Here is a 57489-nt window from a genome sequence, read left to right on the forward strand (position 1 = left end):
CATTTTGTAGAGACAGATTCTTAGAATCTGTCTCTTTTATTATTTTTACGAAAAATACACATGCTAAAAACAAGGAGGGAAAGACCATGACTAAACGTAAACACTCTTGGGATGCAACGAAGAAAAATAACTCAACACCAACTGAAAGCATGACGAATGTAGAGTTTTCTGATGAAAAATTCAGTGATGAACTTCCAAAAAGAGATACACAAAGCCCAAGATCAAAAGGAAAGTAAAAGAAGCTGACTCCAATGAAAATCGGAGTCAGCTTTTTTTAGAAGATTATTCGAAGAAAGTAAGTTCCGGAACCCATTGCTTCATATGTGTTTTTATTTCTTCATAAGGCTTTTTCATGGCAGGTAAGTCTTTCATAGGATGGATCACAAATGGTTGATCTACATAAGTTGGAAGAAATTTCGGTTCGGATAATTCGATGGTTTTTTCCGTTCCTTTTTGTCGTTTGGTTACCTTCAGTTGAACGATTCCACCGATGTCTTTATATTCACGTCTTTGACCGGATAAGAAATTCCCGAGAGAATAAGCGACGAACGTTTTTGAACCGTCACTTGCGGTTTCCCATTTAACAGGTTGCAGTACATGTGGATGGTGACCGATAATGATGTCTCCACCGGCTTCGGTTACTACTTTCACGATGTTCTTTTGAAACTCATTTGGCATCCGTTCATATTCATTACCGAAATGAAGAGATACCACATTTACATCTGATAAAGTTCTCGCTTCTTTAATGTCCCGCTTGATTCGTTCTACTTCGATCAGATTGACAAGATGATTCTTTCCTGTTGGAACTGGAATTCCGTTCGTTCCATATGTATAGCTCAAAAAGGATACTGTAATGTCGTTCCTTCTGATCAGCCTGATATTTTGTCGATCTTTATCTGTTAGATAGGCACCCGTATACATCACATCAATTTGATTCCAATAATTTAAAGCACTGATGATCGCCTTTTCTCCCCGGTCAAGTGTATGGTTATTAGCTAACGTTACTAAATCTACGCCGGTTGCTTTTAACGCATCTCCAACTTCATGTGGAGAATTGAACGAGGGATAGGATGAGAGACCAAGCTGAGTACCACCAATCATTGTTTCTTGGTTTGCCATCGTAATATCAGGCTCAGATAAATATGATTTTACTAGAGAGAAGTTACGATTAAAGTCATAGCCATTTGCAGTTTTTGCTTTATTATAGACCGTATCATGGATCAAGATGTCACCGATCGCAGCAAGTTTAAGATCTGTTGTTTTTCCTTCAGGTTGAGGAGTGATCGGTTCTGTTTTTATTTCTTGTGGTTCAGCTCTATTTTCCTGTTTCGGTATCTTTTTTTCTTCTACCGTTTGTAAATCTGCGTTATTATACATATATATAAATGCGATTGTCGAAAAGAATACGACTACAATTCCTGTGAACCACCAAAGACGTTTCAGTGGTAACACCCCCTTTGTGTCTATCATAATGGAAGATGTGGGGATATGTATATGTCAAATTAATCGGTATTGAAAACGGTTCCAATTCTTGCATTCGGGAGGAAAGTACAAAATGAGACAAATCACAGCGCAAATCGTAGAACAAATGGACCAAAATGATGAACTTGCTTCTTTTAAAAAAGAGTTCTATACAAGGGATGAATCGATCTATCTCGATGGAAACTCTCTAGGACTTCTATCTAAACGTGCAGAACAGTCTTTGTTTGATGTATTAAATGACTGGAAAGAACATGGGATAGACGGATGGATGGGTGGTAAATACCCGTGGTTTACTCTGAGTGAAAAACTAGCAGAAAAGCTATCTTTACTCGTTGGAGCAGAAGATAAAGAAGTCATTGTTACAGGTTCAACTACTGTAAATCTTCATCAATTGGTGGCTACGTTTTTTGAACCGAAGAACGGAAGAACGAAGATTTTAGCAGATGAGCTCACTTTCCCTTCTGATATTTATGGCTTACAAAGTCAGTTAAAATTAAAGGGATTAAATCCTGATACCGATCTGATCCAAGTAGGAAGCAAGAATGGTTTAACTCTGGATGAACAAGATATCATTGATAAGATGACAGAGGATGTAGCTCTTATCTTACTTCCATCTGTTCTCTACAGAAGCGGGCAATTGTTAGATATAGAACGTTTAACGCGTGAAGCTCACAAAAGGAATATACCGATCGGATTTGATCTTTGTCACTCGATTGGAGCTCTTCCTCATGAATTAAGCAAATGGGGAGTTGATTTTGCTTTTTGGTGCAATTACAAGTATGTAAATGCTGGACCGGGTGGAGTCGGGGGATTGTACGTTAATAAAAACCATTTTACGAAAACACCAGGGCTTTCTGGATGGTTTGGCAGCAAAAAAGAAACGCAGTTTGATATGGACCACCATTTTGATGCGGAGAATTCTGCGGGTGGTTTCCAAATTGGAACACCACATATGCTGAGTACTGCACCTTTGATCGGATCGTTAACTATTTTTGAAGAAGCCAAGATCGATCGGATTCGAACAAAATCTTTAAAATTAACGACTCTGCTCATGGATTTGTTGAATCAAGAGATCGAAAATGAGTTTACGATCGTAAATCCACTAGATGATAAAAGAAGAGGCGGTCATGTGGCTCTTATGCACAATGACGCTGCACGAATTTGCAAAGCTCTAAAAGAAAACGGCATCGTTCCAGATTTTAGAGCACCAAACATTATTCGTTTAGCTCCAGTTGCATTGTATAATTCTTATAGCGATGTATACGAGGCAGTCCAGATTTTAAGTAAGATCATGAACAATCGTGAATATGAGAAATATGAAAATAAAAGAGAAGTCATCGCATAGGGAGTGGTGGACTTGAAATTATATGATATATCGATGCCGCTATATAATGGTGTACCGGGTTGGCCAGGAGATACGCCATATCACTTCGATCTTGCTTGGACGAAAGACGACTCTGGATCTGTGAACGTTGGAAAAGTGGAGATGAGTACACATATTGGTACTCATATTGATGCACCTTACCATTTTTTAGATAGCGGCGAAAGAGTTGGAGGTTTGGACCTCGCATTATATATTGGCCGAGCAATGGTTATTGATGTGACGATTATGAAAGAGATAACAGCAGAGATCGTAAAAGATAAACTGCAAGCTGGTACGAAACGAGTTCTGTTTAAGACAAGATGCTGGGAAGACCGGTCCGTGTTTCCGGATGAAATCGTACCTCTAAAACCAGAAGCTGTTCAAGTTCTTTACGAGTTTGGAGTCTGCTTGATCGGTGTGGATATGCCCTCGGTTGATCCCCTAGATAGCAAAGAGCTTGATGCACATCATGCTCTTTATGAACACAACATTCATATTTTAGAAGGTCTTGTATTGGATGAAGTTCCTGAAGGAGAATATGAACTTGTTGCTCTGCCACTTTTTCTTAAAGAGGCAGATGGGAGTCCAGTAAGAGCCATACTTAGAGAACTAACTAAATAACTAGTATAAAAAGCAAACACGAGATGCTGTGTTTGTTTTTCTTTTATGCGACGATCTCCAATTAAACCTGCATGTTTTGAGATTTTATCTATTGTTCCTTATAATAGACAAGAGATATTTACTTGGAGGACAGCTATGTACAAATATGGATTTACCCATTATTTTGAAGGAAGCTTACATTTTATAGGACACGATGTTGTTCAGGTTGGACCTTGGACAAATGTATATCTTTCTTTTGAGATAGAAAATGTTGAGGTACTGCCCGAAGGACTTCATGAGCCGAGTGCTTTAGCTGTCTATGATGGAAATGGCGAGCTACAAGAAATTATTGCTCACGATGAGGGTGTCGATTGTGAATATAAGTTTACAGATAAAGAAAAAGATCAGATCAACAACTATCTGCTGCAAATAGATTTTAAACATGAAAAGGAGTGAGTGAAAAATGAAAATTACAGGAATTGAACCAACTCCAAGCCCAAATTCAATGAAGATCAATCTGTCTGAAACACTGCCGGGCACTGAGCGTTATAACTATACAAAAGAAGAGGCAGAGCATGCACCTGCATTTATTCAGGAGATCCTTAAAGTGGATGGAGTTAAAAGCATTTATCATGTTGCTGATTTTATAGCACTGGAACGAAATTCGCGTGCGAAATGGGAAGATGTTTTGTCAGGTGTTAGATCTGTTTTTGGCCAAGAAGAAGAATTGGATGATCCTTCTGGTCAACAAACTCAACAAGAAGATGAAATAAAAGAGATTACAGTTCTTATTCAAATGTTTAGAGGTCTTCCTATGCAGATCAAACTTAAAACCGAGCAAGAAGAGAGACGAGTGGGTCTTGCAGAACGATTCGCAAAAGCAGCATTAGAGGCTCAAGATTCTTCCGATAACCTTGTAATGGAAAGGCAATGGGAAGAGCAAGGTGTTCGGTATGGAACGTTTGAACAAGTAGGCAGTGAAGTGGCTGAAGAACTGTCAGCCGTCTATCCGCAAGAACGTTTAGATCAATTAGTAAAACAAGCATATAGCTCAAACACCGAACAAGATGCAGGAGTCGAAAGTCTTTCCACTTCTGAATTAGAGAAACAACTCCGTGACGCTGATTGGCAGACACGTTATGCGGCATTAGAGCGAATAAACCCATCGATCGATGATGTTATGGTATTAAAACAAGCTTTAAAAGATGAAAAGCCTTCTATAAGACGTTTGGCTGTCGTTTACTTAGGGATGATTGAGGATGAAGCTGTGCTACCCCTTCTCTATCTAGCTCTGCAGGATAAGAATGTATCGGTAAGACGTACAGCTGGTGATGCTCTATCTGATCTAGGGAATGCAAAAGCGATACCCGTCATGTGTGATGCATTGTCTGATAAGAACAAACTTGTTCGATGGAGAGCAGCTCGCTTTTTATTTGAAGTAGGAGATGAGACAGCACTTCCTGCATTAAAAGCTGCTCAGGATGATCCAGAGTTTGAAGTATCTCTTCAAGTGAAAATTGCGATCGAACGTATCCAAAGCGGAGAAGAAGCCGCGGGTACAGTGTGGCAACAGATGACAAAGAGTCGTGAACAGTAATAAAGAGGCAAAGCCTATAGACACATAGGCTTTAGCCTCTTTTTCTTATAAATAACATCAAAAATGATGAAGATTAAGATGTCTCTTGTTGAAAGGCAGAACCTTGGTTGATGCCTAATTCAATAAAACGGTGAATCTCATTACATATTTCTTGAGGTTTTTCTTCCATCAGCAGATGGCCGCATTTTTCATATACGATAAGTTCAGCACTTGGAAGATCATGTTTTAAACGATACCCTGTTTTAACTGGCATAACTTTGTCCTCTTTCCCCCATAGCATTAAAACGGGTTGCTTAATCTGATTTAAATCTTGAGAGCACATATCACCCTCACGTTGGCGTAACAACCTAATCAAAGAATGGGTAAATGCTACTTCGCTAATAGGTTTTTTATAACTCTCAATCATTTCTTCCGTAACCAGCTTTGAATCATGCAACACAGAGAGTAGGTTTTCTTTTACATCTTTTCTTTGAATCCAATTGCGCATTCCCCAAGTGAACAATGGAAGGTAAGAGCAAGCGATTAAAGAGCGACTCGCTCTTTTTACGTATGAACAACAGCCAAGAAGAATTAATTTCTCGATTCTTTTCGGAGATTTCTTCGCAGCATGCATAGAGATCTGGCCACCCATAGAATGGCCGACCAATATCGCGTTTTGAATGTTTAATTTATCTATAAAATCGATTATCAGTTGACCATAATTAGATAATTTGTAGATGAAACTCGTTGATTTTTCACTCTGCCCAAAACCTGGGAGATCAAGTGATACAACTTTATATGTTTTCGTTAAGTATGGAAGTAACTTTCTAAAGCTGACTGTAGAAGATAAAAATCCATGCACGAGAACAACTACTTTTGCATCAGGATCTTCATGATCGAAGTATTCATAATAAATTTGAACACCATTAACACTTATTCGATATCCTGGAGAAAAAATATGGTTTTCATTAACAGCCATGAATGTCTTACCTCCGTCCGCAGAATTCTATGAGTAGTTTCACCAAACAACCCTTAAGATACAAGGAGAAATTATTTCCTCTTTTTTGTAGATTCTTTTCAAAAAGATTTACAAAAAGATTTAATGACCCAAAGCGGCAGTCTGAAAAGTGGAAGTGACTCGTTTAGCTCCGACAAGAAAAAGTAAATGGGCTGGGAAGGTGCACTTTGCTCATCACAGACATTTTTTAACTTTTGACCATGAGGGGCTAGTCACTGCAACTATAAAGGAGGCTCACCGTTCGCCCCATGGAAAGCGAGTAACCTGGAGCGGAAATCAACTACTTTCTGGGCGCAACAATACATACAATAATGCCTTTTAAAACTTATAAAAGTAATGGAAATGCAAAATTTGTGCGTTTGCCTCTATTCCTCTTTACCCACTTCGTACATATTTTAATAAGGAGTAAGAACGCATAAAGAAATAAGAGGAGGTAGCAGGATGGCATTTCCATATTATCCTTACTATTACCCGTATGCTTACGGAGCTTACGGTTATGGCGGCTATGGCTACGGTTGGGTCTGGGCTGTAGTAATTATAGTGTTTATTCTCATCTTGATATTTGGTGGCTGGTGGTGGTGGAACACTAGAGATTAACAGATTAAGGCTTGGAGGTAGGGTCTTCAGGCCTTTTTTTGCTTAAGTATGGATGAACGGTTATGCGGGGATAATGAAAGAAAAAATGGAGAGATGTTATGCATAGTCGACAAACAGTGCGCTATATTTGCGAAGAATACGTGAGCGGCAACTGTTATTATTACAAGAGTGAAATCATTACACATGATAACTGGAAAAATCTTGACTCCCTTTCCTGGTCAAGGCCCCGTCCAATATCTGAAAAGACCTTTCTCAAACAGAAGAAAGCAGGGTATCAAACTGAGCATAAATTTATTAAAAAAGAGCCTGCTGTGGTCGTTTCACTGCACAAAGCAAAAACCGTCTAAATTGGCGGTTTTTTTGTTTTTATAAATAAAATCATAAAGGCGAGCGATTATTGGAAAAGGGTTACATCTTTTTTAAGAAGGGGATACAAGAAATAAGGATATTAAAGGAGGTAAAAACTTTGGATAACTTTCGGATTGCCAAAGATACATTAGGTGAAGTAAAGGTTCCAAAAGAGGCTTATTACGGAGCTCAAACTCAACGTGCGGTTGAAAATTTTCCGATCAGCGGTATTCGGTTACCGTTCTCTTTTATTAAAGCACAAGCCATTATTAAAAGTAGTGCAGCACACGCGAATAAAGAATGTAAGGCATTAAGTGATGAAAAAGCGAACGCCATTATCTCAGCAGCTGATGAAGTAATAAAAGGAGAGTGGAGAGATCAATTTGTTGTAGATGCTTATCAAGCAGGAGCTGGAACTTCTCAGAATATGAACATGAATGAAGTGCTTGCCTCACGCGCCTCTGAATTAATAGGCGGAGAAAAAGGAGATTATTCACTTATTCATCCAAACGACGATGTAAATATGTCACAATCCACTAATGATACGATTCCTACAGCTATACAAATATCTGTAGCATCTGAACTTCATGAAACGCTTTACCCTGCTTTAAGTCGTTTGATTCAAATGTTAAGAGAAAAAGAGACTGAGTTTCATGAGATTATTAAAGCGGGCAGAACACATTTGCAGGATGCTGTTCCTATTCGACTAGGAAGTGAATTCAAAGGTTACAGAGGAACTTTAGAATCGGTTCAACATGCATTGAAACACTCAGAAACTTTTTTATATGAACTAGGTTTGGGTGGAAATGCAGTAGGAACAGGAATAAATGCTCATCCTGATTATGCGGAACTCGCGATAAGACAGATCGCTCAGAAAACTAATTTGCCGTTTACAAAAAGTGATAATACATATGCTTTTATGCAAAACACGAATGCAGCGATTCGAGTAAGCAGCCATCTAAAAGAATTAGCTGTCCATCTTATCAAAATATCGAGTGACCTTAGATTGTTAAGCAGCGGCCCTCGGACAGGTTTTGCTGAAATCATGCTGCCCGCTGTTCAGCCAGGATCATCGATCATGCCAGGGAAGATCAACCCGGTCATTTTAGAGAATATGTATATGATCTGTTCACAAGTAATAGGCAATGATGTATGTGTTTCTACAGCAGCGATCGGAAGTCAGCTAGAAATCAATGCAATGATGCCTGTCATCGGCTTTAATGTACTTCAATCCATAAAGATCTTAAGCAATGGAATGATGATATTTACTGAAAAATGTTTAAAGGATATCAAAGCAAATGAAGAAAATATTCAAAATTGGCTGGAGAAGAGTCTCTCACTTGTAACAGCTCTAAACCCTCACATAGGATACGAAAGGGCAGCAGCAGTAGCCAAGGAAAGTTTTGAGACAGGCAAAACATTAAAAGAAGTGCTAGTGTCAAAAAAGATATTATCTATAGAAGATGCAGACCGAATCTTAGACCCAAATTCAATGATTTGAAAATAGTCTTGTAACTTTTAAATCGCTTTTCTCGACAGATATAGTACAGATTCCTTGTTTTTCATATTATTAACAAATAATTAGTGAAGATTGGAATTTACAGAGTTATAATAGAGAAGTTCATTCACATATAAAGGGAAATAAATAATATTCTGGAAAACCAATTAGTTAACTTGGTTTAATAAATGGAAAGTGGACATTTGAACTGTTTTTGGGGAGGAACTTGAAAATGTGCGGTTTTATTGGATATATGTTAAATACGCCTGAGACGGTAGAACAAAACGAAACGGAACAATTAATTAATATGACAAATATCATTACTCACCGAGGTCCAGATGATAGTGGTCATTTTGTAGATCAATATGTTCGTTTCGGGTTTCGCCGTCTGAGCATCATTGATATTGAAAGTGGTAAACAACCCCTTTCGTACGAAGATGACCGTTATTGGATTATCTTTAATGGTGAAATTTATAATTATGTTGAAATAAGAAAAGAGTTAGAAGATAAAGGGTTTCGCTTTAAAACTCACTCTGATACTGAGGTTATTCTTGCCTTATTCAGTGAAAGAAGAGAAAAAGCATTTACAGAACTTCGTGGAATGTTCGGGTTTTTAATCTGGGATAAAGAAAAGAAAGAACTTTATGGAGCACGAGACCGTTTTGGGATCAAACCTTTTTTCTATCTTGAGGATGAGGAAGGTCTTTACTGTGCTTCCGAAAAGAAAAGTATAACCGTTGTTAAGGAGAAACAAGAAGTAGATGCTGAAGCACTACATCATTATTTAACGTATCAATTCGTGCCTGAACCTATGACCTTAACAAAAGGAATTAAAAAGCTTGAACCAGGGCATTATTTTGTAAAAAAAGCAGGCAGACCTATTTCTATTCATTCGTATTGGAAGCCTAGTTTTAAACCAAGTAACTTGACGCTTGAAGAAGCAAAGGAAGAAATTCGTTCTGTAATGCGCGATTCTGTAAAAGTTCATATGCGTTCTGACGTTCCTGTAGGAGCATTCTTGTCAGGGGGAATTGATTCAAGTGCAATTGTCGCTTTGGCAAGTGAACTGCATCCTTCGTTAAAAACATTTACGGTTGGATTTGAAAGAGAAGGATTTAGTGAGATTGATGTAGCTGTTCAAACAGCGGCTGCACTAAACGTTGAAAACATTCACTATCTCGTAAAGCCTGAAGAATTTATCAAAGAACTTCCTAAGATCATTTGGCATATGGATGATCCAGTTGCTGATCCAGCAGCTGTTCCTCTGTATTTTGTTGCGCGTGAAGCAGCTAAACATGTGACCGTTGTTCTTTCAGGAGAAGGTGCAGATGAGTTGTTTGGAGGCTACAACATCTATCACGAGCCTCACTCGTTAAGACATCTTTCTTCATTGCCAAAAGGTCTTGCAAAAGGATTAGCTGCTATTGCAAGTGTTTTACCTGAAGGTGTTAAAGGAAAGAGTTTCATGGAACGGGGAAGTATGACCATCGAAGAAAGATATATTGGTAATGCGAAAATGTTCTCAGAGAATGAAAAAAGCAAGCTACTAAAAGAATATCGTCCTGCTTATAACTATAAAAATGTAACAAAGCCATTGTATGATCAAGCAAGAGCTTTTCACGATGTTCATAAAATGCAATATATTGATCTGCATACTTGGATGAGAGGCGACATTCTCGTTAAAGCTGATAAGATGACGATGGCTCATTCGCTTGAACTGAGGGTACCTTTCCTTGATAAAGAAGTATTTGATGTAGCTTCAAGGTTGCACCCTAGTCTCACAGTAACGAACGGAACAACAAAATACGCATTAAGAGAAGCGATGAATGGAATTGTTCCAGATTCTGTCTTGCACCGCCGTAAGTTAGGATTCCCTGTTCCAATTCGACACTGGTTAAAAAATGAGATGTACGATTGGGCTAAACAACTGATCCATTCAAGCCATACAGAACATTATTTAAATAAAGATGTGGTATTGGATCTGCTAGAAGGGCACCGAAATGGCAGAGGCGATTATAGTAGAAAAATATGGACAGTGCTCATGTTTATGTTATGGCATCAAATAAATGTTGAGAAAATATATCAATTTGGTAAAGACCATACACCGAAGCATGAACAAATTCTTGAAATGACGGTCTCAAGTCAATAAAACACTCTCTTTATTAGTTTTGCTTGTACGATTTAGTTATGTTATACTTAACAGGTTAAAAAATAGTTAGGAGTGTTTTCATGAATTTTGAAGTAGGTAGCATTGTTGAAGGTAAAGTTACAGGCATTAAGCCTTTTGGTGCGTTCGTTGCATTAAATGATAATGTACAAGGTCTTGTACACATCTCTGAAGTTTCACATGGTTTCGTTAAAGATATTAACGATGCATTGAGTGTTGGTGACGTTGTGTCAGTAAAGGTTCTTTCTGTTGACGAAGACAGCAAGAAGATTTCACTGTCCATCCGACAAACACAGGAAGCTCCAGCTCCTGCACCTAAAAAAGAACGCCGTCCTGGTGGATTCAACAACAATAACAAAAAGAGCAACACAAACAACCAAGACGCTAACAAAGGTTTCAACACTCTTGAAGCAAAACTTAAAGATTGGTTGAAAGAGTCTACAGATCGTCAGGCTCAACTTAACAAGCGCCTTAAAAAGTAATTAAAAAACCTCTCGATTGAGAGGTTTTTTTATATCCTTTTATACGCGGTTATGTTCAGTGCGGCCTTCTGGGCTAAGTTCTTCAGAAGGTTTAAACAATAATGTTAAACAGTATAGACCTGAAAGACCAACTAAGCCATAAACGATTCGGGCTAGAGCAGCGTCTTGACCTCCAAAAATAGCGGCTACTAGATCGAATTGGAAGAAACCAATCAGACCCCAATTGATAGCTCCAATAATAACTAAAGCAAGTGCGAAGCGCTGTAATCCACTCATGTCATTCCCTCCTCTTTATATAAATAGAAAAAGCCTCTTTAGGGTGTCAATTATTGCCTATATTTATTCATTCCCTAATTCTGTAGCATGAAACAAAGGATAAAAACACATGCTAGTATTCGGTAAGCTAATTACTTTACATTACATTTCATGTCCCACATAATACGGATTAACCATGTAAGAAGGAGAGATATCGATGAACGAATATATATATTACAATCCGACTCGATTAGTATTTGGTAAAAATCAAATTCAAACTTTAAAGGACGAACTAGGGAAATTCGGAAAGAAAGTCCTCGTTGTATATGGTGGAGGAAGTATTAAACGAAACGGTTTGTTTGATGAAGTCATGAATGAACTAAATAAGATGGATGCAGAGGTTAGTGAGCTTTCAGGTGTGGAACCAAACCCGAGAGTTTCTACTGTTCGTAAAGGCGTAGAAATTTGTAAAGAAAAAAACATTGATGTTTTATTAGCCGTGGGTGGCGGAAGTGTTATTGACTGTACAAAGGCTATTGCAGCTGGGGCAAAGTATGATGGAGATGTATGGGACATTATTACTTTAAAAGCTCAAGTAGAAGATGCACTTCCTTTTGGAACGGTACTTACACTTGCAGCAACAGGATCTGAAATGAACTCAGGTTCTGTTATCACGAACTGGGAAACGCAAGAGAAATATGGTTGGGGAAGTCCGCTTGTATTCCCTAAATTTTCAATCTTAGATCCGACTTATACCTTCTCTGTTCCAAAAGATCAAACGATTTATGGAATAGTAGATATGATGTCGCACGTGTTTGAACAATATTTCCATAACGCTACAAACACACCTCTACAAGATCGCTTTGCTGAATCTATCCTACTAACGGTAATGGAAACGGCACCTAAGCTTTTAGATGATCTTGAGAACTATGAGTTGCGTGAAACAATCCTTTATAATGGAACGATGGCACTTAACGGTACACTTCAAATGGGTGTTCGAGGTGACTGGGGAAGTCATAACATTGAACATGCTGTTTCAGCAGTCTATGATATTCCACATGCTGGCGGCTTAGCTATCCTTTTCCCTAACTGGATGAGACATAACGTGGATACGAATGTGGCTCGCTTTAAGCAGCTTGCCGTTCGCGTGTTTAATGTTGAAACAGAAGGAAAGTCAGATAAAGAAGTAGCTCTTGAAGGTATTGATCGTCTGTCTGCTTTCTGGACGTCACTTGGGGCTCCAAATGCATTAAAAGACTATGACATTGATGATTCAAAACTAGACCTCATTGCAGATAAAGCAATGGCAAGAGGTGAGTTTGGGAACTTCAAGAAACAAAATAAAGAAGATGTACTCAACATTTTGAGAATGTCTTTGTAAATCATCTGTAAAGCAAGCCATATAAAAAGAGGGGAGTGACCTTTCTTTTTATATGGCTGCTTTTTGAATATTTCGTCTTTTGTAAAGAAAACGATTACATTTGTCTGGTTTCTTGATTTGGTCCTTGTACTTGTATAAAGTGAAAGAATAATGATGTTCTAGGAGGCTTACATATGACAAAAAAGCTTAGTTTTGATTATAGCAAGGCCCTTTCTTTTATTGGTCAGCATGAAGTAGATTATCTGACAGGTGCGGTGAAAACAGCTCATGAAGCGATTCATGAAAAAACTGGCGCGGGGAATGACTTTCTCGGCTGGGTTGATCTTCCAGAAAACTATGACCGTGAAGAGTTTAGCCGAATCGTAAAAAGTGCGGAAAAAATTAAAAGTGATTCTGATGTATTGATTGTTGTGGGAATTGGTGGTTCTTATTTAGGAGCACGTGCAGCGATTGAAATGTTAAATCATTCATTCTATAACCTTTTAGCAAAAGAAGACCGCAAGACTCCTCAAGTATTCTTTGCTGGACAGAACATTTCTTCAACATATGTTAAAGAACTTTTCGATGTATTAAAAGATAAAGATGTATCTGTAAATGTGATTTCTAAATCTGGTACTACTACTGAGCCTGCGATCGCGTTCCGTATCTTTAGAAAGTTCTTAGAAGAAAAGTACGGAAAAGATGAAGCTCGTAAACGTATTTATGCAACGACTGACAAAGCTCAAGGTGCATTGAAAACACTAGCGAACGAAGAAGGTTACGAATCCTTTATCATTCCTGATGACGTTGGTGGGCGTTATTCTGTGCTAACTGCTGTAGGTCTGTTGCCGATCGCAGTAAGTGGAGTAAATATCGAAGAGATGATGAATGGTGCAAAAGAAGCAGCAGCTGATTTTAACAATCCAAACCTTGCAGAGAACCAAGCGTACCAATATGCTGCAGTTCGTAATGCACTTTATAATAAAGGCAAAACTATCGAACTGATGGTTAACTACGAGCCAGGTCTTCACTATGTATCTGAATGGTGGAAACAGCTTTACGGTGAAAGTGAAGGAAAAGACTACAAAGGAATCTATCCTGCATCCGTCGACTTCACTACAGATCTTCACTCAATGGGGCAATACGTTCAAGAAGGACGTCGTGATCTATTTGAAACCGTGTTATACGTGGACCAAGCACGAGAAGAAATTAAGATCGAAGAAGATGATCAGAATTTGGATAAACTTAATTTCTTAGCAGGTCAGACAATGGACTTTGTTAACAAAAAAGCTTTCCAAGGAACAATGCTTGCTCATACAGATGGTGGGGTTCCTAACCTTGTCGTAAGTATTCCTGAAATGACACCATATCATTTTGGTTATCTCGTGTATTTCTTTGAAAAAGCATGTGCGGTGAGTGGATACTTGTTAGGTGTAAATCCATTCGATCAACCGGGAGTAGAAGCATACAAGAAAAACATGTTTGCTTTACTTGGTAAACCAGGATTTGAAAAAGAAAAAGAAGAATTAGAAAAACGTCTATAATCAATTTTTCTAGCCTGACTCAGAGCATTTCATGAGTCAGGCTTTTTTATATTTTTCTAAAATATAGCTCAAATAATCTTCTCTTTCTTTGGAAACGCTAAGAAATAGATTATGAAAGGGTGACGATGATGAAACCGATAAAAAGCAGTCTTGAAAATGAGTGTTGTGCACTGAACGAAGCTGAAGATGTATTGAAAGGAATGGGCTTCTCTTATGGAGGAAACTGGGATTATGATCACGGATATTTTGATTATAAGCTGGATGATGAAGTCGGGTACACGTTTTTAAGAATTCCTTTTCAAGCCATTGATGGCCAGTTAGATAAAAAGGATACGACGATTCAATTTGGAGAACCCTTTCTATTGGCCCACAAATATCAAGTAGGGCTTGATGATAATGCTGAAACAGGTAACATCTCTGGAAGTTTTAATCAGTTTTCAGAACCACAAGATCCTGATGCAACGGTTGATCAAAAGTGGATTGGCATAGCCAAAGAATTAGTAAAGAAGGTAGAAACAGCCGTTTTAAATTAAAAAACAGATAGACGTGACTGCTATCTGTTTTTCTTATCATATCTCTTTTGCAAGGCTAGAGACCATTGCATGTGAAGCCAAGTTCGATGTGTGTATAATATGATTTGCACCCGCCCGTTTTGCGTTTGTCGTTTGATCTGTTGTTAACACTTCTGCATGAATGGATACTGTAGGATTTAAGCCTCTAGCTGTTAGAATAGATAGAATCGTGTTCGTATCGGCTTCATATTCCTTTAAGTTTGCATCTGCTGTGATCAGGATGGTATGTGCCTGCTGAATATGTGCCATCAGCCACGTATGATCTTCACTAGGTTTAGCATGAATAAAATGAATACCTTCAACATATAATGGATTTTCTTTTAAAGATTCATCGATTAGAACGATATGGTTCGATTTAAGTTTTTCTTTAAGAGCTTGAATCGTATGTCTAGCTCGTTCGTTCCAGCCAACTATAATAAAGTGATCTTTGTTCTTATACATACTTTTCCCCTCGAAAAAACGATTTTCTCTTTTCACAACAGAACTTGCTAGATGAACAGTTAAAAAAGCAAAAAAGGATGCGCCAATGAAAACAAGGAAGATAGCTAGTAACCTTACTTGCGTTGTTTCTGGAGTGAAGTCTCCGTATCCAACCGTTCCTGCCGTAATAACTGCCCAATAGAATCCTTCAAATAACGTCGGAAATGTTTTCTTTTCTAAGAGGTGAGCTAAACTAGCGCTTAAGAATAGAATGCTAAAAAGAATGATGGCAAGTCGAATCAGCATCGGCATTCTTAAATAAGCATAGTAAATTGATCGCATACAAACACTCTCCTCCTATTCTCACTATTGCCATAAAAGTTAGGTGTCTATACGGTATGCAAAACAAAAACCCCAAGACTAATCCAAGTCTTGGGGTTTTTCCATTATGAAGCTTCTTCTAAAAGAGGTTCTTCAATGGGAGAATCTGAGGCTTCTTCGTTCTCCACAGTTTGTTGTGGTGCTTTAGAAGCTTCAGCTTGTTCAACTTCTTGTGTGAACGCAGAAGTTGGTGTAGGGCATGAGTGTTCTTTTGAAACATTCTGATGATAAGTGGCTAATGCTTTTTGTTTTAACTCAGCATCAGTAACATTCGATGTTACTTTGATGCGTACTTCTATTACGATACCATCAATAATAATTTCAATGTAAATCCAATGTTCTTTAGGAGTCTCCTCTTTAGGAGTCTCCTCTTTAGGTGTTTCTTCTTTAGGAGTTTCTTCTTTAGGAGTTTCTTCTTTAGGTGTTTCTTCTTTAGGAGTTTCTTCTTTAGGTGTTTCTTCTTTAGGTGTTTCTTCTTTAGGTGTTTCTTCTTTAGGAGTCTCCTCTTTAGGGGTCTCCTCTTTAGGCGTTTCCTCTTTAGGAGTCTCTACTTTAGGTGTCTCCTCTTTAGGTGTTTCTACCTTTGGCTTATCTTCCTTAGGTGCTTCTTTAGGTATATTTTCTTTCGGTACTTCTGGTTTAGGTTTTTCCTCTTTAGGTAATTCCTGTTTCGGTTTATCTTCTACAGGTTTATCCTGCTTAGGTCTCTCCTCCTTTGGTGCTGTTACTACAGGTACACTCTTTGTAGGAGTTTTGTGTGTATTCTTGTCTTGTTCTCCTGCAGAAGGAGCAGGGGTATTTACATGTTTTTCAGGCTCGATTTTTACTGGTTTCTCAGCAGGCTTTTCTTCCTTTTTTGGAGAAGAAGGAATTTCAGCATGACTGACAGGTAATTCGAACGTTTTCTTTTGCTGAGGTTCTTGTACTTTTTCTTGAACCGGTAGTATTTCCTTCTCGAACTTTACTTCATTGCTTGAATCTTTTATATCTAAGATAGGAAGAGGTGGTTCGTATACAAGATCCACTTTTTTGCGATCAGAGGCTTCTACTGTTTCAATCTCTTCTTTTAAAAGCTCTTTGATCGGTCCTACCTTTTCAGATATTTCTTCGATAGTAAGACTGGAGATTTCGTTCTTTGTGATATTCTTACCTGACTTCTTAGCTGCCTTATAAATCGCATAGTGCCCAGGTGACATTTTCATCTTTTTAGATTGTTCACGTTCTTTAGAACTCATCACGATGGTGGTCATCTCTATTGAGTTCTTTTTAGCTTTCTCCGTCATGACTTTATTCACTTGTTGTTTGATTTCTTTTTCCTTATCAGCTGGTATTTCCTCAGATAAAGTTGTAGTGATCAATACTTCTTCCTTTGACTTCAGATAGCCAAGGTCTTCACATGTTTCAAAAATAAGGTCAGTTACATGTTCGATTTTTTCATTTTCCCAATCGTTCAACCGATCAAGAACCATATGTCCTTGCTGATTATAAGCAAAGATATCAAGAACTTTCATATCTTCATCGATCTTTAACTCGAGACTAGGATCCATGTTTATACCGACATATGCATATGCTCCAGGTCCAGATATCGGTGCAAGGACTTGAAAGAACAAGAGGAAGATCGCTAAAGCTACAGCAGTTCCGGTTTTCCAGTTAAAGATAGAAAAAGCAGTTTTTTTGTTCTCTTGTTTTACTGGAAGACGGATTTCTTGACCGACCATATAGGCAGCGTTGGTATTCTTAATCTTTTTAAATTCTCCGCCCTCAGCAAGAACGATGACATGGCGTTTGTTAACTTCTACAATAATCGCTTTGTTCATTAGTGTTTTCCTCCCGTGCCAGGAACATATTGCAGCAACACTTGATAATTTTCTATAAAAATAAGGGTAAGAGCGGTTATGTATTCTCGCTGTTTTTTCATGGTGTGCTTCTGACGCTGTGTACTTTCATTATGAAGAAGGGGCAACCGTTTCCACGTTAAAAAGTAATTCCGCATCTCAGGATCTTTCGAGATCTCTTCAGCAACTTTTATAGCTTGTTGTCTGTTTTCAACATCCTTAGGAGTGCTGGAGACTAAGTGACTAAACTCTATTCCATATTCTTTTAGACGCATTTTAAAATGCGATATTTCTTTTGCAGGATCTGGTTCATCCGTTGCATTCGTGCATAGACTCAACGATGAATGTGAAGACGGTGTTTCAAATGCAGGCTGAAATGATTTATTTTTTTTCGAAAACCAACGGCGGATCAATTGTTCCCCCTCCTTCCAACGAATATGTAAAATAATATATTTCAAGATAATAATAACCAAATTATTATAGTATACTTTCCTATTAAAAAATAGGGAAGAAAGTCACAAGAGTAGATGTTTATGAAGTTTGATAGCGCTCATAGATGGAAAAACTGAGAGTGGGTGATGAAGTTGAAATATAATAAGGAAGATCGAGAGAAATATAGTGAAGCGATAGATCGCATGCAAGAGGGTTTAGACAGCATGATCGATTTGTACAACGAAGCTGAAGATGATGAAGAGCTGATTCAATATGATGAAGAGGTCATAGCGGCAATCAGGCAAGCCAAAGAAAGCTTTGGAGAGGATTTTATCAACCAAAAGATAAACACGATCGTTAAAGAAGTGCTCTCACTCATGCAAGGGGGTCAGACCCCCAACAAAGACAAATAGTGCTTCTTTGTACATCTCACTAGGACAGTCGTAACCTTCAAAACTAAACACCCGCCTTCAGTTATTTAAGAAGGCGGGTGTTTGGTTTTCTTATAGAATGCATATCATAGAACATACATAAAGATCGGAAACATGTTCCAGCATAACCATAGTGTAAAGATAAATAGAATAGAGATTGGAATAGACACTGTGTACTGAATCCATCTTGTTGTTCCTGAACTGAGCTGCCACACTTTACGAACGACAAGGATGAACAAAGGTATGGTCAATAGAAGAAAGAATAATCTTACCCAATATACATAAGTCACAGTATCAGGTGTTAATGAGAATAAAGAGATGAAGCACACGATGCCTATTATTCCATATAACGGCCAGATGACTTGTTTCATCTTCTTAGAATCATGTATTGTTAGAAGAGAGAATGCAATTAAGCAGATAATGGTGTATACAATCATTATAGACCTCCTAACTTGTTATCTTTTACTCTATTCTCTGTTTTTAATTTTTATGAGATTACTATAAAATCAAAAGTAATTCTAGTAAAAACAAGATATGTAACAGAAAGGTGATAAGAATGAAAATCGCAGTAATCAACGGAAGCTCAAGAGAAAACGGAAATACGGATGCTCTGACTCAAAAGGCATTAGACGGGATTCCGTATACTTCTTTTTACCTCAAAAACCACAAGATAAATCCTATAGATGATCTACGCCACGATGAAGGAGGATTTGTTAAGGTAGACGACGATTATGAAGAGTTAATCAACCAGATTCTACAGCATGACGTACTTATTTTTGCTACTCCTGTTTACTGGTATGGAATGAGTGGGGTTATGAAAAACTTTGTAGATCGTTTCTCACAGAGCTTAAGAGATGAAACATTAAACTTTAAGAAAAGCATGAGCGAAAAAAAAGCTTATGTAATTATAGTTGGCGGAGACTATCCTCGAATAAAGGGACTACCATTAATTCAGCAATTTCAATATATATTTGACTTTTTAGGTACTGAATTTGTTGGCTATTTAATAGGTGAAGCAAATGCACCTCATGAGATTTTATCCGACTCTAAAAGTATAGGAGATGCTCTATCGTTTAATAAAGCTTTATTGAAGCACACTGATAAATAGTCAGTGTGTTTTTCTATATTACTAACTGAAAGTAAAAATTTTTGCAATGTTCTAATAGAGTTGTTTTTCATTTGAAGTATCAACCTGGACAATTCCATCCGAGTGTTTAAGGATAAACATTAATGCGAATCCAAAAAGAGGAAAATAACTCTTGTGTTTTTTTGTATTTAATAGAAAAATAGAGAAAAGGCATTTCTTGTAAATACTTTAAAAATAATTCAACAAGGATGTAGAACATGCGAGAGACTTCGTTTGAATTACAAAATAAAAAACAATTGATGCACACGTTCTATGAAGCGGTTAATAGCGGGATTATCGTGTTAGAAACATGTGGCACGATTCTTTATGCGAATACAAAAGCGTGTGGCATGTTAAGATTGACTGATTCTGAAGTTGAAGGCGCATTTCTATATGAGCTTCCGTTCTTTATTACAGATTCAAACAGTGAGAAATGGTCACTTAAAGAAGCTTACCTTCAACATGTAAAAAACAAAACACAAGAATATCAGGTCGAAATAGATTTAATCTGTAACAACACAGGCTTTTCGTCTTCGTTGTCTGTTTCAATCGTTCCTCTTAAGAATAATTTGAGCGATCTATCCGTTATTACTTTAACGGATAATCAGCAGTTAAAACGTACAGAAAAAATGTTGAATCGCAGTCAGCAGCGGTTTTACTCGCTCGTAAATTCAATGGAAGACACCGTCTTTACGTTAGACACTAATTTTGTACATACAGGCATCTATGGACGATGGATGGAGAAACATGGTGTGAAGCCATCCTACTTTTTAGGGAAGACCGTTCGCGAAGTTTTTGGCGCTGAGATTGCTGAAGGGCAAGAAAAAGCATGTCGTCTTGTTTTGCAGGGTAAATCTCAGTTTTATGAATGGAGTAATGTGCGTGGTGGTGAACGTCTCTATTACCAAGCTATCTTGTCTCCTATAAAAAATGATCAAGGTCAAGTAGAAGGAATAGTCGGCGTTTCAAGAGATATCACTCAAAGCAAGAGAATGGAACTAGGACTTCGAGAGAGTGAGGAAAGGTTCCGTCAATTTGCTGAGAATGCAAAAGACATCTTTTGGATGCAAGATTACAAAACGCATCAGCTTCTTTACATATCAAAAGCTTTTAAGCAAATATGGGATACTGAAGAGAGTGATCTCATTGAATCTGTTTTTACAGACGTTCACTCGGAAGATCAAGAAGCAGTCTCAGCGTTCATTAAATTAATCGCAAAAGGTGAATCACAGATTGAATATCGGATACATGGGAAAAATAACAGAGTCCGCTGGATCCGAACAAGAGCATTTCCAATCACCAATGACGAGGAAGAGATCTATCGAATCGCAGGAATCTCTGAAGATATTACAGATTTAAAAGAAAAAGAAGAGCTGCTTAGAAAATCTGATAAGCTTACCGTCGTGGGTGAGCTAGCTGCAGGTATCGCTCATGAGATCCGTAATCCGCTCACTAGTATCAAGGGGTTCGTCCAACTCATGAAAGCAGATATGGAAGATCTTCATAGCGAGATCATCTTATCAGAGATGGATCGGATCGAATCGATCATTACTGAATTTTTAGTATTAGCTAAACCACATCAAGAAACGTTTTTTCAACATAGAAACGTGAATGATTTTATTAAACAGACCATCACTTTGTTAGATTCAGAAGCAAACCTTAATAACGTTCAATTTGAGACGCATTTAATGAACGTGCCTCAGATTCTTTGTGAAGGAAATCAAATTAAACAAGTCATCATCAATGTTATCAAGAATGCTATAGAATCCATGGATAGCGGAGGCACCATTTTTGTAGAAACAGGAGCACATGATGAAGGCTATGTTTTTATTAAGGTTACTGATCAAGGAGTAGGGATAAGCGAAGAACGTCTTGCGAGACTTGGGGAACCCTTTTATTCCAATAAAGAAAAAGGAATTGGACTAGGCCTCATGGTATCATTGAAGATCATTGAAAATCATCATGGAAACATTACCTTTGAAAGTATGTTAGATATTGGGACAACGGTCACGATATTGCTGCCGACAAAGCTATTACCATAAGATTTGATAAAACACATTTCGGCTTCCTGAAATGTGTTTTATTTTTGCTTGCTAAATAAGTGTTTACGGTTTTTTTGTATAGGGTAACCATATACAAGATGCATGAAAAATCTGATCTTTTTGATAGGTGAGAATTAACGTAAAATTGTGAACATTTCTAATTCATGCTACCCTTGTCTAGTAGGGGGATGTACAAAAAGGGATATTCAAGGAGGATAAGAATGAAGGATTTTAAAAAGAAGATTGGTATTTTAGCTGTCGTTTTTTCAATGTTTGTTCTAGCTGCATGTGGCAGCAGTGAGTCAAGTGACGGAGGTCCAGAATTAAAAAACGAAGGTGAATTTAATTTCATCGTATCAGGAGAGTTTCCACCATTCAGCTCAGTTGATAAAGGCGGAGAACTAACAGGATTTGATGTTGCAGTTGGTAAGGCGATTGCCAAAGAACTTGGTCTAAAGCCTGTCCCAGAAAAGTTTAAATTCCACGGCGCTGTATCCGCTATTAAGGCAGATCGTTTTGACGCAGCAGTGGCAAGCCATACAATCACTGAAGACCGAAAGAAAGCAGTGAATTTCAGCGAGCCCTATTATTACTCAGGTCCGGTAATCTTTACAAGACCAGACAGTGATATTAAAACAAAAGAAGATTTAAAAGGAAAAGAAGTTGCTGTTTCAAAAGGTTCTACCTATGAAAAATCTGCACAAGATTTCACAGATCAGATTAAAAACTATGATAGTGATGCGACAGCATTGCGTGCGTTGAGTGAAGGGAAACACGATGCGGTAATCACTGACGCAATCACTGGTAAACAAGCGATTGAAAAAGGATTTAAGATCGTTGAACAAGAGCAGCTTGGTACGAGTGAACAAGCAATCGCTATTAAAAAAGAAGATAAAGAATTGCTGAAAGCGGTAAATAAGGCATTAAAGAAAATGAAGGATAACGGTGAGCTTGCGAAGCTTAGTGAAGAATACGTCGGTGCTGATATCACGAAGAAGCCTGAATAATGGTGGAGCCGCCCTCATGAGGTTACGTGTAGGGTGGCTTTCTTTTATACAAACAGTTCAACACACCACAACACCATTTAAAAAGAGAATGAAAAGGGGAGGACAATGGCATGTTTGATCTCGCACACATTTTAGACGTATTAGTAGAAAGTTATCCACTCTTCATGAAGGGACTATGGGTCACACTTCAGCTTACCTTTGTATCGGTTTTGATCGGTACGGTAATCGGACTCATTTTTGCGTTATTTAAAATCTCAGGAATTAAAGTTTTGAATTGGATAGCGAACATTTATATTGCACTTATTCGCGGTACCCCGTTGATCGTACAGATTTTTATTTTTTACTTTGGTCTAGCGGAATTAGGTATTTCTGCCTTCTGGTCGGCGGCATTTGGACTTGCTATGCATAATGGTGCTTATATTGCGGAGATCTTCAGGGGTTCTATTCAGTCTGTAGATAAAGGGCAGATGGAGGCAGGACGTTCATTAGGTATGACATATGGTTTGGCGATGAGAAGAATCATCCTGCCGCAAGCCTTTAAACGAGCGTTACCTCCTTTAGGTAACCAATTTATTATTGGTCTGAAGGATTCATCTCTTGCATCATTTATTGCCCTTAACGAGTTGTTCAGTATTGCAACGACACAAGGATCTAGAACATTTGATGAGATGACATACCTGATTATCGTAGGTCTATACTATCTAATACTCGTTCTTCTTTTCACATTACTGGTTAACCTATTAGAGAAGAAACTATCAGCTGGGGAATAGGAGGTGTCTGAGTTGAAAAAAGAAATGATACGCATTGAAAACTTGAAAAAGAGTTTTGGAGATCTAGAAGTATTAAAAGAAGTGAATCTAAACGTACAAGAGAGCGAAGTTGTAGTATTAATTGGTGCCAGTGGTTCTGGAAAAAGTACTCTTCTCAGATGCATCAATTTCCTTGAGATTAAAAACGGTGGAAGAATTGTCATTGAAGGAGAAGAATTTGATCCGAAAACTCATAACTTAAATGAAGTACGCCAAAGAGTAGGGATGGTTTTTCAGCACTTTAACTTGTTTCCTCACAAAACGGTATTGGAGAATGTGATGGAAGCTCCTCTTAAAGTAAAAAACCAAAATAAATCAGAAGCAGAACAGGAAGCAAAAGCTTTACTTGGTAAGGTGGGTCTTTCTGATAAAGCAGATGTTTATCCAGCGAAATTATCCGGTGGACAAAAGCAGCGTGTTGCTATCGCAAGAGCGCTTGCGATGAAACCAGATATCATGCTTTTTGATGAACCAACATCAGCACTCGATCCAGAACTTGTAGGAGAAGTGCTCGCCACAATGAAAGAGCTAGCGCAAGAAGGGATGACCATGGTCGTTGTGACGCATGAGATGGGCTTTGCGAAAGAGGTAGCAGATGAGGTCGTTTACATGCACGATGGACAGATCTGGGAAAGAGGAAAGCCAGAAGAGCTTTTTGATGCTCCGAAAGAAGAGCGCACGAAAGATTTCTTAAGTTCTATCCTATAAAGTAAAGAAGGTGCAGCGATGAGCTGCACCTTTTCTATTGGCTATTTTTGAGCGGCAGAAGATTGAACGGACTTTCCCGTTCGTTCTTGGATCATAAGAACGGCACCTAATACAAATAGAATACCAATACCTTGAACAGTGGAGATGGATTCTTTGTACAGCATCATACCCATCAAAGTTGCTACTACAGGTTCGATAGTAGACACGATGGATGCTTTACTCGCATCTATTTGTTGTAAGCCTTGGGTATAGAACCAGTAAGCAAATACGGTTGGAAAAAGACCAAGACCGAGCACGTTCATTAAAACAGCAGGGCTAAAGACTTGGAGATCAACAGAGGATATACCACTGATAGGAAATAGAGCAAGCATAGCAAAGAAAAAAGTATAGATACTGATGGTTAACGTTTCATATTTTCGGCTAGCTAACTTACCAAAAATGCTGTAAAGTGAATAGCCAAAACCAGCCCCTAAACCTATCAAAAGACTCAACATTGAGAGTTCTAATTGAGCAGAGAACAGACCTGAGACAAGTGTACAGCCAAAGAAGGTAGCAGCGAGTGCAAAGAGTTTCTGCCGGGTCAACTGCTCTTTAAAAATAATAGCTGATATGACAAGCACAAATGCTGGGGCTGTATACAAAAGAATAGCAGCAATAGCTAGTGAGGATGTTTGTATCGTCGTAAAATAACACCAATTGAAAAAGGATACACTCAAAATACCTGTACCTAAGAAATACCAAATATCCTTTACATCGATCTTTAGCAAGCTAGATTTTTGTACAATAATCCATGCCAGAAATAATAGAAATGCGCTGGCAGCTCTTAAAAAAACAATCTGCAAGGATGTAAATCCCGCCTGTGAGAGCTCTTTAACGAAAAAACCGATGATTCCCCAAAGAGACGCACCGATTGCTACATATAAAAAAGCAAGTTTCGTTTGATAAGGCAAATTGGTTCATCCCCTATATAAAAATAATCAACATTCTACTGAAACTCTAACAAAAAACACCCTTACTGTATATCACAATAAAGGTGTTTTACAATTATTCCATCTTATGTTTTATCTTTTCTACTTCCTCTTCTTCCTCTTTCACGATATCATCATCAATGTCTTCTTTAAAAGCGAAGGAAAGTAACAATGATACTAATATCCCTCCACCGATCAAGTTACCTATCGTAGCAGGAATTAAATTAAGAAGAATAAATTCATACCAACTGTATTCAAATCCTTCTAACACGGTAATGCTAAAATACCCCATGTTCGCCACGGCGTGTTGGAAATTTCCTGCTTCAAATATGATAACAGGTAAAAGAATTCCAAAAATTTTACCCATTACATCTCTTGCTGCCGTAGCAAGAACGGCTGCAATTCCAATAAGCCAGTTTGCAAGAATACCAGAGAATAATACTTGAAACCAACCCCATGTGCCTCGTTCAGTAAACTCCATCTTTTTTTCCATGAACTTTAAAAGTATCTCGTAAAATTCTTTGTCTAATGAACCTGACATATTAAGTAGAAACCCAACAAACAATGCTCCTAAAAAGTTACCGATATAACAGATTCCCCAAAACCTCAGTACCTTTTTACTGATCCAGTACTTAGATTGTAAAATATAGCTGGGCAGTAAGACATTGATCTCTGTAAATAGGATCGATCCTGATAGAAAGATCATCGTATATCCGATAGCAAATCCAACCCCTGATAAAAGGTTAAAGGGACCAGACGTTTCGACCCCCATGGATAATAAAACGGAACCTAATGCGCCAAATGCGATAAAAGCACCTGCCATAAAAGATAAAATGAATTGTGCTAAGTTTGAAACTTGTAGAGATGCCTTTCCTTCTTCAATAAAATATTCGATAATTTGAACTGGAAAAAAGTATTGCCGATCTGGAACAGCTGCTTTTTTGCTATTGGTATTGTCTTGATTCTCTTTCATGTTCTGCATTCCCTCTTATTATGTCATCCTCGTTCTACTACTCTTCCCATAATTTGAAGGATGCAAAACCAAATATGAATAATTTTATACAATAAAAACTCTTATTTACTTTTATATACCAAATTTATGTGAGGTATGACTTAATTCCAGTAATCAAATTGAAACATTAAAGGCGACTATCCTCATGCGAAGCGATACATTTCCTTATCTATACTATTAATATACTCAAATAATAATAGTTTCCGTTGGAAGGAGAGAAGACTTTGAAAAAAGGTTTAGTGTTGTTTATGGGGATATTGCTTGGGAGCTTATCATTTTGGAGTTACAAGGGAGAAGCAGCAAGCTATGTAAATCCAAATCAAACGTATACATATGAAACGATGACGAGTAACATTAAAACACTCGCTCAAAAATATCCTGGATTAGTCCAATATCGTTCACTTGGGAAAACACCTTATGGCAGAGATATATGGGCAGTAAAGCTGGGTAGAGGTGATGCGACGGTACTCTACAATGCATCTCATCATGCCAGAGAATGGATGACGACAAATATCGTGATGGAGATGATCGATCAGTATAGCGAACGCTATGTAGCCAACAGTACGATGGACGGTTACAATGTTGCAAACGTATTGAATAACACGTCGATCTGGTTTGTACCAATGACTAACCCAGATGGTGTCACACTTCAGCAAAAAGGCTTATCTGCTTTTCCTGCAGCAGCTCATGCTAACCTCATCAAGATGAATGGTGGAAGCAAGGATTTTAAAAGATGGAAGTCGAACGCACAAGGAGTTGATCTGAACAGACAATATCCTGCCCGTTGGGAACAGATTTCAAATAATGCGAAAGCGCCTTCTTATAAAGACTACAAGGGTAGTGCTCCACTTGTGACGAAAGAAGCAAAAGCTATGACTGCACTCACTTATCTCGTAGATCCTGAGATTACAAATTCTTATCACACAGCTGGAAGAATACTATACTACCATTTTAATTATGGAACAAATACCTTTGAGGGAGACAAAACGCTTGGTACAACCCTGGCTAACATGACCGGCTATAGACTCATTCCTCCTGATACTGAGCTATCAAGTGGTGGTGGATATAAAGACTGGTTCATCCAAACCTTCAAACGCCCTGGTTTTACGTTTGAACTTGCTCCATATGCAGGCGAGACGAACCCGCCGATCACGATTATTAACGAAGAATGGACAAGGAATAAAAAAGCAGGACTTTATATGGCAGTAGAAGGGGACAAGCGTTGGGAGAAGCGCATAACACCAATAACAAAAACCATTACGCTTACTCAAAAAGTTCCTTTACATGATCGTCCTCATGTAAATCATAAAATGGCTGCAGCAAGTCTATATCCAGGGACGTATAAAGCAAATGCAGCGTATGGAAACTTTTATCGTATCCAAACCATTCTTGGACCAAAGTGGATTGTAAAATAAAGCACAAAAAAACTGCTCTCTGAATCCTAGAGAGCAGTTTTTTTCTATGCACTAATCGTATGAGACGAATCCACTTTCGGTTCTGGAACAAACATAAGAATCGTAATACCAATGATGAACAGAACGACAAGGCTGAACACAGCACTTGCAGAGTTTCCAGTCACTTGCGCGGTTACAGCAATTAACAACGGACCCATAATGGAAGCGAACTTGCCGAAAATATTATAAAAGCCAAAGAATTCATTCGAGTTTTCTTTCGGAACCAGTTTAGCAAAATAGGCACGGCTTAACGCTTGAATTCCACCTTGAGACGTAGCAACAAGCATCGCTAAAATCCAAAAATCCATCGTTGTTTTTAAGAAATATGCGTAAATACAAACGATAATATAAACACATATACCAACGTAAAGCATCTTCTTACCAGTAAATCTCTCTGCTAACCTTCCATATAGAATGGCAAAAGGAGCAGCGACCACTTGTGTGACAAAAAGGATGATTAAAAGATTAGTAGAACTGATTCCAAGATCTGAACCGTAAGCAGTGGACATCGTTATGATGGTTCCAACGCCATCGATATAGAAGAAATAGGCAAGCAGGAATAAAAACAAAGCACGATATTTTCGTATTTCTTTCATTGTTTTACCTAAACGTTTAAAGCTGTTGATCAGAGGTTTCGGCTCTCGTTCGATGCCGTACTTCTGGTAAACGTTCTTTAGCATAGGAATCGTAAAAATGCCCCACCAAATGGCAGTGATTAAAAACGCAATCTTGCTAGCTAAAGTAGTTGAAATAGGCAAAACTTCATTTTGTGCCAACACGATAATCGCGATACTGGTCAAAAATGGAATCGTACTCCCGATATATCCTAATCCGAATCCTCTAGATGACACTCTGTTCATTCTTTCTTCCGTTGTTACATCGGTTATAAAAGCATCATAAAAGACATTAGATCCACTAGAGCCTATTGCAGTTAATGTATAAAAAATTAATAATAATAGCCATTGATCACTTGGAATAAAAGCTAATGATGCGGTAGAAATAAGACCAAGTGCAAAAAAGAATGTGAAGAATCGCTTCTTTAATCCTTTGTAATCAGCAATTGTACCTAAAACGGGGCTAAGCATCGCTAAAATAAATGTGGCAATCGCGATTGTATACCCCAAATAAGCCGTTGAATCTGATGAACTGACTCCTGCGTTTGTCGCGGCTGCTTTAAAGAACAAAGGAAATACAGCTGTTGAGATAATGATAGAATACGCTGAGTTTGCCCAATCATAATACATCCAGCTATTCTCTTCTTTCGTAAACCGTTTCATAGGTTTTGTCCTCTCTCTACTAGAATTTAAAATCTAGCTGGTTAAAAAATCTTGCACGACTTTACCATCTGTTTCACCTAAATCTAGACCTAATAGTTTAGCAAATGTAGGTCCTTCATCGATTAAATGCATGGAAGGAACAACGACATTTCTTTTTATCCCTTTACCTGCTAATAACAGAATAGTTGTGTAGTCTTCTTTTTTAGGGGAGTACCCATGACACGCATGTGTATACCGCTTTCTTCTCACATCTTGATCAGTAATTTCATTCAGAAAAGAGCCTTCATGATCTTCGTTAAAATAAAAGCCGCGTCTGGCTTCTACCATAAACGCACAACGATCATCAGCACCTGTGGCAGCTGCTTCTTCTTGACTGTAGATCTTTTCAATACCATTTCTTTCATCAATCAATAAGTGGTTAAGTAGATTTTTAACTACCTCCTTTGTTTGTATATCAGATGAATCCTTAAGGTAAATATATGCTGATCCATCACAACTTTTGCAATAGGCTTTCCAATTCTGTATAACCCCTTTAGAATCAGTGTCTATTACTTGTTGTTCTTTCAATAACACATTCAGTTTAATAGCTTTGCTCTCATCGAGTGCGCTATGATCTCCTAATACGGCGATCGTCGTTTCTTCATAGATACCAGCTTCCTTTATGGATTCGACAATTCTACCGAGTCTGTTGTCATGTCTTTTTATTGCATCCATTGCTTCATCAGAAGAAAATCCATGGTAGTGCCTCTGTGAATCCAGATCAACAAAATGAACAAGCAATAGCTGAGGTTTTTTATTCTTAATCGTATGTATTGTGGACTCTAAAACAAAATCATCAAGCTCAGGCTGGTTCAAACCACTACGCAGATGTCCGAATCGACGGTTCAAATCAAGTTGGTATCGTTTACTTCCGTTTAAGAGAGATACAGGAATCTGATGGTGCCACTTACGGTTTGCAAAGATTTCAGGCATGTTGTAATCGATGTTCGCTCTTGCAGTGACTGGCCATAAGAGGGCACCCGTAGTCATACCTGCTTTTTTAGCTTCATCATATAAAGTAGTTCCTTTAATATGTTTTCTGTGCCAATACCAATCAGGCGAAGCTTTGCCCGGCTGTGTTAACGTGTTATTTACAATTCCGTGGTTTTTGGGGTATCTTCCTGTAACAATCGAGGTATGACAGGGATACGTTACAGAAGGATAGATTGTCTCTACTTTTTTGCTATGTGAGCCTCGATTTAAAAATTCCTTGAAATTCGGAAGCTGCTCTAATATAGGAAAATCAAGGGAAGATAGACAGTCAAATGAGATGACAACTAAATGATTGGTTAGACGGGACATAACACTCCTCCAAAAGTTGCTAAGATTAACCATTCTAAATTAAATGATAGCATAAGGGAATATACCACGTGTAAAGTCTGTGTATGAATTATAAAAAATCACACCATTTCCTTTCCAAACTTTGTAAGTTATGTTATGAATGAATTATCTCATTAAATAGCGGGTGATGAAGTGATCAAATGGTGGTTAGGTGTTGTATTGATGTTTTTTATCACAACTGGGGTAATATTGTACGTCTTCACGATGGATTACGCATCCGAAAAAGCAATGATCGAAATCACAAAAGAATTAAAGTCGAATGAAGATGAGATCACAAAACTTCTAGAAGACCCAGAGATTAGAAAGTACATAGAAACAGGAAAACCTCCAAAGCAGAAGTTGCCATTTACTACTAAGAATGATGCTGTTCAATTTATTTCTGAAAGATACTCAGTTCAAGAGTTAGCAAGGATTAGAGAAAAAGTAAGTAAAGGCTTGAACGAAGATGAAAAGCTAGCGGTATATGAGAAGTTGCTCGAAAAAGTTACGGATGATGAGCTGATGGCGTTGAAAGTAGTCGCTTTAAAAGAGATAAAGAAAAAATAAAAAAGCCCCTACGTAGGGCTTTTTTTGTGTCGCTAAAACGATACTCTGATCTTTCCATCAACTTTTGAAATATAGTAGCCTTTATTTTGGCCCTCCTTGAAATGAATGGGTTCTCCTGTTTTAATGACTTCTTGAATTTGATCTTTAATCGTAGGATGCATATCGTATAGAACTTCAACGTTTTCGATTGAAACCGTATTGATACCCGTACTAAAGCCCATAATCAATTGATCGGTAGAATTATCAAACATCAAAAAACAATCACTATTCTCAATCGCATAAAGAGCAGCATCATGTTTCTTTGCGATGGCTACGAGATGTTTTAAGTTCTCATGTGTGTCATCCATTAAGCTCACGTATGTGTAGCCGTCGATGATTTTAGTTTCTGGCATTTTTGTTTGTGTTTGCTCTTCTTGTTTAGGTTTTTCCTCCACTTTTTTTGTTTGAGGCTGAACAGCAGGCTTTGGTGCAGGTTTTGTTGTTTCAATTTTATTTTCTTTAGGCTTTTCGGAAATCTGTGGCTGTTCTACTTTTTCTTTTTCAACTGGATTTTGAACTGTCTTTTCATTTTGAGATTGAACAGGAACGTTCGTTTTCGAAGCTGCTACCAGTTTTTCATTTTCTTCGACATTATTTTGTTTAAGTGTAAGAACTTCATTTGATCGTTCAGAAGTAACTGCCTCATGTTTAAGAGGCGTATTTTGTTCTGTTGCTCTTACTTTGCTTTCAAAATCGCTATCATTTAATACCCCGATTGTTAGTAACGCTGTTGCTGTAAAGATTACCGTACGTTTTTTGAATTTCAATTTAAGTCCTCCCCAATGTCTTGTTACTTATTAGACGAGAGAAGAACTAAAATGGTTTCACTAATATTACAAAAATATTTCATAAATGTTACAAAATGATATTCTCTAGAAAAAATTAGGAACTTTAAAGGGGTTTCTATGGATAAAAAGAAGTCATTTAATACGTCGTTGGTTTTAGGAGGAATTAAGCAAGTAATATTTTTTCACATAATTATGTAAGCGCATTCAAAATAATTCGTTTTCACATTTATGTCATTGGAGGAGATTATGCTTATGCTGGGAATGGAAGATGGACTTATCGCATTTGTATGGGTGGCTACTGTTGTTTCGGCATTAGGGTGTGTTGTATTTGGTGGATTCATGTGGAACAGAGGAGGCGATGACTCAAAATGAATTTTGCTGTCCTTATCCCAATTCTTATCGTATATATGGGTATCATGTCATGGCTTGCTTATTATGGATATAAAAAGACTGTAACAGAGTCAGATTATTTAGTGGGTGGGAGAAACATTCACCCTGCGATCATGGCATTGTCTTACGGAGCTACTTTCATAAGTACATCGGCCATTGTTGGTTTCGGTGGCGTATCAGCAGCTCATGGATTTAGCTTGTTATGGCTAGCCTTTCTTAACATCGTACTAGGTATATTTGTCGCATTTGCGATTTTTGGGACCAAGATTAGAAAATTGTCCCTAGATCTAAACGCTACAACGTTTCCTACATTGCTAGGAAAAAGATATGATTCAAAATTTATCACAGTTTTTTCAGGGGCTATGATTTTTATTTTAATGCCAGCCTATACGAGTATCGTTTTGATTGGAGGAGGAAGATTTCTTCAAGAATCACTTTCGATGAACTTTAATCTCGCTCTTATTCTGCTAGCTGCAATCATTGGAATCTATGTAGTAACCGGTGGAATTAAGGCCGTCATGTATACCGATGCGTTTGGTGCGGTTGTCATGTTGATCGGGATGGCTATCTTCTTATTCGTCACCTACCAAGCAGTAGGAGGCATTATGGAGGGGCATAATGGATTAACCGCAATGAAGGATCTTGTGCCTCAAGCTCTTGTCGATCAAGGTCATCAAGGCTGGACAAGTATGCCTGAATTCGGATCTCCGCTGTGGTGGACCATTGTTAGTACCATTATCATGGGAGTTGGAATAGGAGTATTAGCGCAGCCTCAACTTGCGATGAGATGCATGACTGTAAAAGATGATCGAGCACTTTATCGTTCTGTCTTAGTCGGCGGTGTTTTTATCTTTTTTATGACAGGTGCAGCTTTTGTGATCGGCCCGTTAAGCAATCTTTATTTTTATGAGAAAACGGGTGAGATCGCTCTAACAGCCGCAAAAGGAAACGTCGATCTTATCATCCCTATCTTCATAAACCAAATCATGCCTGAATGGTTTATCTATCTGTTTACACTCACTTTATTATCTGCCACTATCTCTACAATTAGTTCTCTTATTCATGTTCAAGCAACGGCTTTTGGCCAAGATATTTTAAAAACACTCGGTGTTAAATCCCTTTTTGGATCTAAGCTTAACCCTTCTAGAATTGGGGTGCTTATCGGTGTGATCGCTGCAGTCATTTTAGCTTACTTGCTTCCAGCTGGAATCATCGCTCAAGCAACGGCTTTTTGGTTTGGCATATGTGCAGCCGGATTTATGCCAGCTCTGATTGGAGCACTATATTGGAAAAGAGCTACGAAGACCGCAGCTACAGCAAGTATGATCGTCGGGTTTACGGTAAGTATCATCGGTTTCTTATTTATACACCTTAAAGAATCTGCTGCTATCGGGTTATCACAAGCATGGTTTGGAAAAGCAGCTCTATTTCCTTATCCATGGACACACATCGATCCTCTATTCTACGCTTTACCTTTATCTTCAGCCGTATTTATAATCGTTAGCTTACTTGATAAAAGAACAACCGTTACAAAGAATAAAGAAAAAGAACCATTGATACCAGCAGTACCGGAATAAAGTATTATATGTAAATTCAATTAAATAGAAGAAGTATGAACCTCCGTTATTTGTTGCAAACTAGGAACAGATAAAGGAGGTTTTTTACATGGATCAAGTAAAAGTCATTATTATGAAATTTCTTGTATGCCTAATCGCATTTTGGATCGGACTCGATCTGTTCTTTGACGCTTCGATCAGTGATATCGTTTCTTTTGCGGTTACAACAACTGCAATCACCTATATTGTAGCGGACCGCATTTTGTTGCCGAGAATAGGTAAGAACAACACGTTGATGGCAGAGTTTATTTTAGCGTATCTAGTGGTTTGGATTTTCGGATCGATCCTGTTAAACGGATACATGCAGATCGCGTGGGGAAGTGTGATCGCAGCGGGGATTATCACCGCTACAGAAGTATTTGTGCATCAGTACTTATTAAAGCACATGCCTTCAAAGAATAAAGAGAGAACAGGAAGGCAGCAAAGAAGGTTTAGACCAGGCTTTCGTTATGCAACGGAATTTGCTGAAGAACAAGACCCAAGAAATAAAAATAAAGAAGAATAGTCTCCAAAAAAAAGTATCATGATGTATACGCATGGTACTTTTATATCTAAAAAATCCCTTGAGCTCACTCAAGGGATTCGTTATTTTTTGTATGGTGGAGACTAGCGGGATCGAACCGCTGACCTTTTGGCTGCCAGCCAAACGCTCTCCCAGCTGAGCTAAGCCCCCAAAAAATACTGACATAAAAAAGTATATAATTATTCTGAAAATGGAGCAAGTGATTTTTGGATAAATCTGCATACCCTCTTTCTAAACTTCAAATAATAATTAAGATATATAACTACTTATGATCATTTGAAAAATGTCATCTAAAATTTAAACCACTTAAACATCCTAATTCTCCTCTGAAAGGACAATCTCACACAAGGATATAAGTCTATAAGTCTTTTTTACCTTAAAAGTATTTTTAATAAAACTGGTATAGACAACTAGTCCTAGTAGCTTAAAGGACTTAAGTTCTGTTTTGTCCTCTTACGACAGGAACTGCTTTTTTTCTACCGAAAAGTGACAAAGAAAGAAAGCGCTACCAAATTTTAAGGAGGTTAGTAATATGAAAACATCAATAAACATTCGGTATGTTCTTTTGATTGCCCTATTGATCGTTCCTATGTTTGCTGGAGTTGGGAAGGCTGAAGGTGTTTCAGCCAAACATAAAAGAAATGAAGGCTTAATGATCGCTCAAAATATGCCCCAACTAGATAAGGAAATTAACGGGGATACAGTAGATCTAGCAGCATTGTTAACAAGTAAAGATGGAACGTATGTAGAAGTGACAAAGCATTTAATATGGAAGTCACTGAATAAAAAAGTAGCTTCAGTGAACCATGATGGTCTTGTAAGTTTAAGCGGTAAGAATGGTACAACAATGATTATAGTAACAGATGGTAAATCGCTCGACAAAATCGGAATCCGTGTTAAACACGGAAAGGCTGAATTTTTGAAACAAAAAAATCCTAAATATGACGTGATCACAAAAGCGATAAAGTCTATGACTGTCAAAGAAAAGATAGGACAAATGTTGATGCCAGATTTCCGTAATTGGAAAGGGCAACCTGTAACGGAAATGAACGATGAGATTAGAGAACTTGTAAAAAAATATCACCTTGGTGGCGTTATTCTATTTAGGGAAAATGTAGTAACAACAGAGCAGACAGTAAGGTTAGTAGATGAATATAAAAAAGCAAATGAAGATTATGGTTTATTGGTATCAATCGACCAAGAAGGTGGAATTGTGACACGTTTGCAGAGTGGTACCGATTTCCCAGGAAATATGGCGCTTGGTGCCACAAGATCAACGGAGATGGCGGAATCTGTCGGACATGCTATCGGTTCAGAGCTTCATTCACTAGGAATTAATATGAACTTAGCACCGGCTTTAGATGTAAATAACAATCCTGACAACCCTGTTATTGGTGTTCGTTCATTTGGTGAAGATCCACAGTTAGTAGCTGATTTAGGAACGGCCTATATTAAAGGATTGCAAGATTCAGGTATGGCTGCAACGGCTAAGCACTTCCCAGGTCATGGAGACACAGCAGTAGATTCTCATTTGGGTCTGCCTTCTGTTCCTCATGAAAAGGAGAGACTCCTAGAAGTTGAGCTATATCCTTTCCAGCAAGCGATCAATAACAATATTGATGCCATATTAACAGCTCACGTTACATTTCCTAAGATTGATCCAACAACTGTTATTTCTAAAAAAGATGGAACAAAAATCAATCTTCCAGCCACATTGTCCTATGAAGTATTAACGAATTTGGTGCGAAAAGAAATGGGCTTTAAAGGCGTTATTTCTACAGATGCACTAAATATGAAAGCTATAGTAGATCACTTTGGTCCAGTTGATACTGCTATTCGTGCAGTAAATGCTGGAACAGATATCGTACTCATGCCAGTGGGATTAGAAGAAGTCGCAAATGGACTTTATGAGGCAGTGGATAATGGTGAAATTACAGAAAAAAGATTGAATCAATCGGTTGAGCGTCTATTGACGTTAAAAGCGCAACGAGGGATTTACAAACAAGTAAGCGAAACCCCAATAGAAGAGAAAATTGGACACGCAGAAGAAGTTGTTGGCAACCAAGAACATAAGACTTTAGAGAATGAGGTAGCAAAAAAATCAATAACACTTGTAAAGAATGAGAACCTTTTACCTGTTAACAAAAACGAAGTCGATTCTGTAGTTGTTATTGGTAATACCTATATCGAAAACCTTCATCAAGCTTTAGCTGCTCACCACTCATCGGTAGAGTTGATCAAAGCAGATAAACCTTTAAATGCTGAACAACTGCAAAAAGTAAAAGATGCCGATCTTGTTGTGCTAGGAACTCATACGTCTACCGTTTCTGGGCGACTACCGTCTTCTCCACAAATGCTGATGGTCAACCAAGTTATTGATGCAGCAGCAGATAAAACAACTGCTGTAGGTATAAGAAATCCATATGACATTATGGCATTTCCTGAAGTTTCAGCTTATCTTGCACAATACAGCTTCAGAGATGCGAGCTTTAGAGCGGCAGCAGAAACGATTTTTGGAATGAATGATCCTTCAGGCAAGCTGCCAGTTACGATCTATGAAGATGGTTTAGAACAGATTCTATATCCGTTTGGTCATGGCGAAAGCTACTAATAGGGGGAGAATAAACAATGAGAAAATGGGGAATTTTTTTAACGATATTGATGTTGTTTTCTTTTATGTTGCCAGGTGCTCAAGCTTCGAATCAGAATGGTTTTGATCATAAGAAAAGATTTAAGACCGGACTAGAACAATTGTTGAATCATGATATGAGGGTGTTAAAGGGTAAAAAGGTAGGGTTAATCACTAACCCGACTGGAGTAGACCGTAACTTGAACAGTATCGTTGATGTTTTATATAATCATCCAGATGTAGAGCTAAAAGCATTGTATGGACCTGAACACGGAGTAAGAGGAAGTGCTCAAGCTGGGGAATATGTTGAATTCTACAATGATCCCAAAACTGGTCTACCAGTCTATAGCTTGTATGGAGCAACGAAAAAGCCAACTCCTGAGATGCTTGAAGGTATTGATGTTTTGGTTTTCGATATACAAGATGTAGGTACGCGTTTCTATACGTATATTTACACGATGGCTTATGCGATGGAGGCAGCAAAAGAGAACGGTATACCATTTGTCGTATTGGATCGTCCGAATCCACTTGGAGGTAATGAAGTAGAAGGGCCAGTATTAGATCCAGCGTATTCTTCCTTTGTCGGTCTTTATCCAATTCCGTTGAGGCATGGAATGACTGTAGGAGAGTTGGCGAAATTATTTAACAATGAGTTTGATATTGGTGCGGATTTAAAAGTGATAGAGATGAAAGGATGGAAGAGATCCTGGAGTTATGAAGATAGTGGACTTGAGTGGGTATTGCCTTCTCCTAACATGCCTACAAAAGATACGGCACTTGTGTATCCTGGAAGTGCGCTGATCGAAGGGACGAATGTTTCAGAAGGTCGTGGAACGACTAAGCCGTTTGAGTTGATCGGTGCACCTTTTATTAACGGAGATCAATTAGCTGAGAAATTGAACAAGGAAGCTTTGCCTGGTGTTACATTTAGAGCTGCCTCTTTCATTCCTGCTTCATCTAAGCATGCAGGAAAGCTATCTCATGGAGTAGAGATTCACGTAAAAGATGAAAAGTTATTTCAACCTGTATTAACTGGAATCACGCTTGTGAAAGCTATTCATGATCTTTATCCGAATGACTTTGCATTCAGAGCAGAAGACAGTAGAGGCATTTCTTTCTTCGACCTATTAACCGGAAACGGATGGGTTCGAGAGTATATTGAATCAGGGCGTACTGTAGATGAAATCGTTTCTCGATACGATCAAGAACTTCAGGATTTTAAAGATGTAAGAAAAAAATATTTGTTGTATTAAGTGTGAGAACGAGCTAAGGCGGTTTCTTAAAGCCTTAGCTTTTTATTTGAATTTTCTGACTGGTATAGACAACTAGTCATAAGAGTGGTAGGCTAGGCATAAAGTGATAAAGGGGAGTGGACATGAAACCTAACATTTTACTTGTTGGAAAATTAATCGACGAAAAAGGACAGCTCGTTCATAACGGATATTTGTGGATTAAAGACGATAAGATCCATCATGTTGACACAACAGATCCGCTCTCAACGGATGAAGATGTTATTAGGTATAACTTACCTAAAGGAAGTATCATCCTCCCTGGCATGATCGATATTCATATTCATGGTGCTGCGGGAGCAGACTTTATGGACGGAACGCAAGAAGCACTAGAGATTATTGCAAAACATCTCCCAGCAGAAGGAACGACATCCTTTTTAGCAACAACGATGACTGAAGAAACAACTGTTATTCATACAGCACTGAATACTGCGGCAAACTTCATAAAACGATCTCGAAGTTCAGCTGCTGAAATGCTCGGTATCCACCTGGAGGGGCCATTTATTTCTCCAAAACGAGCAGGTGCACAGCCTGCGTCTTTTATTCAGGAGCCTGACGTAAACCTATTTGAAAAATTTCAAAAAAGTGCAGAGGATCAAATAAAACTCGTTACGTTAGCACCTGAAAGGGATGGTGGACGTGAGCTTACAAAGTACTTATCTTCACAAGGTGTGATCGCTTCGATCGGTCATAGTGATAGTTCTTTTTTAGAAGTAAAAGATGGGATTGAAGCAGGTATTTCTCACGTCACACACTTATTTAATGGTATGCGTGGGATGCATCATAGAGATCCAGGAGTTGCAGGTGCTGCTCTCTTACAGGATGAATTAAAGGTTGAGATGATAGTGGACGGCGTTCATGCGAGCGCTGAGATGATTAGACTAGCCTATCATTCTACTGGTTCAGAACGAACTATTTTAATTACGGATTCGATGAGAGCAAAAGGTCTAGGAGAAGGCACTTATACACTTGGTGGTCAGCAGGTATCTGTAAAAGCTGATGAAGCTAGATTAATTGACGGAACACTAGCAGGAAGTATCTTGCCGATGAACATCGCTGTAAAAAACATGATGGATTATACGCATTGCTCGTGGTCAGATATTGTGAAAATGACAAGTGAGAATGCTGCAAAAGAACTGCAGATCTTTGAAAAAAAAGGAAGTCTTTCTGTCGGTAAAGACGCAGATATTACGGTGTTGACTGAGGAATGCGATGTGCTTATGACATTTTGTCGAGGCGAGCTTGTGTATCATCGAAAGGGGGAACGAGTTTGAGATTGATCAAGGTTTCCGACGAAGAAGAGCTTAGTAGATTGGCTGCTGAATATGTGTTTTCGAAAATAAAGAGTTCAGAAAAAATTGTGCTTGGTCTTGCTACAGGGAGGACACCTTTAGGCATGTACCGACACCTTTCAAAATATAGTAAAGAGTATAAGCAGTCCTATTCACACGTGCACACTGTTAACCTTGACGAATATGTCGGTTCCAGAGCTTATCATGATTATATGCAACAAAACTTTTTTGACCATATCGGAATCCATAAGAATCAAACTCATCTCCCAGATGGTATCGCCGTAGACCTTGAGAAAGAATGCAAGCGATATGAAGAAGTGATCATACAACTGGGTGGTATCGATCTTCAGGTGCTCGGTATCGGACAGAACGGACATATCGGTTTTAATGAACCTGGTACAGATTTTAGTTCACGCACGCATGTAGTCGAGTTAACAGAGTCCACATTAAGCGCGAACGCTAAATATTTTACACATGAGAAACAGCCGCGAAGAGCAATTACGATGGGAATTGGCACGATCCTTGAGAGTAATGAAATTCTGCTTCTTGCTTCTGGTGAAAAAAAAGCGAGAGCATTAAGAGAACTATTCCAAGGTACCATGAATTCTGATATACCTGCGACAGTTCTTAATCATCATCCTAACGTTACTGTGTTAGCTGACGAAGGTGCAAGGAGTCTTTTAGAAGAGGAGAGTTAAGTATTTTTATGATTGATAAAACATCACCAATGCCACTTTACTTTCAGATTGAAGAAGCGATTAAACAAAAGATTGATAAGGGTGAGTGGGAATCTGAAACCATGATACCTTCTGAAAGAGAGTTTGCTGAGAACTATGAAGTAAGCCGCATGACAGTACGGCAGGCTATCAATAATCTTGTGAATGATGGCTACTTAACCCGCCGAAAAGGGAAAGGAACATTTGTTTCTGCAAAGAAAATAGAGCAGAAGCTTCTAGGTCTTACAAGTTTTACAGAAGACATGAAGTCACGAGGCTATAAACCTGCATCTAGACTCATTTCTTTCCAAAAAACAACGGCTGAAAACAGAGTAGCAAAAGCGCTTGAGATCGGAGAGGATCAAGAAATTTATGAGATTAAACGTGTTCGGCTTGCAAATGACATTCCGATGGCGTTCGAGACTACTTATGTTCCCGTTGATCTTCTTGAATTAAACGAATCACACATAAAACAAGGGTCTTTGTATTCTGAAGTTGAGAATGCAGGCTTTGTTATAGATTATGCGACACAAAGTTTAGAAGCGTCCATTTCGCGTGAAGCAGAAAGCGAGATACTTGAGATTACAAAAGGTGCAGCAGTCCTTCTTATTAAAAGACAAACCTATTTAACAACAGGAAGGCCACTTGAACTTGTTCAGTCGGTGTATCGAGGCGATCGCTACAAATTTATGATCGATATGAAACGCTGATCATAAGCGTTTTATATAAAAATGAAAGCGTTTACTAAAAGGGGGAAGAAGCATGGGGAAAGAGCAGCAAATGGCTCATGGTATCATCGAAAAACTTGGAGGTTCTTCAAACATCCAATCGTTGATGCACTGTATGACTAGAATTCGGGTTAATCTACACGATCCGTCAAAGGCGGATCTCAAAGGTCTTAAAGAAGTAGATGGTGTGTTGGGAGTCGTTGAAGATGATACACTGCAGATCATTGTCGGACCTGGCATTGTCAATCGCGTAACTCTTGCGATGAGTGAAGAGACAGGTATGAACATTCAATCTCTTGATGAGACGGACCCAATGGACCTTGAACAGATGGCAAGAATGAATAAGGATGCCATCAACAAAAAGAATGCAACTCCTTTTAAACAGTTTTTACGCAAGATCGCTAGCATCTTTATACCGCTGATTCCTGCAATCGTGGCGTCTGGTTTGATTGCTGGAATGTCAAACGTAGCTGTAAGAATGGGTGCTGACCCAGAATCTTCAATTATGCAGATGCTTAGCTTAATTGGATGGGGTGTTTTTAGTTATCTAGCTGTATTCGTAGGTATCAATACTGCCAAGGAATTTGGTGGAACCCCAGCATTGGGTGGTGCAGCAGGTATCTTACTGATTAACCCGGGCCTTGCGAATATTACCCTCTTTGGAGATCCACTTGTAGTAGGACGTGGTGGATTGATTGGTGTAATGCTTGCCGCGGTTTTAATCGCCTTTTTGGAAAAACGTATTAGAAAATTTGTACACCCTTCAATTGATATTATAGTTACGCCAACATTAGCATTATTAATTACAGGTTTTGCTACGCTATTTGTTCTTCAGCCAGTAGGCGGGTTTTTGTCGGATTTAATTACTAAAGGATTGTTGAATTTAATTGATATTGGCGGTATTTTCTCTGGACTTATCTTAGCAGGAACATTCCTACCGTTGGTTGTAACAGGATTGCATCAAGGGTTAACTCCAGTACACATGGAGCTAATTAACACGATCGGTGATGATCCGTTATTACCGATTCTAGCAATGGGTGGAGCAGGGCAAGTTGGTGCTGCCTTTGCAATCTACTTTAAGACAAAGAACCAGCGTCTTCGTAAAGTTATTAAAGGTGGATTACCTGTAGGTATGCTTGGAATTGGTGAACCGCTAATCTTTGGTGTTACCCTTCCGCTCGGGCGACCTTTCTTGACAGCATGTCTAGGAGCTGCAGTTGGTGGAGCGTTCCAAGCATTCTATGAAGTTGCTACGATTGCCATCGGTGTGTCAGGGATTCCACTCGTGTTTCTTGTAAACGCAAATGAAATGGTCCTCTATCTAGTAGGTTTAGTAATTGCTTATTTCTTCGGATTCTTATTCACATGGACGTTTGGATTTAAAGAGAGTATGGCAAAAGACATCTAACGAATTTAGGAGTGAACGGTTTGTGTTATGGGATTTCAATCTATCTGAGTGAATCAGACACTTTTAATAAAAACTGGATGGAGAAAGCCGCTAAGAGCGGATTTCAATACATCTTTACTTCTCTTCATATACCTGAAGAGAAGGACGTGGATTACGTTAAGCAAGTTAAATGGTTAGGAAATACCGCTCAAGAGTTTCATATGGAAGTAATGGCAGATGTTTCACCAGCTTCTCTAGAGCGGTTGGGTTTATCATTCTCTGAACTGCCTTCCTTAAAAGAATGGGGCATTTCGGGCATCAGGATGGATTATGGGTTTACGGCCAAGCAGATCGCTTGGCTGTCTCACCATCTTAAAATTGGTTTAAACGCAAGTACCATTGATGAAGAACAGCTTAAGAAGTTGATGGATGAGGGACTTCAACCGAATCAAACAGAGGCTTGGCACAACTTTTATCCAAAGCCGTTTACCGGCATATCAAAGCAATCTCTTTATGAGAGAAATGTTCTGTTTCATCGGTATGGAATTAAAACGATGGCATTTATTCAAGGTGATGAACAATTACGCGGCCCTCTTCATTTAGGACTTCCTACAATTGAGAATCACAGACATGTTTCTCCGGCACTTGCTGCATTGGAACTTCAAGAAATGAATACGGACAAAATCTGTGTAGGAGATTTAAACCTGACGAACAAAACTTTACAAGAACTAAAGTATTTAATGGAAGGTACAGTCCCTCTTTATGTTGACTTTAACAAAGGATATGAGACATTCAACAACATGGTTCATTCAAATAGAATGGATGCTGCAGAATATGTGATCCGGTCCGTTGAGTCACGACATCAGCCTTCTCATTTTCAACAGGAAGCTCATGGGTTAGAGGTATTTAATGAAGGAACAATAACGGTTGAAAACGAGTTATATGGCAGATATGCGGGTGAACTTCAGATTTGTTTAAAAGATATACCGGCTGATGCAAAAACGAATGTAGCAGGTCAGATCAAAAAAGAGAGCTTGTCACTGTTGAAGAAAGTTGGATGTGGCAAAAGATTTGTGCTGTTGAATTCAGAAGTGAAATAAAAATTTGTTAACTATTAACCACTTAAAGGAGATCAAGATGGACTTAACCAAATTGGCTACAGAAAAAAGAAATCCTGACACGTTAACTATTGATGAACTTACAACTTTAGAAGTGATCCAAAAAATACACGAAGCCGATCTGGGAGTAGCCAGTTGTATTACTCCTGTTTTAAAAGAAATCAGTTCTGTCGTTGAAAAGGTAGTTACAGCTTTTGAAAATGAAGGTCGATTGATCTATATTGGTGCTGGAACAAGTGGACGGTTAGGCGTTTTGGATGCATCAGAGTGCCCTCCCACATACGGCACAGATCCAAGTTTAGTAGTTGGGGTCATTGCAGGCGGGGATTATGCCCTTCAGCATGCAATTGAGGGAGCGGAAGATGATGCAGAGCTAGGTGAATCCGATCTTAAAGCTTTAAAAATAACTGAACGAGATGTTGTTGTTGCTATTGCGGCTTCTGGCAGAACGCCATATTGCTTAGGTGCGATGAAATACGCAAAAACAAAAGGGGCATTAACAGCAGCTCTTGTGTGTTCTTTAGATTCACCGATGGAGAAGCTTGCGGATATTAGCATTCCTGTTGTTACGGGGCCAGAAGTGGTCACTGGCTCAACTAGAATGAAAGCCGGTACTGCTCAAAAACTTGTATTGAACATGATCAGTACAGCCAGCATGGTGAGATGGGGTAAGGTGTACAGCAATCTCATGGTCGATGTTCAACCAACAAATGAGAAATTAGTTCAGCGTGCCAAAAATATTATTATAGAAGCTTCTGGTGCAACAGAGGAAGAAGCGGAAATGGCTTTGCAAGAACAAGGCGGCAATACAAAGGCTGCGATTTTTCAGCTTGTTACAGGTGTCGCTCCAAACGAAGCAAAATTGCAACTAGATCAGCATAATGGAAAGTTAAAAGAAGCGATACGTAATTTCACTCAAAAGTGAGAGGGGTAGGTACTATGTTAGGTTTCTTACAGCGGATCGGTCGTGCGCTCATGCTTCCGATCGCAGTTCTTCCTGCAGCTGGACTTTTGCTACGTTTTGGTCAAGACGATTTATTAGATATACCATTCTTAGTGGCATCAGGTAATGCGATCTTTGGTCATCTAGCGTTATTATTTGCGATAGGTGTCGCGGTAGGACTCTCGAGAGATGGAAGTGGAGCTGCTGGACTTGCAGGAGCGATCGGTTACTTCGTACTAACAGAAGGAGCTAAAACATTTGCAGAAGTAAACCTAAATTATGACGGGAAATTTGATATGTCTGTCTTAGGAGGTATTCTAGCAGGGGTTATAGCCGGACTTTTATATAATAAATTTTATAATACGAAACTGCCAGAATGGCTTTCCTTTTTCGGAGGTAAACGATTTGTTCCCATTGTAACGGCTGGAACCATGGTACTTCTAGCGCTTGTTTTCGGATTTATATGGCCATACCTTCAGATGGGATTAGAAAACGTTGGTACTTGGATTACAAGTGCCGGTGCGATAGGTGCAGGCATATTTGGTTTCTTTAACCGCTTATTACTTCCACTCGGACTTCATCATGTACTCAACAGCTTCTTATGGTTTGTATTTGGTGAATTTACAGGTGAAAATGGGAAGGTCGTTACGGGTGATCTATGGAGATTCTTTGCTGAAGATCCTAAGGCAGGCTTTTATATGGCTGGATTTTTCCCTGTAATGATGTTCGGACTGCCGGCAGCTTGTTTAGCCATGATTCATACAGCAAAAAAACATCGTAAGAAGGCAGTAGCAGGAATGCTAGGCAGTCTGGCTCTTACATCTTTTGTTACGGGAATTACAGAACCAATCGAATTTGCGTTCATGTTCCTATCTCCTTTACTGTATGTGATCCATGCTGTATTAACCGCTGTTTCGATGTCGGTGGCAGTATTACTAGATATCCATCATGGGTTCACGTTTTCTGCTGGAGCGATTGATTATTTCTTAAACATCGGTATCTCGCAAAATGGTTGGTTGTTACTTCCGATGGGTGCAGTATATTTTGTTTTATACTATGGAATATTCCGTTATCTGATTGTGAAACTGAACTTGAAAACACCAGGCAGAGAAGATGAAGATGCTATTGTATCAGAAGCTGCAGCTACTACTACAGCGAATGAAAAGTATGAAAGGGCTGCATCAGCTTATTTGAGTGCACTCGGAGGAAAAGATAATATCGTGCTGATAGAAAACTGTATTACTAGATTAAGAGTTCAGATTAAAGACTTGTCAGAGGTTGATGAAGAAGCGCTTAAAAAAGCAGGATCAAAAGGTCTGATCAAGCTTAATAATCAAAATATACAGGTCGTTGTAGGATCTGAGGTTGAACCGATCGCAGATTATATGAGAGATAAGCTATAAAGCTATAAAAAAGACCACCATCTTCTTAAAGAAAATGGTGGTCACTTCTTTATTACACGTTCCAATAACCACTTACTGGTACGTTTGCTGCGTATCCATAGGAACATGGGTAAGCATAAACACAGCAGTTTCCATTAAACGAGACGGCTCCGACAATAATGAGCAGCACGAATAGTACCACGTAAAGCGTAAAGCTATCAGAACAGTACTTTCTCGACGACATATTTTCACTCCTCTTCTTGCGTGTGAGAAGCCGGTTTCTCTCCTCAACTCATTTTATGCAAGTAGGATGAGCATAGAAACGGTGATAAATGCCCCATTTTAGAAGAGTTGTATACGAAGTAGAAGTCTATTTGTAAGCCTCATCTAAGATAATGTATAAGTAATCTACGAATTCACCTTTTGAGAACATCGTCACTTCATATACATCACCAAGGTCGTTGTATACATAAGCTGTATCTGTGTCTGTTGTTTCTTCAACATCTACAGGAAGACCAGCTAGTTCAAGTGCTCTAGTCATTTCTTCAGCATTAAACAAGATTTCTTCATCAATTACAGAATAGACAAGACGAGCGGCTTTTCCTTCTACAAACGTTACCGCATATTTATCATTCTGATAATAGTTTACGATAGCAGGGACAAATTCTGTCGTACCTGAGTAGCGAAACTGAATCTTTTCAGATCGGTTCGGTTTACCCCATCTGTCGCTGATTTGTTTTTCGGAAGAGTTTGTGAGTTCACTTGCAACAAATTGATGCTCACTAGTTAGATAGTCCTTTTGTTCGCTATCATCACTTGTTGCCTCATCTTCAGCTGTGCTGCTTTCAGCTTCTGTAGTTGTTGTCTCTGTTGCTTCTGAATCTTCTTTTTCTGATTTAGAAGTGGAGCTGTCAGTAGAATCTTCCTTGTTAGTATTTGTTTCGGAAGCTCCTTGTTCATTTTGTTTCGTATCTTTAGAGCAAGCTGTTACAAAAAGTAACCCAATTATAAGAAATAGTGTTATAAGTTTTTTCATGATACTCCCTCATTATGTAGTTCATATTGTTAAACAGACACTTCCAATGTTAACAAAAGAGTACAAAAATTGAAAATGAAAAGTTTGGCAGATGAAGAAACTTATATCCTTTTCAGAATAGAATGACATTTAAATACCTTATTCTCATAAAATAAGGATATATATAAAGCTTCAATCACATAGTAATCGGTCATACAGTAGCAGCTTGTATAGAGGTATGATCGCAAAGTAAAGTATGAAGGCTATAAAGCTAAATACAAATGGAATACCTATAGTAATATTTCATTTTGTTAACAAATCAACTACAATATATGGTAGACATCCATTAAAAGGCATGATTGTGGAAGGGCAGGTGTTGGGGATGCAGTATATTGTGTATGATTTAGAGATGACAAACCGGCTCTCGGAGATCATAGAGATAGGTGCCATTCGAATGATTGAAGTTGATGGTGAACTTAAAATAGTGGATACGTTTCAGTCATTTGTTCAACCTAAAATGGATAAGTTGAATACACGAATTACGAACCTAACGGGGATCACCAAAAAAGATTTGATTTCAGCTCCGGCTTATACTGAGGCTATTGATAGCTTTAGATCTTGGATTGGTGCAGAAGAATATTACCTTTGTTCCTGGGGACCAGAAGATAAGTGGGCGCTCATTACAGATTCAACATTTCATAAAGCAGACACGGATTGGATTATCAATCATAATGATCTGCAATTTCATTTCAGTATCCTTCATGATAGTGAAAAAGGATTTCGATATGGTCTGTCACGCGCTCTTCAAGCGATGGAGCTGGTTTATGAAGGATCAAAACATAGAGCGCTAGACGATGCGATCAACACAGCCAAAATCCTTACTAAAATTTATCAGAGAGTCAAATTTGTTAAGAACCCGACTTCTTTCTTAGAATCAAAGCTTTTTGAACCTGAAAAGTTAGTATATAAAACAAAGTCTGAAGGAAATGAATCGCCATTCGCTTCCTTGTCAAAGTTATTTAACTAAAGTAATTTTAGTTTTAAATGTAAACTTTGTAATACAAATGGTTAACTATTACAGCCAGGATAGGACTTATTTCCTGTTCCTTCGACTTCCTTCGACATAAATGTGTAGGTATTATAGGGTAAAATCCATAAAAAGTAAGATATGTCGTCATTTGACGAATTGTTTTTGTAGGAAAATGACCTTAGTTTCGATAATAATAGTTAGTAGTAGGGGGTGTTTGTTGGTGGAGACTACATATTACATAACCAATAAAAACAATCAGTTGTTGGAACTTTTGAATACAATCGATCATTGCTTGACGGATGCATGTCTTGAGGAGGTTGATTCAATAATCAAGCTAAAAGAAGAACTGTTAGCAAACGATGGTATACATATAACACCTGAGCAAATTAATAATATTATTTCCTTATTGTTATCGTTTGTACCAAATACAGTTAGAGAAGTTGGTTAATGAAGAATCTCTTCAAAAAGAGGTTCTTTTTTACTACTTAAGTTTATTTCGCCCATCATTTTTGTTCTCTGGGGGTATTAATAAAAAAGAAGTGAATAATCACTTCTTAATTTGATTGCTCAACTTCTTTTTTAGATTTTAATTCTTTCATCTCCTCTTTAAATCTTTCTTGAAGAGAATTTTGGTGACCATATAAGAACAACATGTCTCCTTCTTGAATTTCTGTCGTGTAACTATCCTTTCTTACTGTTACATCCCCTCTTTTAATGAATAGTACAAGTAAATCGTCATCTACTTGTATAACATCTTTTAATTTTTTCCCCATAATCTTTGAATCCTTATGAATGGGAAGTTCGACAACAACATCATCTTCTTCAAAATACATAACGTCTCTTAATGGAAGGTCCGCGAGGTTGTAACTTTTCTCCATATGACTTTCAAAGGTTTTTTTCATATATTTCTTTAGTTTCGGTATGCTTAAGATTAAATAAAGACTAATTAATGCTAAAATAATGATCCCCAGCTCGATCGAGCGGAATTCATCGGATAAGATGTTGCTTATCGATGAGATGATAACCGCTAATGAAAAGACTCCGAACAAAATGAGAAACGTACTCAAACGTCTGCGTACTGGATGCTCCAATATCAATTCAGATTCTCCTGTCGTAAAACCTGTAGCAGTAAACATTGAGATGACTTGGAATCGAGCTATTTCTTTTTTTAATCCGGTTAACGTGAATAGTAGCACGTTAATTTCAATTACTATTCCTATAATTGCAAAATAAAGCAGAGTGAATAAAAAACCCACAAAGGCACCTCCGTTAAAATTCTTCTTTACCTGTATACCCTTATTTTCTATTTATATAGAGGAAATAAATTATTTTATTCGTTTCATAAACATTTATAGCTCCTCATATAGTTTTGGTACAGGAAGGAGGGATGTTGATGACAGGATTTCTAATTACCTTAGTGCCTGCAAGCCTATTGTGTGGAGGAGTTGCTATGTTGATTCATTCATTCGTGAAAAAAGATTCTTATCATTATGATCAAGAGAATCTTTGGGAAGATACATCGCTTACATCGGAAGATTATCGATTGAAATAACACATTCATCACTTGATATTTTCCCTCGTTATGGTAAAAAGTAAGATAACAATAACTAGAATCGAGGACTTGATGTGCGGAAAGTATCAAAGAAATGGTTAATTGGTGGTGCAGGTTTAGCCCTCATACTATTCCTGGTCTTTCAATTTTATGGAGAAACAGAAGGGGCAAGTGAAACACAAACTTTGAAGGTTGTGGCACTTGGAGATTCCTTAACATACGGAGTGGGTGATCCGTCCAAGACAGGTTATATTGGCATCGTTAAAAGAAATATTCAGCAGCAAACAGGAAGAAACGTTATTATTAATAATTTTGGAATCTCTGGACAGCGTTCTGACCAATTATTAAGACAATTGGATAATGGAGTCGTCATCAAATCATTAAGACAAGCGGATCATATCTTTGTCTTTATTGGAACTAATGATTTTCGCAAGGCTGCGGGTTGGAACTTTCGACAGTTGCCTCAACAAAAATTAGTACTTGGAAAAGAAAAGTTAAGAAACAACTTAAGTAAAACACTGACAGTCGTGCGTGAAAACAATTCGTTCGCGCCAGTCTATGTATTAGGACTATATAATCCTTATTTCGGAAAAGAATACGATCCAACAGCTGCAGACAGTATTAAGTCCTGGAACGAGGCAATTGTTGAGGCAAGCAAAGAAAGCACACTTACAAAATACATTTCCACCTTTGAACTTTATGAAAACGTGGAGAAAGAACTGTATTTTTCTGATTCTATCCATCCAAATAGAAGAGGATATAACAGATTAGGAAACTGGGTTTACAACCAATGGAAGCCATTAAACCAAGAATGATCTCTTAGAAGCTGATGCTTCTAAGAGGTTTTTTTATTTTTCTTTTTAAAAGGCAGTTTTCGTAAACTTTGTTGCTTTTGGAAGTGTTGATCTCCGTTCCAGGCTGCTCGCTTTCCACTCCAATCAATTTTCAAAGGTGACAAGGAGTTCATAGCAACAATCTTATAAAAAAAAGCGTTTTAAAACGCTGTTGCGGTAAACTTGCTTGCTCTTTGGAAGAAGTTTATTTCAGGTGCTCGGTTTTCCTTGGGGCAGGCGAGAAATCGCGGACATTCCATTCCAATCAACTGTCAATGGAAGTAAGGAATCGATAGGCACAACCTATTAGAAAAAACTTTTAAAAAAACGATTGACTTGAGAATGATTATCATTATAATTAGAAGTGAAGTTGATAATCGTTTTCAATTACTTATACATAGAAGGGGTAACTGACATATGTTTAAAAAGAATATATTCACTGCTGTTGTAATGGTCCTACTAGCTGCTTTAGTCTTAGCTGGCTGTGGTAAATCTAACGATGGTGCAAGTTCAAGCAACAACGATGCAAAAAAAGAAGAGAAGAAAAGCGGGGAAGTAAATTTATATACAAGTCGTCACTATGACGTTGATGATAAAATCTTTGCTGATTTTACAAAAGAGACTGGAATTAAAGTCAACCTTATTAAAGGTGAAGAAGATGAATTGATCGAGCGTCTTTCTAGAGAAGGGAAAGCAACAAAAGGAGATCTATTCTTCACATCTGATGCTGGTCGTTTGCACTGGGCAAAAGATAAGGACCTTATGCAAAGTGTTGAAAGTGATACATTGAATAAAAACATTCCAGAGAATTTAAGAGATAAAGATAATCAATGGTTTGGTCTGACAAAGCGTGCACGTGTCATCGTGTACGACAAGAAAAAAGTTGATCAGTCTGAACTTTCTACTTATGAAGCATTAACTGAAGACAAATGGAAAGGGAAAGTACTGATCCGTTCGTCTGAAAACATCTACAATCAATCATTAGTATCTTCATTTATTTCATTAAACGGAAAAGATGAAGCGAAGAAATGGGCAGAAGGAATCGTTAACAATATGGCTCGTGATCCTCAAGGCGGTGACCGTGACCAAGCGAAGGGTATCGTTGCAGGTGAAGGTGATGTGGCCATCATGAACTCTTATTATTTTGGTCAGATGTTGAACTCAGAAGATCCTGAAGAAGTGAAAGTTGCTAAACAGCTAAGCGTATTCTTCCCTAACCAAGAAACAACAGGTACGCACATTAATATTAGTGGTATAGGTGTTACGAAACATGCTAAGAACAAAGAGAATGCTATTGAACTAATGGAATATCTGTCTAGTCCTAAAGTTCAAGAAGTATTTGCTGAAGCAAACTACGAGTATCCTGTTAATAAAGATGTTGAACCTTCAGAGCTTTTAAAATCTTGGGGTAACTTTAAAGAACAAGATCTTAACCTTTCTGAGCTAGGTGAAAACAATGCAGATGCTGTTAAAATTATGAATGAAGTTAGCTGGAAATAAACGTTAATATCTTGCCGTATCACGATTTGTGATACGGCTAATTCCATGTAAAACAAACAACCGAGAACAATGCTGATGAGTAAAGAAGGTGAAGATATTGTATTTAATTCGAAAAATGAGATCACAGTTTAATAGTTGGGCTTTGCTTAGTGTGATTTTTTCTGTTTTGATCCTTTTACCGGCTTTGCTCATCATGGTTCAGTTATTCGCTGAGAGTAATGAGAATTGGGAACACATTAAAGAATATATGTTGAAAAACTATGTAGTAAATTCCGTGACACTCGTTAGTTTTACTGGACTTTTTACAGTGTTGATCGGGGTAAGTGCGGCGTGGCTAGTTTCTGCTTATAAAGTACCTATGCATCGGTTCTTTAAATGGGGTCTCATACTGCCTCTTGCGATTCCACCATACATTGGAGCCTATACGTACCATGGAATTTTAAATTATACCGGAGTCATTCAGACGACATTAAGGAACCAGTTTGGTATAAAAGTAGATCAGAAGTTTTTTGACATTATGAACATCCCAGGTGCTGTTTTCATTTTCACGATGTTTCTTTATCCGTATGTATATATCATTACAAGAAGTTTCTTAGAAAATCAGTCATCATCACTGATTGAGAATGCACGTTTGTTAGGAAAAGGATCGTTCATGACGTTTATACAAGTTGTGCTTCCTGTGTCACGTGCAGCGATCGTTGGTGGCGTTAGTCTTGTGATTCTTGAAGTCTTTAACGATTACGGAGTAGTTAAATATTTTGGCATTCAAACCTTTAGTACAGCCATATTTCAAGCTTGGTTTGGAATGGGAGACATCTATTCGGCTATCAAGTTAGCGGGTACTCTGATGTTTATCGTAGTTTTGATTTTGATCCTAGAAAAAGTAATAAGGGGCAGGAAGCAGTATAGCTATTCCACTTCGAAAGTTCGCCCGTTACAACCTAAAGAACTTAAAGGCTGGAAAAAGTTCGCTGTGCTATCTTTTTTTATCTCTTTATTTGCTCTAGCTTTCGCCATTCCTTTTATACAGCTTTTACAATGGGTGTATATGACTTATGACGTGATCTTAAGTGCTGCATTCGCTGATTTGATTTGGAATTCAGTCTTTGTTGCTGCTATAGGTTCAGTTCTTATTATTATCGTCGCCTTAATCATCGCCAACTTTAGCCGTCTTTCGAAGGGCTGGATCGGGAAGGTGTTTTCCAAAATTACAGTTTTAGGCTATTCGATTCCTGGAGCTGTTATTGCTATAGGCGTCCTTACATTATTCCTCTCACTAGATGAAAAAGTAATAACCTTGTATGAATGGTTTGGACTAGAGCCAACCCTTGTACTAAGCCTCAGCATTAGTATGCTAATCTTTGCTTATGTTGTTCGCTTTCTTGCTGTTGGTTTTAACTCAATCGAATCAGGTTTTGATAAAGTAGGAACAGTTTTTACAGAAGCTTCAAGAACATTAGGAATGTCAGTAACAAAGACGTTTTTTAAAGTAGATATCAAAATGATCAAAGGTGCGATTGCTGGTGGTTTCATCCTTGTTTTTGTAGATATTTTAAAAGAGCTGCCTCTTACTCTGATCCTACAGCCTTTTAATTTTTATACGTTGGCTACAAAAACATTTCAATACGCAAGTGATGAACGTATTCATGAAGCCGCTGTTTCATCAATGGTTATTATTTGTATAAGTGCACTTTCAATCTTCTTTTTACACAGAGTTTTAGAAAAGGAGCCAAAATAATGTTTGTTCAAATCAAAAACTTAACGTTTCATTACAAAAATTCGCAAAAACCTTTGTTTGAAAACCTATCTCTCAACTTTAAGCAGGGAGAAGTTTCAGTGATTTTAGGAGAAAGTGGGAGTGGGAAAAGTACGTTACTTCGTCTTATAGCAGGGCTAGAAGTGCCATCAAGAGGTTCGATCCTAATCGATCAGGCAGTCATGAACGATAACTTCCGTTTTGTTCAGCCGGAAAAACGTGGAGTTGGTCTAGTTTTTCAAGATTATGCTTTGTTCCCTCATATGACGGTTGAAAAGAACATCAAATTTGGCTTAACAAAAATGAATCGTAAACAGAAACAAGCACGAATGGAAGAATTATTGGCTATTGTAGGTATGGAGGACTATGCGTCTCGATATCCTTATGAATTGAGCGGCGGTCAGCAGCAGCGTGTAGCACTAGCAAGGGCTATGGCTCCAAACCCATCATTGATCATGTTTGACGAGCCTTTTAGCAATCTGGATTCTAAGCTTCAATTACAGATTCGTGATGAGCTGCAGGAAATCCTTAAACGTACTGGAATCACTTCTATTTTTGTAACTCATGATGAAGAAGATGCTCGGTCAATAGGTGACCGAATCATACTGATGAATAATGGAAAGATACAAGATGAAGGGCTTCCTGAAATGGTGCTGCAGAAGAATAAAGAAAAGTTATCACTAGCATACGTATAAAAAAAACCGGGATATCCCGGTTTTTATTTTTTGAATTGAGTATCTAATTTTCCGTTCATGTCGATTAAGAACCCAATTTCTCGTCCTAATAATTCACCTAGTTCTTTTGCTTTCTTTTCGCTTTCGTTCTTTATTTGTTCAATCGTAAGTTCACCTTTTAGTTTTGATGCTCCAACGATAATACTTAATTCACCTTTTTCATAAAATACGATTTTCATTTACAATACCTCCCTGAAAAATAGAACCTTATACATAATTCGTTTTTTCTCACATGATTATGGGGTAGAAGTGAGAATATGGAAAAACATTCATCATGAAACAATTAATTGGAATAAATAAGCATAGCTCGTATTCTTGACAAAAATTTATGTATATTGATAAAATTAGAGCATATTATATATGATTCGCTGAATTTGGATGTTCTATTCGATAGAATATTCTGAAGCGGGGGAACCACGATATGGCTTTAAAAGCCTCGGGATGAATTTGTGCATGCACAAAAGGGACAACTCTCAATTTCCTAATCCGACAGCTAACCTCGTAAGCGTTTTTGGAGAGAGAACTCTATACATGGGCTCAGTCTATGTGTTGCGGTGTATTCCCACGGAAAATCCTCTCTATTTTCGGTGGGTTTTTATATGCAACAAATAGGGCATGTATTAGTATAAATTTCTTCAGAGCTTCTGCACACAAAATAGTGAGAAAATTTTAACAAAGGGGGTACTTTATTATGAAATTATCTACAAAAATTTTAATCGCTCTTGCACTTGGGGTTGTTGCTGGTCTCATTCTTAACCTAGCCGTGCCTGATGCTTTCTCAACACTGGACAAATATGTTTTAAAGCCAGTAGGGACATTATTCTTAAACCTTATTAAAATGTTAGTTGTTCCGATTGTCTTCTTCTCAATCGTACTTGGAACTGCAGGACTAGGTGATCCGAAGAAACTTGGAAGAGTGGGTGCCAAAACAGTTGGTTATTTCTTAGGAACTACAACAATTGCTATTATTATTGCTATGGCCTTAGCACTTGTCTTTAAACCAGGTGTAGGTGACTTTGAAACAGAAGGTGCCAAGTTTGAGCAACAAGAAGCGCCAGCAGTAACAGATACGTTACTAAACATCATTCCTACTAATCCGATACAAGCGATGACTGAAGGAAATATGCTTCAAATTATTGCATTCTCCGTGTTTGTAGGATTTGCTCTAACGATGTTGGGGAGCAAAACAAAAGGTGTTATGGATCTAATTGAACAAGGTAACGACATTATGATGTATCTTGTAAACGTGATTATGAAATTCGCTCCTTATGGTGCATTTGCATTGATTGCTTCAGCAGTTGGAAGCCAAGGCATGGATGCGATCAAAGCGATGGGCTTATACATGAGCGTAGTTATCTTAGCGTTATTCCTTCACTCTGTTGTCGCGTATGGGGGTTCAATTGCTCTATTCGCAAAGAAGAGCCCGATCTGGTTCTTTAAAGGTTTTGCGCCAGCAATGTCAGTAGCATTCAGTACGTCAAGTTCGAATGCAACACTTCCAATCTCAATGAAAACAGCTCAAGAAAATCTGGGTGTTCGAAAATCAATCAGTGGTTTTGTTCAACCGCTCGGTGCAACGATTAACATGGATGGAACAGCCATCATGCAAGGTGTTGCGACGATTTTTATCGCACAAGTATATGATGTGAACTTGGGTATTACGGAAATGCTTACGGTTATTCTAACGGCTGTTCTAGCTAGTATCGGTACAGCTGGTGTTCCTGGTGTTGGATTGATCATGTTAGCGATGGTATTGAACTCTGTAGGATTACCAGTCGAAGGTATTGCTTTAATCCTAGGTGTTGATAGACTTCTTGATATGCTAAGAACAGCTGTTAACATCACAGGTGACGCTGCTTGCGCGGTAATCGTTGATAAAGGTGAAGACAAACACCTTGGAACTCGTGAACAAGAGGTAAGTGCATAAACGAATGCTATAAAAGGTCATAGTGAATACAATCACTGTGGCCTTTTTTATATGCCGATTTCCCTAGTTTGCATATGTTGAGTAAATAAATGTAAGCACAGGTGCAAAATCATGGTAAAATAAGAAGATACATAATGAAATTTCGGAGTGATCTTCTTGGAAAAATGGCTAGAGATACTAACGCTTGCTGCAAAGGTCATATGGGTACAGATTCAAACCGTGGTTAATCCTATCATCGAGTTAACAGAGAGCGCGATGACCTCTTTTTGGTTTGTCTTTTCACTTACGATCATTGCAGGATATGTATTACTGAAGCTTGTACAGAACGCAATGACCTTCTACCAAGCACATAATTTTATTCATAGAAGAATGAATAATGAACCTGCTAATGATATTGAATTCACCTTGTTTATGAAATCACTTTGGAAGAATGATCGATCTAAAGGTTTATTGGCGAATGCGAAATCAGCTAAGAGCAGATACCTTCAATTTAATGCTCAAGAACGTTTATTATTACAAAACTACTTGCAGCAACGGCACCGATTCTTACGTACCAACCAGCCTTTGTTCATCTTAAGCGCTGTTATAATAGGATTGCTCTCAAGTATTTCAGTGAATGTGCTGCCGGTTGAGTCAGCTTCACTAACTGCGGAAAATGTATTGAAAACAGCCCTTTTCATTCTTTCTTGGCTGCTAATCATGCAAACTAAATACGTTTCTATGAAAAAACAAACGTACCATCACCTCGTGTGGATGCAAGAAACCAATCGGACTTCAAAGGTTGATTACATGCAGGAAGATGAAGCTGCAGTTTCGACTAACAAAGAAAACAACCCTGCGTATTAACGAGATACGTAAGGGTTGTTTTTTATCCAGAACCGATAAGGATAATGAACCGCTTCCGCGGCGTATTGTATTCCTATACGGGGACCCGAGCTAATTTCATTCGGTCCGAATCGCATTCCTTCTTCAATTCTTATATTTTCTTCATTCATTTTCTTGCCATTATCACTTAATGTGAATCCCATCGCTTTACTCAGTTTGCCAGGACCATTTGTAAGCTGAATCTCAGTTTTCGCTCTTACTCTTCTTTCTTTCATTTCTTCTATTCCTTCAATTGGTTGAAGAGCTCTAATGAGAATAGCTTCTGGTTTATTAACAGGGCCTGAAACGATATTAAAGCAAACATGCATCCCATAAATAAAATAGGTATAAATTGTACCTGCTTCATCGTACATCACTTCTGTTCTAGCCGTTCTTCGGTTGTTAAAAGAATGAGCTGCTCGATCTTCAGGTCCTAGATAGGCTTCTGTCTCCACGATATATCCAGATGTTGTTCCTTTATCATCGACATGAATCAATTTCATACCTAGAATTTCTTTTGCTAGATCAAGTGTAGGTAATTCCCATAAATTCATTTTTCATCTCCCTTATGATGTATGACATCTTTATTTTATATGTACAATAACAACAGGCTTGTGTAAAATTATGTTTCCTTTTGTCGAAGTTTTACAAACCCTAAAAAAGAGGAAATTGCAGAAGGAAAAAGAATTTTTTATAAAGCAGATGAATAGGAGGCGTTTGATATGGACGGTTGGGTGAATGAAACAGG

General features: G+C 38.2%; 60 protein-coding genes, 1 tRNA gene and 1 riboswitch (1 of these 62 running past the window's edge). Of the genes, 43 read left to right on the plus strand and 18 right to left on the minus strand.

What is annotated here, in order from left to right; genetic code table 11:
- Positions 1-86: 86 nt before the first annotated feature.
- The gene (locus FS458_RS20585; RefSeq protein WP_186320451.1) at positions 87-236 is read left to right on the plus strand and encodes a hypothetical protein; all 150 of its coding nucleotides are present in this window, start codon (positions 87-89) and stop codon (positions 234-236) included.
- A gap of 46 nt (positions 237-282) precedes the next feature.
- Here the strand turns inward: FS458_RS20585 and FS458_RS04945 are convergent, their stop codons facing one another.
- On the minus strand, positions 283-1452 hold the full coding sequence (locus FS458_RS04945) for a CapA family protein (RefSeq protein ID WP_260858400.1): 1170 nt from the start codon (positions 1450-1452) through the stop codon (positions 283-285).
- A 103-nt stretch (positions 1453-1555) separates the two neighbouring features.
- On the opposite strand from FS458_RS04945, the gene kynU reads away from it, so the two are divergent.
- The 4 genes from kynU (at position 1556) to FS458_RS04965 (ending at position 5042) form a co-directional block, all read left to right on the plus strand.
- Positions 1556-2827: a kynureninase gene (gene kynU / locus FS458_RS04950; RefSeq protein ID WP_144698366.1), complete on the plus strand. Its 1272-nt coding sequence runs from the start codon at positions 1556-1558 to the stop codon at positions 2825-2827.
- Between the two features lie 12 nt (positions 2828-2839).
- The gene (gene kynB / locus FS458_RS04955) at positions 2840-3466 is read left to right on the plus strand and encodes an arylformamidase (RefSeq protein ID WP_144698368.1); all 627 of its coding nucleotides are present in this window, start codon (positions 2840-2842) and stop codon (positions 3464-3466) included.
- Between the two features lie 135 nt (positions 3467-3601).
- Positions 3602-3901: a hypothetical protein gene (locus FS458_RS04960; protein ID WP_144698370.1), complete on the plus strand. Its 300-nt coding sequence runs from the start codon at positions 3602-3604 to the stop codon at positions 3899-3901.
- Positions 3902-3908: 7 nt separating this feature from the next.
- Positions 3909-5042, plus strand: coding sequence for a conserved virulence factor C family protein (locus FS458_RS04965; RefSeq protein WP_144698372.1), 1134 nt, complete (start codon positions 3909-3911; stop codon positions 5040-5042).
- 73 nt (positions 5043-5115) lie between these two features.
- Here FS458_RS04965 and FS458_RS04970 read toward each other — a convergent pair whose 3' ends face one another.
- Entirely contained in the window at positions 5116-6000 is an 885-nt protein-coding gene (locus FS458_RS04970; protein WP_144698374.1) for an alpha/beta fold hydrolase, read from the minus strand.
- 480 nt (positions 6001-6480) lie between these two features.
- On the opposite strand from FS458_RS04970, the gene FS458_RS04975 reads away from it, so the two are divergent.
- The 5 genes from FS458_RS04975 (at position 6481) to yugI (ending at position 11131) form a co-directional block, all read left to right on the plus strand.
- Positions 6481-6636 (plus strand): sporulation protein YjcZ, encoded by a 156-nt coding sequence (locus tag FS458_RS04975; protein ID WP_082861470.1) that lies wholly within the window; start codon positions 6481-6483, stop codon positions 6634-6636.
- 98 nt (positions 6637-6734) lie between these two features.
- Positions 6735-6983: a hypothetical protein gene (locus FS458_RS04980; protein ID WP_066397198.1), complete on the plus strand. Its 249-nt coding sequence runs from the start codon at positions 6735-6737 to the stop codon at positions 6981-6983.
- A gap of 119 nt (positions 6984-7102) precedes the next feature.
- Positions 7103-8485: a class II fumarate hydratase gene (locus tag FS458_RS04985; RefSeq protein WP_144698376.1), complete on the plus strand. Its 1383-nt coding sequence runs from the start codon at positions 7103-7105 to the stop codon at positions 8483-8485.
- Positions 8486-8714: 229 nt separating this feature from the next.
- Positions 8715-10631, plus strand: coding sequence for an asparagine synthase (glutamine-hydrolyzing) (gene asnB, locus FS458_RS04990; protein ID WP_144698378.1), 1917 nt, complete (start codon positions 8715-8717; stop codon positions 10629-10631).
- An 80-nt stretch (positions 10632-10711) separates the two neighbouring features.
- On the plus strand, positions 10712-11131 hold the full coding sequence (gene yugI, locus FS458_RS04995; RefSeq protein ID WP_066397183.1) for a S1 domain-containing post-transcriptional regulator GSP13: 420 nt from the start codon (positions 10712-10714) through the stop codon (positions 11129-11131).
- A 39-nt stretch (positions 11132-11170) separates the two neighbouring features.
- Here yugI and FS458_RS05000 read toward each other — a convergent pair whose 3' ends face one another.
- A complete protein-coding gene (locus FS458_RS05000) occupies positions 11171-11407 on the minus strand; it encodes a DUF378 domain-containing protein (protein ID WP_137788525.1) in 237 nt (78 codons plus the stop codon).
- A 196-nt stretch (positions 11408-11603) separates the two neighbouring features.
- On the opposite strand from FS458_RS05000, the gene FS458_RS05005 reads away from it, so the two are divergent.
- From FS458_RS05005 to FS458_RS05015, 3 genes are all read left to right on the plus strand, one after another.
- A complete protein-coding gene (locus FS458_RS05005) occupies positions 11604-12767 on the plus strand; it encodes an iron-containing alcohol dehydrogenase (protein WP_144698380.1) in 1164 nt (387 codons plus the stop codon).
- A 173-nt stretch (positions 12768-12940) separates the two neighbouring features.
- A complete protein-coding gene (locus tag FS458_RS05010; RefSeq protein WP_144698382.1) occupies positions 12941-14290 on the plus strand; it encodes a glucose-6-phosphate isomerase in 1350 nt (449 codons plus the stop codon).
- A 128-nt stretch (positions 14291-14418) separates the two neighbouring features.
- Complete coding sequence (locus tag FS458_RS05015) at positions 14419-14823, plus strand: YugN-like family protein (RefSeq protein ID WP_144703296.1); 405 nt, start codon at positions 14419-14421, stop codon at positions 14821-14823.
- 36 nt (positions 14824-14859) lie between these two features.
- Here FS458_RS05015 and FS458_RS05020 read toward each other — a convergent pair whose 3' ends face one another.
- From FS458_RS05020 to FS458_RS05030, 3 genes are all read right to left on the minus strand, one after another.
- Complete coding sequence (locus FS458_RS05020) at positions 14860-15624, minus strand: potassium channel family protein (RefSeq protein WP_144698384.1); 765 nt, start codon at positions 15622-15624, stop codon at positions 14860-14862.
- A gap of 104 nt (positions 15625-15728) precedes the next feature.
- Positions 15729-17480 carry an anti-sigma factor domain-containing protein gene (locus tag FS458_RS05025; RefSeq protein WP_144698386.1) on the minus strand — a complete coding sequence of 584 codons (1752 nt, stop codon included), beginning with the start codon at positions 17478-17480 and terminating at the stop codon, positions 15729-15731.
- Positions 17480-17911 carry a hypothetical protein gene (locus tag FS458_RS05030; RefSeq protein WP_144698388.1) on the minus strand — a complete coding sequence of 144 codons (432 nt, stop codon included), beginning with the start codon at positions 17909-17911 and terminating at the stop codon, positions 17480-17482. The genes FS458_RS05025 and FS458_RS05030 overlap by 1 nt, the downstream gene beginning before the upstream one ends.
- A 171-nt stretch (positions 17912-18082) precedes the next feature.
- On the opposite strand from FS458_RS05030, the gene FS458_RS05035 reads away from it, so the two are divergent.
- Positions 18083-18343 carry a hypothetical protein gene (locus tag FS458_RS05035; RefSeq protein WP_231607518.1) on the plus strand — a complete coding sequence of 87 codons (261 nt, stop codon included), beginning with the start codon at positions 18083-18085 and terminating at the stop codon, positions 18341-18343.
- Positions 18344-18447: 104 nt separating this feature from the next.
- On the opposite strand, the gene FS458_RS05040 is transcribed toward FS458_RS05035, so the two are convergent.
- A complete protein-coding gene (locus FS458_RS05040) occupies positions 18448-18798 on the minus strand; it encodes a hypothetical protein (protein WP_144698392.1) in 351 nt (116 codons plus the stop codon).
- Between the two features lie 125 nt (positions 18799-18923).
- On the opposite strand from FS458_RS05040, the gene FS458_RS05045 reads away from it, so the two are divergent.
- The 5 genes from FS458_RS05045 (at position 18924) to FS458_RS05065 (ending at position 24053) form a co-directional block, all read left to right on the plus strand.
- The gene (locus tag FS458_RS05045) at positions 18924-19469 is read left to right on the plus strand and encodes a flavodoxin family protein (RefSeq protein ID WP_186320616.1); all 546 of its coding nucleotides are present in this window, start codon (positions 18924-18926) and stop codon (positions 19467-19469) included.
- A gap of 236 nt (positions 19470-19705) precedes the next feature.
- Complete coding sequence (locus FS458_RS05050; RefSeq protein ID WP_144698395.1) at positions 19706-21529, plus strand: PAS domain-containing sensor histidine kinase; 1824 nt, start codon at positions 19706-19708, stop codon at positions 21527-21529.
- A gap of 221 nt (positions 21530-21750) precedes the next feature.
- Complete coding sequence (locus FS458_RS05055; protein WP_144698397.1) at positions 21751-22536, plus strand: transporter substrate-binding domain-containing protein; 786 nt, start codon at positions 21751-21753, stop codon at positions 22534-22536.
- A 110-nt stretch (positions 22537-22646) separates the two neighbouring features.
- Positions 22647-23306 carry an amino acid ABC transporter permease gene (locus FS458_RS05060; protein ID WP_137788536.1) on the plus strand — a complete coding sequence of 220 codons (660 nt, stop codon included), beginning with the start codon at positions 22647-22649 and terminating at the stop codon, positions 23304-23306.
- Positions 23307-23330: 24 nt separating this feature from the next.
- Positions 23331-24053, plus strand: a complete 723-nt coding sequence (locus FS458_RS05065) for an amino acid ABC transporter ATP-binding protein (protein WP_144703299.1) — start codon at positions 23331-23333, stop codon at positions 24051-24053.
- A gap of 41 nt (positions 24054-24094) precedes the next feature.
- Here the strand turns inward: FS458_RS05065 and FS458_RS05070 are convergent, their stop codons facing one another.
- Together FS458_RS05070 and FS458_RS05075 are read right to left on the minus strand one after the other, a co-directional pair.
- A complete protein-coding gene (locus FS458_RS05070) occupies positions 24095-25003 on the minus strand; it encodes a DMT family transporter (RefSeq protein ID WP_144698399.1) in 909 nt (302 codons plus the stop codon).
- A gap of 94 nt (positions 25004-25097) precedes the next feature.
- On the minus strand, positions 25098-25994 hold the full coding sequence (locus FS458_RS05075; RefSeq protein WP_260858414.1) for a formate/nitrite transporter family protein: 897 nt from the start codon (positions 25992-25994) through the stop codon (positions 25098-25100).
- Positions 25995-26257: 263 nt separating this feature from the next.
- Here FS458_RS05075 and FS458_RS05080 point away from each other — a divergent pair, with 263 nt between their 5' ends.
- The gene (locus FS458_RS05080) at positions 26258-27448 is read left to right on the plus strand and encodes a M14 family zinc carboxypeptidase (protein ID WP_144698403.1); all 1191 of its coding nucleotides are present in this window, start codon (positions 26258-26260) and stop codon (positions 27446-27448) included.
- A 44-nt stretch (positions 27449-27492) separates the two neighbouring features.
- On the opposite strand, the gene FS458_RS05085 is transcribed toward FS458_RS05080, so the two are convergent.
- Together FS458_RS05085 and FS458_RS05090 are read right to left on the minus strand one after the other, a co-directional pair.
- Positions 27493-28764 (minus strand): MFS transporter, encoded by a 1272-nt coding sequence (locus tag FS458_RS05085; protein ID WP_144698405.1) that lies wholly within the window; start codon positions 28762-28764, stop codon positions 27493-27495.
- A 33-nt stretch (positions 28765-28797) separates the two neighbouring features.
- Positions 28798-30105, minus strand: a complete 1308-nt coding sequence (locus FS458_RS05090; protein WP_144698407.1) for an alkaline phosphatase family protein — start codon at positions 30103-30105, stop codon at positions 28798-28800.
- A gap of 171 nt (positions 30106-30276) precedes the next feature.
- Here FS458_RS05090 and FS458_RS05095 point away from each other — a divergent pair, with 171 nt between their 5' ends.
- Positions 30277-30690 carry a hypothetical protein gene (locus tag FS458_RS05095; RefSeq protein WP_144698408.1) on the plus strand — a complete coding sequence of 138 codons (414 nt, stop codon included), beginning with the start codon at positions 30277-30279 and terminating at the stop codon, positions 30688-30690.
- Between the two features lie 32 nt (positions 30691-30722).
- Here FS458_RS05095 and FS458_RS05100 read toward each other — a convergent pair whose 3' ends face one another.
- Positions 30723-31496, minus strand: coding sequence for a hypothetical protein (locus FS458_RS05100; RefSeq protein ID WP_144698410.1), 774 nt, complete (start codon positions 31494-31496; stop codon positions 30723-30725).
- 267 nt (positions 31497-31763) lie between these two features.
- Between FS458_RS05100 and FS458_RS20970 the strand changes: the two genes are divergently transcribed.
- From FS458_RS20970 to FS458_RS05110, 3 genes are all read left to right on the plus strand, one after another.
- A complete protein-coding gene (locus tag FS458_RS20970; RefSeq protein WP_260858417.1) occupies positions 31764-31889 on the plus strand; it encodes a hypothetical protein in 126 nt (41 codons plus the stop codon).
- Positions 31886-33484, plus strand: coding sequence for a sodium:solute symporter family protein (locus FS458_RS05105; RefSeq protein ID WP_144698413.1), 1599 nt, complete (start codon positions 31886-31888; stop codon positions 33482-33484). Before FS458_RS20970 ends, FS458_RS05105 begins: the two co-directional genes overlap by 4 nt.
- An 88-nt stretch (positions 33485-33572) precedes the next feature.
- Positions 33573-34028 (plus strand): YndM family protein, encoded by a 456-nt coding sequence (locus tag FS458_RS05110; RefSeq protein ID WP_144698415.1) that lies wholly within the window; start codon positions 33573-33575, stop codon positions 34026-34028.
- A gap of 92 nt (positions 34029-34120) precedes the next feature.
- Here FS458_RS05110 and FS458_RS05115 read toward each other — a convergent pair.
- Positions 34121-34196 (minus strand) — tRNA-Ala (locus FS458_RS05115).
- 382 nt (positions 34197-34578) lie between these two features.
- On the opposite strand from FS458_RS05115, the gene nagZ reads away from it, so the two are divergent.
- The 9 genes from nagZ to nagE all read left to right on the plus strand — a co-directional run bounded on the left by nagZ (position 34579) and on the right by nagE (position 45551).
- Positions 34579-36657: a beta-N-acetylhexosaminidase gene (gene nagZ / locus FS458_RS05120; protein WP_144698417.1), complete on the plus strand. Its 2079-nt coding sequence runs from the start codon at positions 34579-34581 to the stop codon at positions 36655-36657.
- A 17-nt stretch (positions 36658-36674) separates the two neighbouring features.
- Positions 36675-37928 (plus strand): exo-beta-N-acetylmuramidase NamZ family protein, encoded by a 1254-nt coding sequence (locus FS458_RS05125; protein WP_144698419.1) that lies wholly within the window; start codon positions 36675-36677, stop codon positions 37926-37928.
- Between the two features lie 122 nt (positions 37929-38050).
- On the plus strand, positions 38051-39238 hold the full coding sequence (gene nagA / locus FS458_RS05130; RefSeq protein WP_144698420.1) for an N-acetylglucosamine-6-phosphate deacetylase: 1188 nt from the start codon (positions 38051-38053) through the stop codon (positions 39236-39238).
- The gene (gene nagB, locus FS458_RS05135) at positions 39235-39954 is read left to right on the plus strand and encodes a glucosamine-6-phosphate deaminase (RefSeq protein ID WP_186320453.1); all 720 of its coding nucleotides are present in this window, start codon (positions 39235-39237) and stop codon (positions 39952-39954) included. The genes nagA and nagB overlap by 4 nt, the downstream gene beginning before the upstream one ends.
- 8 nt (positions 39955-39962) lie before the next feature.
- Positions 39963-40682, plus strand: coding sequence for a GntR family transcriptional regulator (locus tag FS458_RS05140; protein ID WP_144698424.1), 720 nt, complete (start codon positions 39963-39965; stop codon positions 40680-40682).
- 52 nt (positions 40683-40734) lie between these two features.
- Positions 40735-42108 (plus strand): PTS transporter subunit EIIC, encoded by a 1374-nt coding sequence (locus FS458_RS05145; RefSeq protein WP_066397092.1) that lies wholly within the window; start codon positions 40735-40737, stop codon positions 42106-42108.
- A gap of 20 nt (positions 42109-42128) precedes the next feature.
- Positions 42129-43187 carry a DUF871 domain-containing protein gene (locus FS458_RS05150; RefSeq protein ID WP_186320454.1) on the plus strand — a complete coding sequence of 353 codons (1059 nt, stop codon included), beginning with the start codon at positions 42129-42131 and terminating at the stop codon, positions 43185-43187.
- Between the two features lie 37 nt (positions 43188-43224).
- Entirely contained in the window at positions 43225-44130 is a 906-nt protein-coding gene (gene murQ / locus FS458_RS05155) for an N-acetylmuramic acid 6-phosphate etherase (protein WP_144698428.1), read from the plus strand.
- 14 nt (positions 44131-44144) lie between these two features.
- On the plus strand, positions 44145-45551 hold the full coding sequence (gene nagE, locus FS458_RS05160; RefSeq protein ID WP_144698430.1) for an N-acetylglucosamine-specific PTS transporter subunit IIBC: 1407 nt from the start codon (positions 44145-44147) through the stop codon (positions 45549-45551).
- A gap of 52 nt (positions 45552-45603) precedes the next feature.
- On the opposite strand, the gene FS458_RS05165 is transcribed toward nagE, so the two are convergent.
- Positions 45604-45774 (minus strand): YjcZ family sporulation protein, encoded by a 171-nt coding sequence (locus tag FS458_RS05165; RefSeq protein ID WP_144698432.1) that lies wholly within the window; start codon positions 45772-45774, stop codon positions 45604-45606.
- Positions 45775-45900: 126 nt separating this feature from the next.
- The gene (locus FS458_RS05170) at positions 45901-46566 is read right to left on the minus strand and encodes a hypothetical protein (protein ID WP_144698434.1); all 666 of its coding nucleotides are present in this window, start codon (positions 46564-46566) and stop codon (positions 45901-45903) included.
- Between the two features lie 361 nt (positions 46567-46927).
- Between FS458_RS05170 and FS458_RS05175 the strand changes: the two genes are divergently transcribed.
- Together FS458_RS05175 and FS458_RS05180 are read left to right on the plus strand one after the other, a co-directional pair.
- The gene (locus tag FS458_RS05175) at positions 46928-47572 is read left to right on the plus strand and encodes a 3'-5' exonuclease (protein WP_186320455.1); all 645 of its coding nucleotides are present in this window, start codon (positions 46928-46930) and stop codon (positions 47570-47572) included.
- Between the two features lie 220 nt (positions 47573-47792).
- On the plus strand, positions 47793-48023 hold the full coding sequence (locus tag FS458_RS05180) for a hypothetical protein (RefSeq protein ID WP_144698438.1): 231 nt from the start codon (positions 47793-47795) through the stop codon (positions 48021-48023).
- 106 nt (positions 48024-48129) lie between these two features.
- Here FS458_RS05180 and FS458_RS05185 read toward each other — a convergent pair whose 3' ends face one another.
- On the minus strand, positions 48130-48831 hold the full coding sequence (locus tag FS458_RS05185) for a TrkA C-terminal domain-containing protein (protein ID WP_144698440.1): 702 nt from the start codon (positions 48829-48831) through the stop codon (positions 48130-48132).
- 137 nt (positions 48832-48968) lie between these two features.
- On the opposite strand from FS458_RS05185, the gene FS458_RS20590 reads away from it, so the two are divergent.
- From FS458_RS20590 to FS458_RS05205, 5 genes are all read left to right on the plus strand, one after another.
- Positions 48969-49127 carry a hypothetical protein gene (locus FS458_RS20590; RefSeq protein ID WP_186320456.1) on the plus strand — a complete coding sequence of 53 codons (159 nt, stop codon included), beginning with the start codon at positions 48969-48971 and terminating at the stop codon, positions 49125-49127.
- A gap of 74 nt (positions 49128-49201) precedes the next feature.
- Positions 49202-49942, plus strand: a complete 741-nt coding sequence (locus FS458_RS05190; RefSeq protein ID WP_144698442.1) for a GDSL-type esterase/lipase family protein — start codon at positions 49202-49204, stop codon at positions 49940-49942.
- Positions 49943-50377: 435 nt separating this feature from the next.
- Positions 50378-51460: a Fe(3+) ABC transporter substrate-binding protein gene (locus FS458_RS05195; RefSeq protein WP_144698444.1), complete on the plus strand. Its 1083-nt coding sequence runs from the start codon at positions 50378-50380 to the stop codon at positions 51458-51460.
- Between the two features lie 115 nt (positions 51461-51575).
- Positions 51576-53198: an ABC transporter permease gene (locus FS458_RS05200; RefSeq protein ID WP_144703302.1), complete on the plus strand. Its 1623-nt coding sequence runs from the start codon at positions 51576-51578 to the stop codon at positions 53196-53198.
- Positions 53198-53911, plus strand: a complete 714-nt coding sequence (locus tag FS458_RS05205) for an ABC transporter ATP-binding protein (RefSeq protein WP_144698446.1) — start codon at positions 53198-53200, stop codon at positions 53909-53911. The genes FS458_RS05200 and FS458_RS05205 overlap by 1 nt, the downstream gene beginning before the upstream one ends.
- A gap of 23 nt (positions 53912-53934) precedes the next feature.
- Here the strand turns inward: FS458_RS05205 and FS458_RS05210 are convergent, their stop codons facing one another.
- Complete coding sequence (locus tag FS458_RS05210) at positions 53935-54129, minus strand: hypothetical protein (RefSeq protein ID WP_144698448.1); 195 nt, start codon at positions 54127-54129, stop codon at positions 53935-53937.
- A 177-nt stretch (positions 54130-54306) separates the two neighbouring features.
- Positions 54307-54473: riboswitch (cyclic di-AMP (ydaO/yuaA leader) on the plus strand.
- A 168-nt stretch (positions 54474-54641) separates the two neighbouring features.
- Here FS458_RS05210 and FS458_RS05215 point away from each other — a divergent pair.
- Together FS458_RS05215 and FS458_RS05220 are read left to right on the plus strand one after the other, a co-directional pair.
- Positions 54642-55877 carry a dicarboxylate/amino acid:cation symporter gene (locus FS458_RS05215; RefSeq protein ID WP_144698450.1) on the plus strand — a complete coding sequence of 412 codons (1236 nt, stop codon included), beginning with the start codon at positions 54642-54644 and terminating at the stop codon, positions 55875-55877.
- 156 nt (positions 55878-56033) lie between these two features.
- The gene (locus FS458_RS05220) at positions 56034-56723 is read left to right on the plus strand and encodes a hypothetical protein (protein ID WP_144698452.1); all 690 of its coding nucleotides are present in this window, start codon (positions 56034-56036) and stop codon (positions 56721-56723) included.
- On the opposite strand, the gene FS458_RS05225 is transcribed toward FS458_RS05220, so the two are convergent.
- A complete protein-coding gene (locus tag FS458_RS05225) occupies positions 56720-57295 on the minus strand; it encodes a DNA-3-methyladenine glycosylase (protein WP_144698454.1) in 576 nt (191 codons plus the stop codon). The genes FS458_RS05220 and FS458_RS05225 overlap by 4 nt on opposite strands.
- A gap of 168 nt (positions 57296-57463) precedes the next feature.
- Here FS458_RS05225 and FS458_RS20595 point away from each other — a divergent pair, with 168 nt between their 5' ends.
- On the plus strand, positions 57464-57489 hold the start of the coding sequence (locus tag FS458_RS20595) for a hypothetical protein (RefSeq protein ID WP_153237601.1). 139 nt of this gene lie beyond the right edge of the window; 26 of the gene's 165 nt are visible here — the first part of the coding sequence; the start codon lies at positions 57464-57466; its stop codon lies off the right edge, out of view.

The organism is Fictibacillus phosphorivorans (assembly GCF_007673525.1).
Classification (GTDB): Bacteria; Bacillota; Bacilli; order Bacillales; family Fictibacillaceae; genus Fictibacillus; species Fictibacillus phosphorivorans_C.

What these genes read in the sequence shown, in the direction of transcription:
- FS458_RS20585 (WP_186320451.1), top strand. Translation starts at nt 87, where the DNA reads ATGACTAAACGTAAACACTCTTGGGATGCAACGAAGAAAAATAACTCA.
- kynU (WP_144698366.1), top strand. Translation starts at nt 1,556, where the DNA reads ATGAGACAAATCACAGCGCAAATCGTAGAACAAATGGACCAAAATGAT.
- FS458_RS04960 (WP_144698370.1), top strand. Translation starts at nt 3,602, where the DNA reads ATGTACAAATATGGATTTACCCATTATTTTGAAGGAAGCTTACATTTT.
- FS458_RS04965 (WP_144698372.1), top strand. Translation starts at nt 3,909, where the DNA reads ATGAAAATTACAGGAATTGAACCAACTCCAAGCCCAAATTCAATGAAG.
- FS458_RS04970 (WP_144698374.1), bottom strand. Translation starts at nt 6,000, where the DNA reads ATGGCTGTTAATGAAAACCATATTTTTTCTCCAGGATATCGAATAAGT.
- FS458_RS04975 (WP_082861470.1), top strand. Translation starts at nt 6,481, where the DNA reads ATGGCATTTCCATATTATCCTTACTATTACCCGTATGCTTACGGAGCT.
- FS458_RS04980 (WP_066397198.1), top strand. Translation starts at nt 6,735, where the DNA reads ATGCATAGTCGACAAACAGTGCGCTATATTTGCGAAGAATACGTGAGC.
- asnB (WP_144698378.1), top strand. Translation starts at nt 8,715, where the DNA reads ATGTGCGGTTTTATTGGATATATGTTAAATACGCCTGAGACGGTAGAA.
- yugI (WP_066397183.1), top strand. Translation starts at nt 10,712, where the DNA reads ATGAATTTTGAAGTAGGTAGCATTGTTGAAGGTAAAGTTACAGGCATT.
- FS458_RS05000 (WP_137788525.1), bottom strand. Translation starts at nt 11,407, where the DNA reads ATGAGTGGATTACAGCGCTTCGCACTTGCTTTAGTTATTATTGGAGCT.
- FS458_RS05005 (WP_144698380.1), top strand. Translation starts at nt 11,604, where the DNA reads ATGAACGAATATATATATTACAATCCGACTCGATTAGTATTTGGTAAA.
- FS458_RS05010 (WP_144698382.1), top strand. Translation starts at nt 12,941, where the DNA reads ATGACAAAAAAGCTTAGTTTTGATTATAGCAAGGCCCTTTCTTTTATT.
- FS458_RS05015 (WP_144703296.1), top strand. Translation starts at nt 14,419, where the DNA reads ATGAAACCGATAAAAAGCAGTCTTGAAAATGAGTGTTGTGCACTGAAC.
- FS458_RS05020 (WP_144698384.1), bottom strand. Translation starts at nt 15,624, where the DNA reads ATGCGATCAATTTACTATGCTTATTTAAGAATGCCGATGCTGATTCGA.
- FS458_RS05025 (WP_144698386.1), bottom strand. Translation starts at nt 17,480, where the DNA reads ATGAACAAAGCGATTATTGTAGAAGTTAACAAACGCCATGTCATCGTT.
- FS458_RS05040 (WP_144698392.1), bottom strand. Translation starts at nt 18,798, where the DNA reads ATGATTGTATACACCATTATCTGCTTAATTGCATTCTCTCTTCTAACA.
- FS458_RS05050 (WP_144698395.1), top strand. Translation starts at nt 19,706, where the DNA reads ATGCGAGAGACTTCGTTTGAATTACAAAATAAAAAACAATTGATGCAC.
- FS458_RS05055 (WP_144698397.1), top strand. Translation starts at nt 21,751, where the DNA reads ATGAAGGATTTTAAAAAGAAGATTGGTATTTTAGCTGTCGTTTTTTCA.
- FS458_RS05060 (WP_137788536.1), top strand. Translation starts at nt 22,647, where the DNA reads ATGTTTGATCTCGCACACATTTTAGACGTATTAGTAGAAAGTTATCCA.
- FS458_RS05065 (WP_144703299.1), top strand. Translation starts at nt 23,331, where the DNA reads ATGATACGCATTGAAAACTTGAAAAAGAGTTTTGGAGATCTAGAAGTA.
- FS458_RS05075 (WP_260858414.1), bottom strand. Translation starts at nt 25,994, where the DNA reads ATGAAAGAGAATCAAGACAATACCAATAGCAAAAAAGCAGCTGTTCCA.
- FS458_RS05085 (WP_144698405.1), bottom strand. Translation starts at nt 28,764, where the DNA reads ATGAAACGGTTTACGAAAGAAGAGAATAGCTGGATGTATTATGATTGG.
- FS458_RS05090 (WP_144698407.1), bottom strand. Translation starts at nt 30,105, where the DNA reads ATGTCCCGTCTAACCAATCATTTAGTTGTCATCTCATTTGACTGTCTA.
- FS458_RS20970 (WP_260858417.1), top strand. Translation starts at nt 31,764, where the DNA reads ATGCTTATGCTGGGAATGGAAGATGGACTTATCGCATTTGTATGGGTG.
- FS458_RS05105 (WP_144698413.1), top strand. Translation starts at nt 31,886, where the DNA reads ATGAATTTTGCTGTCCTTATCCCAATTCTTATCGTATATATGGGTATC.
- FS458_RS05110 (WP_144698415.1), top strand. Translation starts at nt 33,573, where the DNA reads ATGGATCAAGTAAAAGTCATTATTATGAAATTTCTTGTATGCCTAATC.
- nagZ (WP_144698417.1), top strand. Translation starts at nt 34,579, where the DNA reads ATGAAAACATCAATAAACATTCGGTATGTTCTTTTGATTGCCCTATTG.
- FS458_RS05125 (WP_144698419.1), top strand. Translation starts at nt 36,675, where the DNA reads ATGAGAAAATGGGGAATTTTTTTAACGATATTGATGTTGTTTTCTTTT.
- nagA (WP_144698420.1), top strand. Translation starts at nt 38,051, where the DNA reads ATGAAACCTAACATTTTACTTGTTGGAAAATTAATCGACGAAAAAGGA.
- FS458_RS05140 (WP_144698424.1), top strand. Translation starts at nt 39,963, where the DNA reads ATGATTGATAAAACATCACCAATGCCACTTTACTTTCAGATTGAAGAA.
- FS458_RS05145 (WP_066397092.1), top strand. Translation starts at nt 40,735, where the DNA reads ATGGGGAAAGAGCAGCAAATGGCTCATGGTATCATCGAAAAACTTGGA.
- murQ (WP_144698428.1), top strand. Translation starts at nt 43,225, where the DNA reads ATGGACTTAACCAAATTGGCTACAGAAAAAAGAAATCCTGACACGTTA.
- nagE (WP_144698430.1), top strand. Translation starts at nt 44,145, where the DNA reads ATGTTAGGTTTCTTACAGCGGATCGGTCGTGCGCTCATGCTTCCGATC.
- FS458_RS05165 (WP_144698432.1), bottom strand. Translation starts at nt 45,774, where the DNA reads ATGTCGTCGAGAAAGTACTGTTCTGATAGCTTTACGCTTTACGTGGTA.
- FS458_RS05170 (WP_144698434.1), bottom strand. Translation starts at nt 46,566, where the DNA reads ATGAAAAAACTTATAACACTATTTCTTATAATTGGGTTACTTTTTGTA.
- FS458_RS05175 (WP_186320455.1), top strand. Translation starts at nt 46,928, where the DNA reads ATGCAGTATATTGTGTATGATTTAGAGATGACAAACCGGCTCTCGGAG.
- FS458_RS20590 (WP_186320456.1), top strand. Translation starts at nt 48,969, where the DNA reads ATGACAGGATTTCTAATTACCTTAGTGCCTGCAAGCCTATTGTGTGGA.
- FS458_RS05195 (WP_144698444.1), top strand. Translation starts at nt 50,378, where the DNA reads ATGTTTAAAAAGAATATATTCACTGCTGTTGTAATGGTCCTACTAGCT.
- FS458_RS05200 (WP_144703302.1), top strand. Translation starts at nt 51,576, where the DNA reads ATGAGATCACAGTTTAATAGTTGGGCTTTGCTTAGTGTGATTTTTTCT.
- FS458_RS05205 (WP_144698446.1), top strand. Translation starts at nt 53,198, where the DNA reads ATGTTTGTTCAAATCAAAAACTTAACGTTTCATTACAAAAATTCGCAA.
- FS458_RS05210 (WP_144698448.1), bottom strand. Translation starts at nt 54,129, where the DNA reads ATGAAAATCGTATTTTATGAAAAAGGTGAATTAAGTATTATCGTTGGA.
- FS458_RS05215 (WP_144698450.1), top strand. Translation starts at nt 54,642, where the DNA reads ATGAAATTATCTACAAAAATTTTAATCGCTCTTGCACTTGGGGTTGTT.
- FS458_RS05225 (WP_144698454.1), bottom strand. Translation starts at nt 57,295, where the DNA reads ATGAATTTATGGGAATTACCTACACTTGATCTAGCAAAAGAAATTCTA.